We start from the raw sequence: 56,387 nt of genomic DNA, 5'->3' as shown, positions 1-56,387 counted from the left end.
AGTGCGCACCGCGAGCGCGAGCTGCTTCGTGGCCTGCGCGCCCCGGGTCGTCGCCGCCCTGCGCGACGGCACCGTCCCCAAGGGCGACGTGCTGGCGGTGGCCCGCGTGGCGGGCATCGCGGCGGCCAAGAAGGCGCCCGAGCTGCTGCCCCTGGCCCACGTCATCGGCGTGCACGGGTGCAGCGTCGACCTCGCCGTCGAGGACGAGGGCGTGCGCATCGAGACGACGGTGCGCACCGCCGACCGGACGGGGGTCGAGATGGAGGCGCTGACGGCCGCGACGGTCGCGGGCCTGGCGGTCGTCGACATGGTCAAGGGGGTGGACCGCTCGGTGTGCCTGCGCCAGGCGCAGGTGACGGCGAAGTCGGGCGGGCGCTCAGGCGACTGGGTCCGCCCCGCCGACGAGGCCTGAGACGTGCCCGCGCAGGGGGCGCCCGGCGGCCCGGACGCCGGGACGAGCCCACCGGCCCTGGACGTCATCGTGCTCGCGGGCGGGACCGCCCGGCGCCTGGGCGGGGTCTCCAAGCCCGACGTCGTGGCCCGCGGCGCCCGCCTCATCGACCACGTGCTGGTGGGGCTGGAGGGCCTGCGCCCCGTGCTCAGGCTGGGGCGCGTCGTCGTCGTCGCGCCCCAGAAGGTGGCCCTGCCCGACGGCGTGCTGCGCGCCCTGGAGGACCCGCCGCTGGGCGGCCCCGTGGCGGGGGTCGGGGCCGGGCTGCTGGCCCTGCGCCAGGCCGGCCCCGCCCCGGTGACGGCCGTGCTCACCTGCGACGCGCCCGAGGCGTGGCGCGCCCTGCCCCCGCTGGCCGCCCGCCTGGCCCGGGAGCCGCGGGCCGCGGGCGCGGTGAGCGTCGACGGCGAGCACCGCCAGTACCTCGTCGGTGTCTACCGCAGCGCCGCCCTGGGCGAGGCCGTCACACCCGAGGGGGTGCCGCTGCGCGACGTGGCGGTCCGACGCACCCTGGGCGCGCTCGCACCGCTGGAGGTGGACCTGGGGGCGCTGCGCAGCGCGGGGTGCGACCTGGACACGTGGCAGGAGGTCGCCGCCTGGGAGCGGGACGGCTGAGGCCCCGCCACCGGGCGGCCGCCGCTCAGTGGTCCCCGCCGCCGAGCTGCTCGAGGACGTGGGGCACGAGCGGGCCGATGACTGCGACCGTGTCCTTGACCCCGCCGCGTGAGCCGGGGGCGTTGACGACGAGGGCGCCGTCGGCCTGGCGGCTGGTGACGCCGACGAGGCCTCGTGAGAGCCCGGCCAGCGGGGTCTTGGTCAGGCCGTGGGCGCGGACCTGGGCCTCCAGGCCCTCGAGGCGGGTGACGAGCAGCGGGGCGGTGGCCTCGGGGGTGAGGTCGTAGGGGGTGACGCCGGTGCCGCCGGTGGTGAGGACCACCCGGGCGCCGTCGGCGACGGCGGCACGCAGGGCGGCCTGCACCGCGTCGATGTCGTCGGGCACGACGACGACCTCCTCGACGACGACGCCGTGCTCGCCGAGCAGGCGCTGGGCCAGCGGGCCGGAGGCGTCCTCACGCTGCCCGCTCGCGCAGCGGTCGGAGACGGTGATGACGGCGCCGCGCACCGGCTCGCCGAGGGGGGCGAGGGCCTTCTGGACGATGGCGTCGGCGTCGGCCGCGGTGGGGGTGGCCGACTCGGGCTGGGAGGTTGTGCTCATGTCCCCACGGTAGCCCCGCGCAGGCACGGTCCCCGGCGATGCGGGTGCCGCCCTCGCCCGCGCCGCAGCCACCATAAATTAGCGAAGACAATCATCGCTTAATACATGTCGGCTCGTGATAAATCGGGCACCCCGGAGCCGCGCCGTTCCGGGACAAAAGTCCACCCTCCGCGCCGCGGGGACCGCTCACTCATCATGACGCCAGGTCGACACCATTCCCCGTCCCTCTCGCCCCGAGCGCGAGCCCCGCACTGCGTCAGACAGGAGCATCCATGAGCCAGTCCGTCCCACAGGACACCCCCGCCCTCGACACCTCAGGCAAGGTGCTGCAGGGGTGGAACCCCGAGGAGCCCGAGCGCTGGAGCTCGCGGATCGCGTGGACGACCCTCGCCATCACGACCTTCTCGCTCACCCTCGGCTTCACGGTCTGGTTCCTGCCCTCGGCCGTCGCCCCGCGCCTCAACGAGATCGGCTTCAGCCTGAGCAAGAACGAGATCTACTGGATCACGTCCATGCCGGGCCTGTCCTGCGGGGCCCTGAGGCTCATCTACATGTTCCTGCCCGCCACCATCGGCTCGCGCCGGATGATCGGCTGGTCCTCCCTCCTCTTCGTCCTGCCGATGCTCGGCTGGTTCTTCGCCGTGCAGAACCCCGGCACCTCCTTCGTCACGCTCCTGGGCCTGGCCTTCACCTGCGGTATCGGTGCCGCCACCTTCTCCGGCTACATGCCCTCCACGGGCTTCTACTTCCCCAAGAGCAAGTCCGGCACCGCCCTGGGCCTGCAGGGAGGCCTGGGCAACATGGGCATGAGCGTCATCCAGCTCGCCGCCCCCTTCCTCATGAGCACCAGCCTGTTCGGCCTCACCTGGGTGACGCCCTACGCCGAGGGCGCCCCGCACGTGTTCAACGCGACCGTCTTCTTCCTGCCCTGGTCCCTCATCGCCGCGTTCCTGGCCTTCCGCTTCATCAAGGACGTCCCGGTCAAGGCCAACGTCAGGCAGCAGCTCGACATCTTCGGCAACCCCGACACCTGGCTCATGACCGTCCTCTACATCATGACCTTCGGCATCTTCTCCGGCTTCGCCGCGCAGACCGCCAACATCATTAACAACACCTACGGCGCCTCCTCCACCCTCGCCGGGACCCTGTCCGCCGCGGACCTGCCCAAGGGCGCCTCCTACGCCTTCATCGGTACCCTCATCGGCTCCTTCCTCCGCTTCGCCTGGGGTCCCCTGTGCGACCGCTTCGGCGGCGCCATCTGGACCTTCGTCTCCGCCATCGGCATGGCCGCCTCCATGGCCTTCTGCGGCTTCCAGGCCGCCACCGCGGACTCGCCCGGCGACTTCCCCGTCTTCATGGCGGGCCTGCTCACCATGTTCTTCTTCGCCGGTGTCGGCAACGCCTCCACCTTCAAGCAGATGCCGATGATCATGCCCAAGCGGCAGGCGGGCGGGGCGATCGGCTTCACCGCCGCCGTCGCCTCGCTGGGCCCCTTCCTCGTCGGCATCGCGCTGACCGTCATCGAGACCTCCGTCTTCTTCTACGGCTGCGCGGCCTTCTGTGTCCTGTGCGCCGTCATCTGCTGGATCCGCTACGCCCGGCCCAACGCCAAGCGTCCGGGCTGAGCCCGCTTCGCCACCGCACCCCCACGCACGTCAAGGAACCACGATGACTGCTCCCAAAGACTCCGTCGTCCCCGGCCCCGGAACCCCCGTCGAGTCCGTGCCCGGCCTGCTGAGGATGGGCTCCTACCTGCGCCGCGGCACCCCCTCGGCCGACGCCAGGCGCCTCTTCCTCGAGGGCGGGCGCGAGGCGGACACCTTCTACCGCCACCGCTGGAGCCACGACAAGATGGTCCACTCCACCCACGGGGTGAACTGCACGGGCTCGTGCGCCTGGGAGGTCTACGTCACCGACGGCGTCATCACCTGGGAGAAGCAGATCACCGACTACCCGACCACCGGGCCGGACATGCCGGAGTACGAGCCCCGCGGCTGCCCCCGCGGCGCCGCCTTCTCCTGGTACACCTACTCGCCGACCCGCATCCGCTACCCCTACGTGCGCTCCGTCCTGCTCGACGCCTTCCGGGCCGCCCGTAAGCGCAACGACGGCGACGCCGTCGCCGCCTGGGCCGAGGTGACCGGGGACCCCGAGACCTCCCGCGCCTACAAGTCCGCCCGCGGCAAGGGAGGGATGGTCCGGGTCGGCTGGGACGAGGCCATGGACATCATCGCCGCCGCCTACGTCCACACGATCCGCACCTGGGGCCCGGACCGCTGCGCCGGCTTCTCCGTCATCCCCGCCATGTCGATGATCTCCTACGGGGCGGGCGCCCGCTTCCACGAGCTCATCGGCGGCACCATGCTGTCCTTCTACGACTGGTACGCGGACCTGCCGCCCGCCTCACCGCAGGTCTTCGGAGACCAGACGGACGTGCCCGAGGCCGGCGACTGGTACAACGCCCAGTACCTCATCATGTGGGGCTCCAACCTGCCCACCACCCGCACCCCTGACGCCCACTTCATGACCGAGGCCCGTTACCACGGGCAGAAGGTCGTCGGCGTGTCTCCCGACTACGCCGAGAACACGAAGTTCGTCGACCAGTGGCTGCGCGTGGCCCCTGGCACCGACGGCGCGCTGGCCATGGCCATGGGCCACGTCATCCTCAGTGAGTTCCACGTCGGGCGCCGCGAGCCCTTCTTCCTGGACTACATGCGCCGCCACACCGACTCACCCTTCCTCGTCGAGCTCGTTGACTCCCCCGACGCCACCGGCACCGTCCCCGGCCGCTTCGTCACCGCCGACGAGGTCAACGGCGTCGCCGAGGGCATGCCGGCCAACAGCTTCCGCCCCCTCGTGTGGGACCGCGAGCGCGGCCCCCAGGACCCGGGCGGTACCCTCGCCGACCGCTTCAACCCCGAGGGCGCGGGCCGGTGGAACCTGCTCATGGAGGGCCTGGACCCCATCATGAGCGTCGAGGAGCTGCGCGCCGCCGGCCACGAGATCGAGGCCACCGAGATCCTGCTGCCCCGCTTCGACCTGCCCGGCTCCCAGACCCCCACCGGCACGGTGGGCGGCGGCGTCGTGAGCCGCGGCGTGCCCGCCACCCGCCTGGCCGACGGCCGCCTCGTGACGACCGTCTACGACCTGCTGCTGGCCAACTACGCCGTCCAGCGCCCCGGGCTGCCCGGTCAGTGGCCCGAGGACTACCACGACGCGACCGTGCCCGGCACCCCCGCCTGGGCCAGCGAGCTCACCGGCGTGGCCGCACCCGCGGCCATCCGCGTAGCCCGCGAGTTCGCCCAGAACGCCATCGACTCCGGCGGCCGCTCCCAGATCGTCATGGGAGCCGGCATCAACCACTACTACCACGCCGACGAGATCTACCGCACGATCCTCGCCCTGACCTCCATGTGCGCCACGCAGGGTGTCAATGGTGGCGGCTGGGCGCACTACGTCGGCCAGGAGAAGGTCCGTCCCGTCTCCGGCTGGCAGCAGTGGGCCTTCGCCCTGGACTGGCAGCGTCCCGCCCGCCAGATGATCTCCACCGGCTTCTGGTACCTGACCACCGACCAGTGGCGCTACGACGACACCCCGGCGGACCGCCTCGCCTCCCCGCTGGGCGCGGGCACGCTGGCCGGCAAGACCGTCTCGGACACGATGGTCGAGGCGATGAAGCGCGGCTGGACGCCGTCGTACCCGACCTTCAACCGCAGCCCCCTGCTGCTGGGCCAGCAGGCCCGGCAGGCCGGCATGGACCCCAAGGAGTACGTCGTCGACCAGCTGCGCAAGGGCGAGCTGCGCTTCGCCTGCGAGGACCCGGACGCGGAGGAGAACTTCCCGCGCATCCTCGCCTCCTGGCGCACGAACCTGCTGGGCTCCTCCGCCAAGGGCACGGAGTTCTTCCTGCGCCACATGGTGGGTGCCGACAACGACGTCAACGCCGCCGAGACGCCCGAGGGCCGTCGCCCGGTGTCGATGACCTGGCGCGACGAGGCCCCCAAGGGCAAGCTCGACCTCATGTGGACCGCGGACTTCCGCAACACCTCCACCACGCTGCACTCCGACGTCGTGCTGCCCGCCGCGACCTGGTACGAGAAGTACGACCTGTCGACGACGGACATGCACCCCTTCATCCACTCCTTCAACATGGCGATCAACCCGCCGTGGGAGGCGCGCAGCGACTTCGACATCTACCAGCAGCTGGCCCGGATGGTCTCCGAGTGGGCCCCGCGTTACCTGGGCACCCAGACGGACGTCGTGGCCGCCCCGCTCAACCACGACACCCCCGACGCGCTGACCATGGCGCACGGGGACGTGTCCGCCATGCCCAACGACTGGATCCCGGGCGTGACCATGCCCAAGCTCGTCCCCGTCGAGCGCGACTACACGCAGATCCTCAACAAGTTCAACGCCCTGGGCCCGCTGGTCGAGAAGCTCGGCCTGCCCACCAAGGGCATCGCCCTCATGCCCGACAAGGAGATGGCACGCCTGGCGGCCGCCCACGGTACCGGCACCGGTGCCGCCGAGGGCCGCCCGCTCGTGGACACGCCCATCCGCGCCGGCGACGGCGTCATGCACATGTCCGGCGCGACCAACGGACGCGTGGCCACCGAGGGGTGGCGCACGCTGTCCAAGCGCACCGGTACCGAGCTCGTCGAGCTCAGCCAGGAGGAGGCGGGCAAGCTCATCACCTTCGCCGACACGCAGGTCAAGCCGCAGCCCGTCATCACCACCCCCGAGTGGTCCGGCTCCGAGCACGGCGGACGCCGCTACAGCGCCTTCGTCGTCAACGTCGAGCACGCCAAGCCCTGGCACACGCTCACCGGCCGCATGCACTACTACCTCGACCACGACTGGATGCGTGACATGGGTGAGGGCCTGCCCCAGTTCCGCCCGCCGCTGGACTTCGCCAGCCTCTACGGCGAGGCCGCCCCCGGCACCGTGTCGACGACGCCCTCCGGCGAGGTCCAGGTGGCGGTGCGCTACCTGACGGCGCACAACAAGTGGGCGATCCACTCCCAGTACTACGACAACCTCCACATGCTCACGCTGGGGCGAGGCGGTCAGACGGTGTGGATGAGCCCGGCCGACGCCGAGAAGATCGGTGTGCGCGACAACGAGTGGATCGAGGCCACCAACCGCAACGGCATCGTGGCGGCACGCGCCATCGTCTCCCACCGCATCCCCGAGGGTATGGTCTTCATGCACCACGCCCAGGAGCGCACCATGAACACGCCGTTGACCGAGGGCTCGGGGCGTCGTGGCGGCACCCACAACTCGATGACCCGCATCGTGCTCAAGCCCAGCCACTTCGCAGGCGGCTACGCCCAGCTGTCCTACGCCTTCAACTACATCGGCCCCACCGGCAACAACCGCGACGAGGTCACCGTCATCCGTCGTCGCAGCAACCAGGAGGTGACCTTCTGATGAAGGTGATGGCCCAGATCGCGATGGTCATGAACCTCGACAAGTGCATCGGCTGCCACACGTGCTCGGTCACCTGCAAGCAGGCGTGGACCAACCGCGAGGGCACCGAGTACATGTGGTTCAACAACGTCGAGACCCGTCCCGGCGTCGGCTACCCCAAGGGCTGGGAGGACCAGGAGCGCTGGCGGGGCGGCTGGAGGCGCACCGCCAACGGCCGTCTCGTGCCCCGCTCGGGCGGGCGCCTACGCCGTCTCGCCCAGATCTTCGCCAACCCGGACATGCCCACGGTCGAGGACTACTACGAGCCGTGGACCTACGAGTACGACAAGCTCCTGTCCGCCCCCAAGGACTCCCCCGCCCTGCCGGTGGCGCGCGCCAAGAGCCAGCTGACGGGCGAGTACATGCCCACCATCGAGTGGGGACCCAACTGGGACGACGACCTGGGCGGCTCCACCGAGATCCTCCAGGACGACCCGGTCCTGAAGGCCATGGGGCGAAGGGTCGAGACAAGCATCGACCAGACCTTCATGTTCTACCTGCCGCGCATCTGCGAGCACTGCCTCAACCCGACCTGTGTGTCCGCCTGCCCCTCGGGCGCGATGTACAAGCGCACCGAGGACGGCATCGTGCTCGTCGACCAGGACGCCTGCCGCGGCTGGCGCATGTGCGTGAGCGCCTGCCCCTACAAGAAGGTCTACTTCAACCACTCCACCGGCAAGGCTGAGAAGTGCACCCTGTGCTACCCGCGCCTGGAGGCGGGCCTGCCGACCGTCTGCTCCGAGACCTGCGTGGGGCGCCTGCGCTACCTCGGTGTCATCCTCTACGACGCCGACCGCGTCTCCCAGGCGGCCGCCACCGAGGACCCGCAGGACCTGTACATGGCCCAGCGTGAGATCCTCCTGGACCCGCGCGACCCGCAGGTCGTGGCCGCCGCCCGCGCCGAGGGCGTGCCCGAGTCGTGGATCACTGCCGCCCAGGACTCGCCCGTGTGGGACCTCATCTCCACCTACGAGGTGGCCCTGCCCCTGCACCCCGAGTACCGGACGATGCCGATGGTCTGGTACATCCCGCCGCTGTCGCCGGTCGTCGACGAGGTCGCGGCCGCCGGCCTGGACGGTGAGGACCACAAGGTCCTGCTCACCGCCGTGTCCGAGATGCGTATCCCCCTGGAGTACCTGGCGACCCTGTTCACCGCCGGTGACACGAACCCGGTGGAGAAGGTCCTGCGCCGCCTGGCGGCGATGCGCTCGCACATGCGCGAGGTGCGTCTGGGCCGAGTGCCCGACGCGAGCATCGCCGGCGCCGTCGGCATGGACGGCGAGCAGATGGAGAAGATGTACCGCCTGCTGGCCATCGCCAAGTACAACGACCGCTACGTCATCCCCACGGCCACCCCGGAGGTGCCGCGCGGCATGACCGCCATGGGTGAGGACGTGCGCACCCTACTGGGCATGGGCGCCCCCGAGGCCTGCGGCTCCGCCGCCGCGGCCAGCGGCTCCGTCGCCCTGCCGATGCCGCGGGTGCGCCGCGAGAGCGTCCCCGCGCCCGGCCCCGCCGGACGCTGAGCCGACAGCGAGGCACGCATGACTACCTTCGTCAGAGCGCCCCGGGCGGCGACACCGCTGGAGCCCGTCACCCCCGTCGAGGTGACGGCGCCCCAGCGCGCCACCGCCCACATGGTGGCCTCCCTGCTGCTGGACTACCCGGCCGAGGACGGATTCGACGCCCGCTTGGACGCCTGCGCCGCCGCGCTGGCCACCGAGGGTGACGCGCTGCCGCCCGAGCCCGTGGCCGCAGCCCTGCGCAGCTTCATCGCCGTCGCCCGCGAGCGCGGGCAGCGGGCGATGGCCGAGCACTACGTCCGGCTCTTCGACCAGCGGCGCCGCTGCTGCCTGTACCTGACCTACTACGCCGTCGGCGACACACGCCACCGCGGAGCCGCGATCCTGGCCTTCAAGCAGGCGCTGGCCGCCGCCGGCTACGAGATGACCGAGGACGAGCTGCCCGACTACCTGCCGGTGGTCCTGGAGCTCAGCGCCCGCAGCGGTGACGAGGTCGCCGCCGCGCTGCTGTCCTCGCACCGCGAGGGCATCGAGGTCCTGCGGGCCGCGCTCGCGGACGCCTCCAGCCCCTACGCCGGGCTCGTCGAGGCCGTCTCGATGACGCTGCCGCCCATCGACGAGGCGACGGCGCAGCGCATCCGGGCGCTGGTCTCCGCCGGACCGCCCACGGAGACCGTCGGGGTCACCCAGACCCTGCCCTTCCCCTCCACCCCCGTCACCCGCCTCCCGGGCATGCCCGCCTGGGACATGAGCCAGGAGAGCCGTCCATGAGCACCTTCGAGTCCGCGGTCGTGTGGACCGCCCTGCCCTACGTCTGCTTCCTGCTGCTCGTCGTCGGGCTCGTGTGGCGCTACCGGACGGACCAGTTCGGGTGGACGAGCCGCTCCTCGCAGTGGAACGAGCGGGCCATCCTGAGGTGGGCCTCGCCGCTGTTCCACTTCGGCATCCTCTTCGTGGCGATGGGCCACCTCATGGGCCTCGTGCTGCCCAAGTCGTGGACCGTGGCGATGGGCGTGCCGGAGCACGTCTACCACCTCGTGGCGGTCATCCCCGGCACGATCGCGGGCCTCATGACGGTCGTGGGCCTGGCGGGGCTCCTCTACCGCCGGATCGTGGTCAAGTCGGTGCGGCTGGCGACGACGAGGAACGACAAGATCATGTACGTGCTGCTGCTCGTGCCGGTCCTGCTGGGCTTCGCGGCGACCGTGACGACCCAGCTCTTCGGCGGTGCCGAGGGCTACGACTACCGCGAGACGATCAGCCCGTGGTTCCGCTCGATCTTCCTGCTCAACCCGCAGGCGCACCTCATGGCCGAGGTGCCGATGGTCTTCAAGCTGCACATCGTGGCGGGTCTGCTGCTCTTCGCGATCTGGCCCTTCACCCGCCTCGTGCACGCCGTGAGCGCCCCCGTGGGCTACACGACGCGGCCCTACGTCGTCTACCGCTCGCGGGAGGGGGCGACCTCCACCGTGGCGCCGCGCCGCGGCTGGCAGCCGGTGCACACGCAGGGGACGGGCAACGTCGGGGCGGATGACCTCACCCCCTCGCACGGCGCCTGATCGGGGTCGGGGGCGACGCGTTGCCGATAGCATCGGCCGTGGCGCCGTCGTGCCCGTGGGCCGCACGGGAGGACGACGGCACCCGGGGGGCCTCCCCCGTGGGGCGGGAGCCTGACGGAGGAGGCCTCGCAATCGCCACGATCCAGAAAGGAACGCCATGCGCCTGTCGCGCCGCGTCACACTGACCACACTCGCCCTCGTCTCCTGCCTCACGCTCGCCGCATGCGGTTCCTCGGCGTCGGACACCTCCACCGCGCCGGCCACCGGCGCGGCTGCGAGCTCCACGTCCTCTGAGGCCGCGGTCTCCGGCGAGATCACCGTCTTCGCCGCCGCCTCCCTCCAGAAGGCCTACGAGGAGATCGCCGACGCCTTCACCCAGGCGCACCCGCAGGCCTCCGTCACCTTCGACTTCCAGGGCTCGCAGGACCTCGTCGCCGCCCTGGCCGAGGGCTCGAGTGCCGACGTCCTGGCCACGGCGAACAACTCGACCATGCAGGACGCTATCGACAAGGACCTGGTGGGCAAGCCGACGGAGTTCGCCACCAACGTCCTGACCCTCATCGTCCCGGCTGGCAACCCGGCCGGCGTCACGGGCCTGGACTCCTCGCTCGAGGGCGCCGACCTCGTCATCTGCGCCCCCTCTGTCCCCTGTGGTGAGGCCACCATGAAGCTCACCGAGGAGCTGGGCGTGACCCTGCACCCGGTCTCCGAGGAGCAGAAGGTCACCGACGTGCGCGGCAAGGTCGAGTCCGGCGAGGCTGACGCCGGCATCGTCTACACGACCGATGCCGCCGCAGCCGGTGACGCTGTCGAGCAGATCGCCCTGCCGCGCAACTCGGTGATGAACCACTACCCGGTCGCGGTCGCCAGCGGCTCGACGAACGCCGCCACGGCCCAGGCCTTCGTCGACTTCGTCCTGTCCGATGCCGGTCAGGCGATCCTCACCTCCTACGGCTTCGGCGCCCCGGCGTCGAAGTGAGCGGACACCGTAACCGCGCAGCCCGCAGCCCGTTGCCCGCCCCGGTCCTCCTCCTGGGGGTCCTGGGCGCGGCAGCGCTGGTGCTGCCCTTCGTCGGCCTGGGCACGCGCGTGTCGTGGGCGCAGGTGCCCGCACTGCTCGCCTCCGACTCGGCGCGGGCCGCGCTCGGCCTGTCGCTGCGCACCTGCGTCATCGCAACGGCCGTGTCCGTGCTGCTGGGTGTGCCGCTCGCCCTGGTGCTGGCCCGCCAGTGGCCCGGCGTGAGAGCAGCGCGGGCCGCCGCGGTCCTGCCCATGACAATGCCACCGGTGGTGGCGGGCATCGCCCTGCTGTCCACACTGGGCAAGCGCGGCCTGCTCGGTGCGTCCCTGGACGCCGCGGGCATCCAGATCTCCTTCACGACGACGGCGGTCGTCGTCGCCCAAGTCTTCGTGTCGATGCCCTACCTCGTCGTCACCCTCGAGGCGGCGCTGCGCAGCCGGGACCGGCAGGCGGAGACAGTGGCCCGCACCCTGGGCGCTGGGCCGTGGACAGTTCTGGGGCGGGTGACACTGCCCCTTGTGGCCCCGGCACTGGCTCGGGGCACGGCCCTGGCACTGGGCCGCAGCCTGGGCGAGTTCGGGGCGACCATCGCCTTCGCGGGGTCGAAGGAGGGTGTGACCCGCACCATGCCGCTGGCGATCTACCTGGAGCGGGAGAACGACACGGCGACCTCGCTGGCGCTGGCGGTGGTGCTCATCGCCCTGTCCCTCGTCGTCGTCGGCGCCACGAACATCCCGTGGTCACACGTGGCCCGCCCCGCCCGGCCGGAGGGGGGCGTCCTGACGCCGGGGACGGACCGGGGTGCGGCGGGTGCGCACGGCGGCGGGCCCGGCACCACAACCGCCGCTGGGAGGGACGTCCACGTCTCCTTCACCTGCGCCGAGCGCGGCGTCGCCGTAGACCTGGACGTGGCGGCGGGGCGCTCGGTCGCCCTCGTCGGCCCCAACGGCTCCGGCAAATCGACCACCTGTGCCGTCCTCGCCGGGCTGCTCGACGCCGAGGGAGGGAGTGTGAGCGTGGGGGGCAGGCTGCTTGACGGCGCCGCCCCCGGCAGCGTCTTCGTCCCGGCCGGACGGCGCGGGGTCGCCCTACTGTCCCAGGCGCCAGGGGTCTTCAGCCATATGAGCGTCCTCGACAACGTCGCCTTCGGGCCGCGCTGCCGGGGGCTCGGGCGCGCGGCGGCCCGTGAGCGCGCCCTGGCCGAGCTGGTGGCCGTCGGCGCCGAGCGACTGGCGAACCGGTCCGGATCACGGCTCTCCGGCGGGCAGGCCGCCCGTGTCGCGCTGGCGCGGGCCCTGGCCACGGACCCGGCGGTCCTCGTCCTCGACGAACCGATGGCGGCCCTGGACGTCACCGCCCGGCAGGACATGCGCCTGCTCGTTGCCCGTCGCGTGGCCGAGGAGGGGCTGACCCTCCTGCTGGTGACGCACGACGTCCTCGACCTCACGGCGCTTGCCGACGAGGTCGTCGTCCTCGGCTCGGGCCGCGTCGTGGAGTCCGGGCCCACGGCGAGGGTACTGGCAGCCCCGGTCTCCTCCTTCACGGCGCGCCTGACGGGCACGTCGGTGCTCAGCGGGCGCCTGGAGGGCGATGCCGGGGCCCCGGCCCTGGTCCTGGCGGACGGCACCCGGGTCGCGGGTCGTCCGGGCGAGCCGTGGGAGGGGCCCGGCGGGGAGGGCCTGGCCCTCGTGCCTCCCGATGCCGTGTCCCTCTACCCTGTGGGCGGCGCCGCCCACGGCTCACCGCGCAACACCCTGCCCGTCACCGTCACCGCCTTGGAGCGGGCGGGCTCCCTGGTCCACGTGCGTCTGGCCCTGGGGGACGGGCAGGGTCTGTCCGCCGTCGTCACCGCGGGCGCGGTCGCGGACCTCGGCCTGGCGCCGGGCGGTGCGGCCACCTGCGTCGTCAAGGCCGTCCAGGTGCGCCTGCTCGCCTCGCGAGCTGCGCTGCCACACGGGGCCGAGGTCTCACCAAGGGGGCCCGCATGACCCGACGTGCCAGCATCTCGGACCCGGTCGTTGACGGCTCGCGCAGGCGGGCGCTGACCGCGGCCGAGCGTGAGCGCTACGCGCGCAACATCCTCGTGCCCGAGGTCGGCACAGCCGGCCAGGAGCGGATCCGTGCGGCCCGTGTCCTCATCGTGGGAGTCGGCGGGCTGGGCTCCCCCGCTGCCCTGTACCTGGCGGCCGCCGGCGTCGGCACGCTCGGTCTCATGGACCCCGACGTCGTGGAGGTCTCGAACCTCCAGCGCCAGGTCCTGCACACCACCGGCGCCGCAGGCACCCCCAAGACCGCCTCGGCGCGCGCGGCGCTGGCCGCCCTCAACCCGGACGTGGCGGTGGTGGCGGTGCCCGAGCGGGTGACCGGGGACAACGCCCCGGAGGTCCTTGACGGGTGGGACGTCGTCGTTGACGCGACCGACAGCCTTCCCACCCGCTACCTGCTCGGCGACACCACCGCGCGGCTCGGCGTGCCGCTCGTGCACGGGGCGGTCCTGCGCACCCACGGCCAGGTGGGCGTCTTCGACGCCGGGCACGGGCCCTGCTTCCGCTGCCTGCGGCCGGTTCCGCCGCCCCCCGGCTCGGTGCCCTCCGGTGCCGAGTCGGGTGTCCTCGGGGTCCTGCCCGGGATCGTCGGATCGATGCAGGCCGCGGAGGCCCTCAAGCTCGTCGTCGGGGGCGCCCGCACCCTCATCGGGCGCCTGCTCGTGCTCGACGCCTGGGGGGCTCGTGTGGACGAGGTCCGGGTGGCCCGCCACCCGGACTGCCCCGTGTGCGGACCGCGCGCGACGCCCGTGCCTGAGGATTGACGACAGAACCCGCCGGGGAGATTACACACCGGGATGGATTCTTCTTACCATGAGGTAGTTAAGGCGTCCCGGCACGGTGCGGGAGCCACGGCAACTGAGGAGCCACCACCATGACCGTTGACATCCCCCAGACGATGCGCGCCGTCCTCATGCGCGCCCCCGGTGACGTCGTCATCGACGAGATCGACGTGCCCCGGGTCGTCAAGCCCACCGACGCGGTCATCAAGCTGGAGGCCGCCTGCATCTGCGGCTCGGACCTGTGGCCCTACCGCGGTCTGCAGCCGGTGGAGAACCAGTACATGGGCCACGAGTACGTCGGCACCGTCGTCGAGCTCGGCCACGAGGTCAGCACGCTCAAGGTCGGCGACTTCGTCATCGGCTCCTTCATGCTCTCAGACGGCACCTGCGAGATCTGCCAGGCGGGCTACACCTCCCGTTGCGCCAACGCCGGCAGCTACACCGGCTCGCAGGCCGAGTACATGCGCGTCGAGCTTGCCGACGGCTCCCTTGTGGCTGTCCCCGGTGGCAAGCCCGAGGACCTTGAGAAGGTCGCCGACTACCTCGCCGCCTCCGACGTGCTGGGCACCGGCTGGTTCGCTGCCGTGAGTGCCCAGGCAGGCCCGGGCAAGACCATTGCCGTGGTCGGCGACGGGGCCGTCGGGCTCAGCGCTGTGCTGGCCGCCAAGGCCCTGGGGGCACAAAAGGTCATCGCCTTCTCCCGTCACGAGGACCGGGCGGCGCTCGCCCGCGAGTTCGGCGCTGACGTCGTCATCGCCGAGCGTGGCGAGGAGGGCGCGGCCAAGGTCAAGGAGCTCACCGGGGGCTACGGGGCGCACGGTGTGTGCGAGGCCGTGGGGACCCAGGAGTCCATGGACCAGGCGATCGCCTCCTGCCGGCCCGGCGGCTACGTCGGCTTCGTGGGGGTCTCGCACAACCAGACGATCGACGGACTGAGGCTGTTCTTCTCCGAGGTGCACCTGCACGGCGGGCCGGCGCCGGTGCGTGCCTTCCTGCCGGACCTCATCCGCCGCATCCAGGCCGGCGAGATCCACCCCGGACGGGTGTTCACCTCACGCATCCCGCTCGCCGACGCCGCCGAGGGCTACAAGGCCATGGACGAGCGCCGCGAGATCAAGGTGCTGCTGGAGGTCTGAGGCCGCGGGGCGCGGTCGCGTGGTGGCCGCGAGCGCGCCGGCCGCGCCGTTACCCTCGGCACATGAGCACGTCCACCTCCTCAGCCCCGACGACGGAGCGCCGCTGGCGCGACGACCTGCACCTGGCGCACACCATCGCGGACCTGGTGGACCCGTTGACGCTGGCGCACTTCGACAGGCAGGACTTCTGCGTCGAGGCCAAACCGGACCTCACTCCCGTGACGGACGCGGACCGCGAGGCCGAGCGCCTCATCCGCGAGCACCTCGCGCGCGCCCGCACCAGGGACTCCGTGCTCGGCGAGGAGTACGGCACCACGGGTCACTCCCCGCGCCAGTGGGTCATTGACCCGATCGACGGCACGAAGAACTTCGTGCGCGGTGTGCCCGTGTGGGCCACGCTCATCAGCCTCGTCGAGGACGGGAAGGTCGTCGTCGGCCTCGTCTCAGCCCCGGCGCTGGGCCGACGGTGGTGGGCAGTCACGGGCGGCGGGTCCTGGACGGGACGGAGCCTGTCCACTGCCCGCCAGCTGCACGTGTCGAGCGTCGCCGACCTCGAGGACGCCTCCCTGTCCTACTCCTCCCTGTCCGGGTGGGCCGCGCGCGGGCGCCTGCGCGGGATGCTCTCCCTCATGCAGTCCTGCTGGCGCACGCGCGCCTACGGCGACTTCTGGTCCTACATGCTGCTCGCCGAGGGCGCCGTCGATCTCGCGGCCGAGCCTGAGCTCGAGCTGTACGACATGAGCGCCCTCGTCCCCGTGGTCACCGAGGCGGGCGGCACCTTCACCTCCCTGGCCGGCGAGCCCGGCCCTTTCGGCGGCGACGCGCTGGCCACGAACACCCTCCTGCACGAGGCTGCGCTAGACCTGCTCGGCCACGACACCGACTGAGCCGCGGCGCGGCTCCGCTGAGGGCGGGGACACAGGCCCCGGCACCCGTCGGCGCGCCCCGCTGGCGGTAGCCTGCCGGCAGACCCGTCCCCGCTAGCACTGGAGCCCCATGAACTGGCTGCACGCCGTCATCCTCGGCATCGTCGAGGGCATCACCGAGTTCCTGCCCGTGTCCTCCACCGGGCACCTCAACATCGTCGAGAAGCTGCTCGGCTACGACATCAACACGGTGGGGATGACGGCCTTCACCGCCGTCATCCAGATCGGGGCGATCCTCGCCGCCATCGTCTACTTCTGGTCTGACATCGTGCGCATCGTGCGGGCATGGCTCACGGGCCTGGCCCGCCGTGAGACCCGCCAGGACCCGGACTACACGCTCGGCTGGGGCATCATCCTGGGCTCGGTGCCGGTGGCCGTCGTCGGTCTGGCGCTCAAGGACTTCATCGAGGTCGCGGCACGCTCCCTGTGGGTCATCGCGGCCGCCCTCATCCTGTGGTCGGCCGTCATGTGGGTCGCGGACCGGCGCACCAACCTCACCCAGGGCATGAGGGACGTGACGGTCAAGGACGCGCTCATCATCGGCTGCTTCCAGGCCCTGGCACCGGTCCTGCCGGGCATCTCCCGATCGGGGGCGACGATCTCCGCGGGGCTGCTGCTGCGCTTCGACCGGGTGACGGCGACGCGGTTGTCGTTCTTCATGGGCATTCCGGCACTTGTTGCCGCGGGCCTGCTGGAGGCGGTGGGGGAGGCCGACCACATTGCGGCGACGGTCGGCTGGGGGGCCACACTCGTGGCGACGGCGGTCTCGGGCCTGGTCGCCTACGCGACCATCGCATGGCTGCTGCGGTTCGTCTCCTCCAACAAGTTCACGGGCTTCCTCATCTACCGCGTGGGCCTGGGCGCTGTCATCATCGCCCTCGTCGCCTCCGGCCTGGTGACGGCCTGAGACCGGGGCGCCGCGGCACTCGTGGCGGTACTCGTGTCGGTGCCGCATGAGATCGTCATCCCATGCGCATCCTGCACACCTCCGACTGGCACCTGGGACGGACCTTCCACGGCCGTCCGCTCGAGGACGCGCACGCCGTCTTCATGGACCACCTCGTCGAGCTCGTCCGTGCCGAGCGCGTCGATGCCGTGCTCGTCGCCGGTGACGTCTACGACCGCGCCGTCGCGCCCACGGAGTCGGTGCAGCTGCTCGACGAGACGCTGCGGCGCCTGACCGAGCGCACGCGCGTGGTCCTGACCCCCGGCAACCACGACTCGGCCCGGCGCCTGGGCTTCGCCTCCGCTCTGCTGCGTGAGGGCCTGGTCATCCGGGCCAGCACCGGCTCCGTGGGGCGCGCCGTGGCGCTGCCAGACGCCGACGGAGGTCTCGGGGCCCTGGTGTACGCCCTGCCCTACCTGGACCCGGACACGGCACGCGCGGGCCTGCCCCGGCTGCTCGCCGAGCAGCTGGGCGAGCACGGCGAGGAGCCGGACCGGCCTCCACGCCTGGCCCGCTCGCACGAGGCGGTGGTCTCCGGCGCCCTGAGGCTGGTCGCCAAGGACCTCGCCGAGCGGCGCGCGGGCGCGTCGGTGCGTGTGCCCGCCCTCGTCATGGCCCACGCCTTCGTGGGCCCCGCAGGCGCCGGTGAGGGCCCGCAGACCACGGAGTCGGAGAGGGACATCCGGGTCGGTGGCGTGGACCTGGTCCCGTCCCAGGTCTTCGCCGACCTCGGCGGTTCCCCCCTTGCCGGGCAGGCCGGCGGCGTGGACTACGTCGCCCTCGGTCACCTCCACCGCCCTCAGGCCGTCAACCTACCCGAGCAGGTGCGCGCACAGCGCGCAGGAGCCGGGGCCGGCCTGCCCGTGCTGCGCTACTCCGGCTCGCCGCTACCCTTCTCCTTCTCCGAGGCGCCCTTCGCCAAGTCCTCGGTCCTCATCGAGATCGGCGCCGACGGCGTGAGCAGCACCGAGCTCATCGACGCGCCTGCGCCCCACCGGATCGAGACGGTGCGCGCCACGATGCAGGAGCTCTTGTCCCCCCGCTACGACGTCCTCACCGACGCCTGGCTGCGCGTGGAGCTCACCGGGGAGCTGCCCGTCGCAGCGGTGGCCCGTCTCAAGCAGCGCTTCCCGCAGATGCTCGCCTTCAGCCGGGTCGCGCCGTCTGAGCGGCCACGTGAGCAGGTGGTCGTCACCCCTCAGACGGACCCGGTGGAGGTCGGTGGACGCTTCCTCGCCGCGGTCGGCGGGCGCGAGCCCAACGACGCCGAGCAGGCTGTCCTGCGTGAGGTCTACGAGGCCGTGCGTGCCTCAGACAGGAGCCTGTGATGCGTCTGCACCGTCTGACGATGACTGCTGTGGGCCCGTACGCGGGCACCGAGGTCATCGACTTCGACCGCTTCGCCTCCTCGGGCCGCTTCCTGCTCACCGGGCCGACGGGCTCGGGCAAGACGACGATCATCGACGCCATCGTCTTCGCCCTGTACGGGGAGGTCGCCGACTCTGCTGACTCCTCGAAGGACCGCGTCCGCTCACGCCACGCCGCCCCGGTGCAGGAGAGCGTGGTCGAGCTGGTGTTCTCCACCGGCGCCGGCCTGTTCAAGGTGCGGCGCACGCCCGAGTACGAGCGGCCCAAGAAGCGCGGCACGGGCACCACCACCCAGAACGCGAGCGCCCACTTGTGGCGCCTGTCGAGCCTGGAGGAGGTCGAGGCCCCCGGTCATGAGCCTGTCGCCGTCGGGCCTCGTGAGGTCGGTCCGGAGGTGACCCGGCTCGTCGGGCTCACCCGGGAGCAGATGACCCAGACGGTCGTGCTGCCGCAGGGCAAGTTCGCCCGTTTCCTGAGAGCCTCCTCCCAGGAGCGCCGCGAGCTGCTGCGCGACGTGTTCGGCACGGGCCTCTACGACCGTGTGCAGGACGAGCTCGCCGAGCGCTCACGCGACGCCCGACGCCGGTCCGAGGCCGCGCGCTCCGCCCTCGCCGGCGCGGTCGCGGCTCTCCTCCGCCTGCTGCCGCAGGAGGCCCCCGGCGCCGAGCCCGGCCCGGCGGAAGGTGACACAGCCGAGACGGTCGGCACCGAACGGCTGCACGCCGCCCTGAGCGGACCGGTCCCGGACGAGGGGGCACTCCGCCTCCTCCTGGGTGAGGCCGTCTCCGCCTCACAAGCAGGCGTTCAGGCGTACGAGGCCGCCCAGGAGCGGACCTGGAGGCAGCGTGAGGTCTGCGCACGCAACCTCCAGGCCACCCGGGAGCTGGCCGCCCTCATCGACACGCGCGCGAGGCTCCTGCGCGAGCAGGATGAGCTGGAGTCCTGCGCCGAGGCTGACGAGGCAGACTCCGCCCGTCTCGCGCTGGCAGAGCGGGCGGAGCGCGTGTCCTTCCCGGCCGCCGTGGCACGGCGTCATGGCGCTACCGCTCTCGACGCCCTCGAGGCGCTGGGAGAGGTGCTCAGCGCCCTGCCCGAGGAGGCGCCCGCCGACCCATCGGAGCCTGGGCGGCCACAGGCGGCAGGAGCGGCGGGAGCACCGGCGCCCGGCACGCCACTGGGTGGCGCGCGCTCCCTGGAGTCTGTGCGCCCCCTGCTCCTCCGGTCCGCCGACGGCACTGAGGACGGCACCGGTCCCGGGGCCCTGGCGTCCTCGGACCTCGATGCCCTCACCGCGGCGTCCAGGGCGGGTGCCGAGGAGCTGGACGCAGCGGCCGGCTCCGAGAGGCTCGCCGCCGGAGCCCTGCAGGCCCTGGTCGAGGCCGAGGGCTCCCTGCCCTCCCGTCGCGACGCCCTCGCCCAGGCGCGCGCGGCTCACGCAGTCGAGCTCGACGAGATCGCGCGGGACCGCGACACCCTGGCCGAGAGGCCCGCCCGCCACAGCCGGCTCCAGGAGGACCTCGGTGCCGCGCGTGACGCCCAAGCCCGCGTACCGGCTCTCACCGCCTCCCGCGACGCCGCCCGCGCCCGGCACGAGGCCGCCCGTCGCGCTGTCCAGCTCACCGACCAGCTGCTCACGGCCCACAAGGAGGTGAGTACCGCACGCCGAGCGGCCGAGCAGGCGGCAGACCTCCTCCACGCCCGACGCCGGGCCTGGATCGCGCTCACGGCGGGCAGTCTTGCCGCGGACCTGCACGCGGGCGAGCCCTGCCCCGTGTGCGGCTCGACCGAGCACCCCTGCCCCGCCCCGGTCGGGGAGGGCACCGTCACCCGTGCCGACGTCGAGGCCGCCGAGGCGGCCGAGAGGCAGGCCGCTGCGGCGCTGGCCGACCGGGCCGGCGACCTGGACTCCCTGATCCGCCAGCGCACCGCCGCCGAGGAGGAGGCGGGTGGTCTTGACGTCCGCGCCGCAGCCGACGCCCTCAGCGCGCTGGAGATGGAGCTCGCGCGGTGCCAGGCCCTGGCCGGGCAGGTCGAGTCATTGCAGACCGAGGTCGAGGGCTTCGCCCAGGAGACCGCGCGGCTCACCGAGGACCTGACCCTCCGACAGGCCGCCGCCTCCGCCCGGGCTGAGCAGCTGGCCGGGACCGGGCGCCAGCTGGAGGCACTGGCCGAGCAGATCGCGCGGGCGCGCGGGACCGAGGCCTCCGTCAGCGCCCGCGTGCACGCGATGACGGATCGCGCTGACGCGCTCACCGCGGCCGCCCGAGCCGTGCGCAGCACCGTGGACGCCATCACCTCCACCGCCCAGGCGCAGGCCGACCTACGCACGGCTCTCAGCGGCGCCGGCTTCGACTCGCTCACCGCAGCCCATGACGCGGCACTGCCCACTGCCGATCTCGACGCCCTGCGCGCCCGGGTCACCGCTGCGGCCACCGCCCGTGAGCGGGTGAGGCAGGGGCTGGCCGAGGCCCCGGTCGCCGCGCTCACAGGTCGCGAGACCGCGGACGTCGCAGCTGCCGAGGCCGCCTACACCGCGGCGGACGCAGCGCACACCGAAGCCGTGCGGGCCGCCGAGCAGGCCTGTGGCGCCCACCGGGCCCTCGAGCAGGCCGCCCAGGCCGTGCACGACGCCGCCTCCTCGCTCGTACGCACGAGTGAGGCGCAGCAGGCCCTCCTTCGCGTCGCCGAGCTCGCCACCGGGACGAATGACCAGGCCACTCCCCTGGCCACCTGGGTCCTCGTCGAGCGCTTCCGTGAGGTCCTGGTCTTCGCCAACCAGCGTCTGGCCGGGATGTCGGGTGGGCGCTTCGCGCTGACCACCACCACCGAGGAGGCCGGCTCCGCGCGTCGCAAGGACCGTGGGCTCGGGCTCGCCGTCGTCGATCACCTCGCTGGTGGCGGCCAGCGCGACCCGAGGACCCTGTCCGGTGGGGAGACCTTCTACGTCTCGCTGGCCCTCGCCCTCGCCCTCGCCGACGTCGTCACCGCCGAGGCGGGAGGCATCAGCATGGAGACCCTGTTCATCGACGAGGGCTTCGGCACCCTCGACCCGGAGGCTCTCGACGACGTCATGGCGGAGCTCTCCCGGCTCCAGGCAGGCGGGCGGACCGTCGGCATCGTCTCCCACGTCGAGGAGCTCAGGCGTCAGGTCCCTGACCGCATCGAGGTGCGCCGCGCCACTGTGGGCTCCACGCTCACCGTGCGCGCTGGCTGAGCAGCCCACCACCACCGCTCAGCCGATGTCGGTGGCCACAGCCCGCCTCTCACAGGCGTCGAACCACAGCAGGTCTGCCTCCGCCGCCCGCTCGAAGGCCTCCTCGTCGCCCGCGCGGGCGGCCGCGACATCCGCCTCGGCCGCGGCCTCGTCCACGAGCAGCGCGGCAACGTCCTCCCACGCCACCGGGACCAGGAGCTCCACTGTGCCCGGCAGGACCTCGTCACCGGCCTCGAGCTCACGGACGGCCTGGGCATCGACGTCGGCCGCGATGACGACGCGACGGCTGGAGACCGTCTCATGTCCTGGCTCGGCCAGCAGCACGAGCGAGGAGTCGGCTGCGCACAGGCTCGCGGAGACCTCCAGGCCCTCCTCGTCCTCCTCGGGCAGGGCGCTGGCCAGGGCCCGCGTGGCGGCGTGCGCCAGGCGCGGGGAGATCTCAGGGGAGGACAGGTCGGCGGCCGTCGCGGGAAGGTAGATGCGCATGGGGCCAGTGTGCCCCAGGGCGACGGCCCCCGCCCTCCAGGCCCCGACGTCGGACCGGGCGTCATGGTCCCGCGCTCAGCCCCGGTGCCGGCCGCCGCTGCGTCTGCGCACCCGTGCCCCAGGCGCGGTGGCCCGGCGCGAGGAGCGTCCCGGCTCAGCGGCCGTCGCCACAGGGTCCGTCGCCACAGTCGCCGTCGCCACGGGGGCCGAGCGCCGCCGCCACCATCCGGCCCGGCGGGCGCTGGCCGCCAGCGCGCGGGCCCCGGCCTTCGGGTCCACACGGTCCACGAGCACGGCCAGGGCGCGCCCCAGGGCCGAGGCCGGCGCCCCCTCAAGCACGCTCGTACCCGCCAGGAGGCAGGCGTCAGCGGCCTCGTCCTGGGGCAGCAGCGTGGCCTCCTCCAGGGCTCCGAAGCGGGACAGCGCCTCACGAACCGCCCGCTCGGGCGAGGGCCCTGCCGCCGAGGCCCGCACCCGGTTGACGACGACCTCGAGCCGTCCAGTCACCGCCGTCTCCTCGGCCGCGTCCGCGAGCAGCTGCAGCAGGCGCCGGACCCCCACCGGGTCCGCGCCGCCCACGACCACCACGACATCGGCCTCGCGCAGCAGCGCGGCCCGCAGCGCCCCATGACCTGCCTCCAGGGTGTAGGGGTCCACCTCGTCCTCTGCCGTACCGCCCGAGATGTCCACCACCGTCCAGGTGGCCCGCTCCCGGCAGAGCTCCCACACCCGGCTCATGGCCGCGGGCGGCAGCTCGCGCCAGCGGCCCGAGCGCCCCAGCCCCGGAAGCACCTCCACCTGCCCGCCAGCGGGCACGAGGAGGCCCGCGAAGGCCTCCGCGTCCAGGCGCGAGCGGGAGGCGAGCCGGGCCGCGGTGGCCAAGGCGGAGGAGCCGTCCGGCAGGGACAGCGCCTGGGCGAGGCTCGGCGCCTCGGTGTCGGCGTCCACGAGGATGGTGGGCCCCACGCGGGACAGTCCTGTGGCGAGCGCGGCGGCCACCATGCTCCGCCCGGGCGCGCCGTGGGGTCCCCAGACGACGAGCAGGCGGCCGGGGTCGGTCTCCTGGACGGCCGCCAGGTCCTCGGGGGTCGGCGCAGGGGCCGGGGCGGGCTGGTGGTGCGCGCCCGCTCGCGCGGACCAGGGCGCGGCGCCTGCCGCCCTGTCCCCCAGGTCGGGACCGCTCGGCAGGCTCTGTCCGGGCTCGGGCCGGCCGGGGACGGCCGCCGTGGTGGCGGGCGCAGCCTGGCGGCCGAGCGCCTGGAGCAGGGAGCGGACCTGGGCGGGCTCGGCTCCGGCGTCGAGCACCTTCCAGCCGGGAAATGACCACCGGCCCGCCTCCTCGCCGTCAACGAGCAGGACGCCGCGCGTGCCGGCGCGGGTCAGGCGCTCGAGGACGGTGAGATCGACGTCGTCGAAGACGGTGCTCACGACCGCGAGCCCCGCGAGCCCCGCCATGGCGGCGCTGAGCAGCTCGGCGACGTCCCCGCACCGGCGCACGACGACCAGCCCTGTGCCCGCGGCGTCGATGGCGCGCACGTGCGCGGAGTCGTCCCCCGCAAGGGCGAGCAGGACGCCGGTGTCCGTGCGGGCGCCGCTCATGCCGCCTGCCCGGTGGGCACGAGGACGAGGGGGCCGCCCTGACCGACAGCGGTGAGGACCGCCCCCACCCGCGCCTCGGGCACCAGGACCTCGACGCTGGTGGTGGTGCCGCCGAGGATCGCGGCACCGCTCTGGCCGACCTGGGAGACGATGAGCCCCTGGGCGATGACGGTGGCCTCACTGGTGCCGACCTCGGTGGAGGTGCGTGCCGCGGGCAGCGCCCACAGATCGACGATGTCCCCGGTGCCTGTGCCCGCGGGCAGGGCGGAGGCGACGGTGAGGACGACCGCGCGCAGCGCGAGGTCCTCGCCGCCGACGACGGCGGACAGGGGAAGCAGGTCGCCGTCGCTGAGGGACTGGGCGGCGACGGCGTCGTCGGGCAGCTCGCCGGCCCGCACGTAGGAGCCGGTGCCGGGGTGGGAGTCCACGACGGTGAGGACGCCCTCGGCGGTGAGGTCGTCCCCGGGCGCAACGTCCTGGGCGAGGGCGTACAGGGGCTCGGTGTCGGCGGCGTTGCTCACTGCCCAGGCCCCTAGGACCACCGAGGTGCCGATGAGGGCGAGCCCAGCGGCCAGGCGCGGGTCCCTCCAGGGGGCACGTCGTAGGGCTGCGGACCGGGTGAGGCTGCGTGAGGCACTTCGCTGCGGCACTCGCGGTGTCGGGCTCATGGCCCTCCTCGTGAGGGAAAGGTGAGGACGCGTTTCAGGATGATCGATTGTCCACACGCCGTTTTGGGGATGGTATGTATCGCTTGGCGATGAGAGCATGGTGCCATGAGCACCACCTTCTTGACCATCGCAGACGTCGCCGAGCGGCTGCAGCTGTCCGCACAGGGCGTGAGGGCGCTCATCATGTCCGGCGACCTGCCGGCGATCCAGGTCGGGGCCCGCCGCCTGTGGCGCATCCCGGAGGACGCCTTCGACTCCTACGTCGAGGCGCAGCTCGAGCGCACCCGCTCGCTGGTGACGGCCGGCCGGCTCGACGACGAGGGCTGAGCGCCGCGCACGGGCCGGTGTCAGCGGCTGCGCACGACCTCGACGGCACTCAGCGCGACACTCACGCGCTGAGCACCTGAGGTCTCGGCGTCGGTGACGACGTCAACGTGGTCGGCCGTCACGCGCACGAGCCGCCCCACCACCTCCGTCGCCCCCAGGAGCAGGCGCACCCGGGCACCCTGGCGGGTGAGCGAGCGCAGGGCCCCACTGAGTCCTGCGCGCCCGGTGCCGCGCGTGGGCGCGGGGCCGGGCAGCGGGTGGGCGACGGCCAGGCGAGCGAGCGGCACCAGCGCCCGCAGCGCCTCACCCTCATCGACGAGGACGGCGTCCTCCATCACGCCCACGAGCCTGCCATCGACCCTGGACCCGCCGGTGGTACGCAAGTGGACGTGGCGCCCGACGGCGGCGCGGAGCCTGTCGATAAGCAGGACCGAGGCGGCCTCCGCCTCCGCGAGGTCGGCGCTCTGCGCGGCGATCCCGGCACGCCGCTCGGCGTCGAAGCGGTTCTCCAGGTCCTCCAGGAGGCTGTCCCATTCCATGAGGTCATGGGAGCACAGGGCCATGGAGGGCGCAAGAGGCAAGAGCATCGCATGAGATTGTCGGACACCTCTTGACGCCTTCACTTCACGTCTGCCATTCTCAAATCACCTCAAACATCATCGTGGAGGTGACCGCATGTCAACGACGACCCGGCTCGGCCTCGTCACCACCCTGTCCGTCCTCGTGGCGGCAGCGCTCGCGTCCAGGACTGCTGCGGCCGTCATCGCCGTCATCGCCCTGCCCCCGCACCTGTGGGGCGTCGGCCACGTGGATGACCTGCTCGTCCTCCTGCTCGGTGCCACCGGGACCGCGGGCGCCCTGTGGCACGCGGTGTCCGGGGTCCTCGCGCTGGCCGTCACCGGGACCGGGCCTGGCCGTCAGGCCGACGGCGCCGCAGCCCGCCTCCTGTCGCGCTGGGGCGCCCCCTACGTGCGGCGCCTGGCCGCCGGGGCCCTGGCGGCTGCCCTCGTGCTGCCGGGCACCGCCCTGGCGCAGGAGGGCGCGCTCCCGCCTGACGACCTCGGCTGGGCCCCCACCGTCTCGGCCGACGCGCAGCCCGGTGACGACGGCGCCCTCGCGGAGCCGGCCACTGAGCCCGGTCGCACTGCCCTGTCGGCTCCCGCCGCAGCGGGCGCTGAGAGCAGCCGGAGCTACGTCGTGCAGGAGGGCGACAGCCTGTGGACGATCACCTCCCGCGTCCTGGAGCGCACGGACCCCGCCGAGGTCGCCGAGGCCTGGCCCGAGCTCTACCTCGCCAATGACGACGTCATCGGCGAGGACCCCGGCCTCATCCACCCGGGCACGGTCCTGGACCTGCCCTCCCCACTGACCGGCCTGTCCTGAGCCCCACCCGCCCACGCCCTCACGCACCCCAAGGACCACGCCATGACGACCACAGCCCTGCCTCCCCGCAGCACCGACCTCAGCCCCCGGTGGGGCTCCCGCCCCCGGTCCGACGACGTCGCGCGGCCAGCGGCCCTGTCCGACGCGCTCGACCGCGCTGACCTCACGCTCTCGGCAGGCAGGCACACGGCGCCAGCCGCGCGCCGTCAGCCCACCTCCCGCCCGGCCCCGCACCGCCCGCCCGGGGCCACCGCGCCGACGGCGCCCCCGGCGGCCGGGCAGGTCCTGCGCCGACGGGCGCTGCGCGACGCTGAGCCCCCACGCCCGTCGTGGGACCGTATGCGTTTCCTGCCGGCGCTGCCGCAGGACCCGGAGCCTGAGGGGTGCGACGCGCTCGCCCTCAGCACCATCCGCGAGTCGCGTGCGCACACGCAGCGCCAGAGCCTGCCGGACCCGGTGCGCACCGCGCAGGTGGTGGTCACGGCGGCGGCGGAGGTCCTAGCGGGGTGGCGGCCGGCCGAGCACCTGAGCAGGTGGACCTCACCGGAGCTCTTCCACGCCCTCGCGCGCCGCGCCGGCCTGGCCCGCCGGATCCTTGGCGAGGTCCCTGACCCGCGCCCCAGGGTGAGGACGATGCGGGTCCAGCTCACGGCCGGCGGGGCCTGTGAGGTCTGCGCGGTGCTGGACGACGGCGGCAGGGTGCGCGGCGCCGGGGCACGGCTCGAGCCTCACCGGGGACGTTGGCTCCTGACGAGCCTCGAGATCGCCTGAGGCCCCCGCCCTGGGAAGGGTCCCAGGCGCGGCCCCTCGGGCGCAGGGCCCCGGCCCACCCGTGTCAGCGGCGCTTCTTGCGGCGGGACTTGGACCGCTGGCGCCTGCTCGCAGCGGGGCGCCCAGCACTCGGCGCCGCGCCCTCGAGGTGCGCCTCACCGTCCTCACCGGGTGCCGAGTAGGTCATGCGCTGGCCCATGGCCTCCTGGCCGGTGCTGCCCAGCACCGTGCCGGCGCCGGAACGTCCCAGCCCCGTGACCGCCGTCGCGTCGGCGGCGGCCACGGCGGCCGCTGCCTCGGCGGTGCCCTCCTGCTCGGCGCGCAGGGCGGCGTCCTCGAAGCGGGCGACGTTGGCGAAGACCTGCTCCACGGTCTCCTCGCGGATGCCCTCCATCATCGCCTTGAACAGGCGGGCACCCTCGTTGGCGTACTCGACCAGCGGGTCGCGCTGGGCCATGGCGCGCAGGCCGATGCCCTCCTTGAGGTAGTCCATCTCGTACAGGTGCTCGCGCCAGCGCTTGTCCACCACGGCCAGCAGGACGCGCCGCTCGAGGGCGCGCATCGGCTCCGGGCCGAGCTGGGCGCGGGCGAGCACGTTGGCGTCCAGGCTCTTGTCGGCCTTCTCATAGGCGACGGCGACGTCCTCGCCGAGCTCCCTCACCAGGTAGTCGGAGGTGAGGCTGTCAACGCCGCCAGCCTCGTTGATGACCTCGTCCTGGGTGAGCCCGACCGGGTAGAGGTGGCCCAGGTCGTCCCACAGGGCCTCCAGGTCCCACTGGTCGGGGCGCCCCTCGGCGGTGCGGGCGGCGACGACGCCGGCGACCGCGCGCTGACGGAAGGCCCTCATCTGGGGCTCGAGGTCCTCACCGTCGAGCACGCGGCGCCGCTCCTCGTAGACCTTCTCCCTCTGCTCGGTCATGACGTCGTCGTACTTGAGGACGTTCTTGCGGATCTCGTAGTTGCGCGCCTCCACCTGGCTCTGGGCCGAGGCGATGAGGCGGGTGACGAAGGACGACTCGAGGGGGACGTCGTCGGGGTAGGCGTTCGAGCGCATGATGCGCTCGGCCCCGGCGGCGCCGAACATGCGCATGAGGTCGTCCTCCATCGACAGGTAGAAACGGGACTCGCCCGGGTCCCCCTGACGCCCTGAGCGGCCTCGCAGCTGGTTGTCGATGCGCCGTGACTCGTGGCGCTCGGTGCCCAGGACGTACAGGCCGCCGAGCGCCACGACCTCGTCGTGCTCGGCCCTGCAGGCCTCGCGGGCGGCCCTGAGGGCCTCGGGCCACGCCTTCTCGTAGTCCTCGGCGTTGTCCTCGGGATCGAGCCCGGCCTCCTTGAGGGCGGCGACGGCGATGTGCTCGGCGTTGCCCCCGAGCATGATGTCGGTTCCACGGCCCGCCATGTTGGTGGCGACGGTGACGGCGCCCTTGCGGCCGGCCATGGCGACGACGGCGGCCTCGCGCGCGTGCTGCTTGGCGTTGAGGACCTCGTGGGGGATGCCCTGCTGCGTGAGCATGGCCGACAGCCGCTCCGACTTCTCCACGCTCGTCGTGCCCACGAGGACGGGCTGACCCTTGTCGTGGCGCTCGGCGATGTCCTCGACGACGGCGGTGAGCTTGGCCCGCGTGCTGGTGTAGACCAGGTCCGGCTGGTCCACGCGGACCATCGGCTTGTTCGTCGGGATGGGCACGACGCCGATCTTGTAGGTGCCGACGAACTCGGCGGCCTCGGTCTGCGCGGTCCCGGTCATGCCCGAGCGTGAGCCCTCGGGGTAGAGGCGGAAGTAGTTCTGCAGGGTGATCGTGGCCAGCGTCTGGTTCTCCGCCTGGATCTGCACGCGCTCCTTGGCCTCGATGGCCTGGTGCATGCCCTCGTTGTACCGGCGCCCGGGCAGGACACGTCCGGTGTGCTCATCAACGATGAGGACCTCGCCGTCGCGCACGATGTAGTCCTTGTCGAGGTGGAAGAGCTCCTTGGCCTTGATGGAGTTGTTGAGGAAGCCGATGAGCGGGGTGTTGGCCGACTCGTAGAGGTTGTCGATGCCCAGGTGGTCCTCGACGCGCTCGATGCCCGCAGCGGTGACGGCGACGGTGCGCTTCTTCTCATCGACCTCGTAGTCCCTGCCCGGGCGCAGGCGCGCGGCGATCGTGGCGAACTCCTGGTACCACTTGTTGACGTCGCCGGAGGCGGGGCCGGAGATGATGAGCGGGGTGCGGGCCTCGTCGATGAGGATGGAGTCCACCTCGTCGACGATGACAAAGGCGTGCCCGCGCTGCACCAGGTCCTCGGGGCGCTGGGCCATGTTGTCGCGCAGGTAGTCGAAGCCGAACTCGTTGTTGGTGCCGTAGGTGATGTCGCAGGCGTACTGGCGGCGCCGCTCAGCGGGGGTCTGGCCGGCGAGGATGCACCCGGTGGACAGCCCGAGGAAGCGGTGGACCCGCCCCATGAGGTCGGACTGGTACTCGGCCAGGTAGTCGTTGACGGTGACGACGTGGACGCCCTCACCGGTGAGAGCGCGCAGGTAGGAGGGCATCGTGGCGACGAGGGTCTTGCCCTCACCGGTCTTCATCTCGGCGATGTTGCCCTGGTGGAGCGCGGCCCCACCCATGATCTGCACGTGGTAGGGACGCATGCCGAGCACGCGGTCGGCGGCCTCGACCACGGTGGCGAAGGCCTCGGGCAGCAGCTGGTCCAGGGTCTCACCCTCACGGTAGCGATTCCTGAGCGCAGCGGTCTGGTCCTTGAGCCCCTCGTCGGAGAACGCGCGGTAGTCGTCCGCGAGCGCCTCGACCTGGTCAGCCAGGGCCTCCAGGCGCTTGAGGGTGCGGCCCTCCCCGATGCGAAGGATCCGGTCGATGATCGACACGCTGGTTTCTCCCCTGTTCGACGGTGGGCCCGCCACCGGGCGGACGGTGCCGCCGGGTGGGCCCCTCGCCCGGCGGTACGTGGTCCCCGGGCACAGACGTGCCCATCGTATGCGGCGCCGTGAGCGGGCAGCACCAGCGGGCGGGGCCGCCTGAGGCGGCCGAGGGTCGTTTACGCGCTCAGCGTGAGCCTGCCAGTCTCCCCCGCGCCTGCCACCAGGGCTGCGAGCGTCCGGCGCCGGGCTCCACAGGCCACCGGTGCGTCCTCGCCGTCGGCTGCTGTCCACAGGCCCTGGCGCCCGGGCGGGGCGAGCGGAGGGCATCGGGCACCCTGGGCACTGTGCCCGCCTGCACCCTGCCCCCAGCCCCATCGTCGTCGCCCGCGGCCTCCCCGTCCTTCCTGCGCCTGCTGGGCTCGGCGCTCCTGCCACCGCGCTGCGCCGGCTGCGGGCGCTGGGAGACCGTCCTGTGCCCGCAGTGCCTGGCCCTGCTGTGCGGCCCCCCGTTCCGTGTGGGGCACCTCGACGGCGCCCAGGACCTTGAGGCTCACGCGCTGAGCCCGTACGCCGGCCCGGCGCGGGCCCTGGTCCTGGCGTGGAAGAACGGCGCGCGCGAGGACCTGCGCCCGGTGATGGCTCGGGCCGGTCGCAGGGCGGGCAGCGCCTGGGCCACGGGCCTGGGCCCGCAGGAGCGCAGGACGCTGTCGGGGTGCCGGGGGCTGCTCGTCGTGCCGGCGCCCTCGGGACGGGCACGGCGGCTGCGGGGACGGCTGGTGGCAGCCGATCTCGCTGACGCCGTCGCCCAGGGTGTCGCCCGGGGCCTCGGCCGGGGCCCGGGAGAGGCTCCGGCCGAGCCGGTCGCCCTGGTGGCCTCGGCCGACGTGCTGCGCCGGCGCGGCGGGCGCAGCCACCAGGCGGGCCTGTCCTCGCGCGGCAGGCGCCTGAACCGTGCCGCCGCTCCGCTGGTGCTGGCGCCCGTGGCCGGCTGGGCCGTGCTCCTTGTGGACGACGTCGTGACGACCGGGACGACTCTGGGGGCCTGTGCTCGGGCACTGCGCGCGGCAGGCGCCCAGGTGCTCGGCGCCCTCGCCGTCGCCGCCGCTCCGCCCCCGGTCTCGCCCTCGGCTGACGCGGTCCCCACAGTGCCCACCACCGTCGCCACGATGGTGTAACTTGTGTGTCACAGCACACACGGTGCGGGGGCCTCAACGACGATCCCCCCGCCAGCGCGGCCCCAGGCCCCGGACGGACGGAGGTGGTCACTGACCCGCCAGAGCCCGCCGTGAGGTGCGGTGGGTGGATTCCAGCCCGGCCCCCCCGGGCCGACCTGAGCCTAGAGAGAGGTTCCACCATGGACATCACCGTCGTCGGCCGTAACGCTGAGATCAGCTCGCGTCTGCGTGACTACGTCGAGGAGAAGGCCACCAAGGTCGAGCAGTTCGACCCCCGTGTCCAGCGCGTCGAGGTCGAGGTGACCCACGAGCGCAACCCGCGCCAGGCGGACACCGCCGAGCGCGTCGAGATCACCGTGGTCTCCAAGGGCCCGGTCATCCGGGCTGAGGCCTCCTCCTCCGACCGCTTCGCCGCCTTCGACATCGCCATGGGCAAGCTCACCGAGCGCCTGCGCCGGGCACGTGACCGCATGAAGAACCACCGCCGCTACAGCGTGGAGGCCAACGAGCCGGTGGAGGCGGTCGTCGAGGAGGAGGTGGTCCTGCCCGACACCGGCGACGCCCCCATCGAGGACTCCCCCTCGGCGCCCACCCAGCACGGTGTCGCCGTCGAGTCCCAGCTCGGCGACTCCCCGGTGATCGTGCGCCAGAAGCTGCACGAGGCCGTGCCGATGACCGTGGACGAGGCTCTCTACCAGATGGAGCTCGTGGGCCACCCGTTCTACCTCTTCATCGAGAAGTCAACGAAGCAGCCCTGCGCGGTCTACCACCGCCACGGCTGGACCTACGGCGTCATCCGCCTCGACGCCCAGGTCATGTGACGCCCGGCCCGCTGCGCACCCCCTGAGCACCGGGGGGTTGACCACCGCGCCCCGTGCCCCGTGCCCCGCCCGCCAGGCGCGGGGCACGGGGCACGTCGCGCGCGGCCGTCTGTGCCTGCTCTCAGTGTCCCCCGCCGTCCCCGCCTCAGTGCTCCCCGCCGGCCCGGTAGCCGACGCCACGCACCGTGAGCACGATCGCGGGGTGCTCCGGGTCGCGCTCGATCTTGGTACGCAGGCGCTGGACGTGGACGTTGACCAGGCGGGTGTCCACCGCGTGCTGGTAGCCCCAGACCTGCTCGAGGAGCTCGTCGCGGGTGAAGACCTTCCAGGGCGAGCGCGCCAGGGTCACGAGCAGGGAGAACTCAAGGGGCGTGAGGGTGATGGGGACGTCGTCACGGCGCACCTCGTGGCCGACGACGTCGATGTCGAGGTCGCCCACACGCACGTGCTCGGCGCAGGCGGCGCGGTGGCGGCGCAGACGCGCCCGGATCCGGGCGACCAGCTCCGTCGGCTTGAAGGGCTTGGTCATGTAGTCGTCGGCCCCCGCCTCCAGGCCCGCGACGACGTCACCGGTACCAGCCCGGCCCGAGAGCATGATGACGGGGACGTCCGACTCTCGGCGCAGGCGGCGGCACACCTCCAGCCCGTCGGCCCCGGGCAGCCCGACGTCGAGCAGGACGAGGTCCGGCCTCACGGCTCGCAAGGCCTCCAGGACACGCTCGCGGTCGGCGCAGGTGATCGGTGTGTAGCCCTCGCGCTTGAGGACCCGGCTGATCAGGTCGGTCACAGCGGTGTCGTCCTCGATGACCAGGATGACCTCACTCATAGCCACTATCGTGACACACGGCCGCACCGCCCAGTAGCGGGCGCCGTCCCACGTGCTCCTGCGCGGTGACGAGGCCCCGCCCGCCCCGCTCCTCCTTGAGGCGGATGCCCCCTGCGAGGACGGCGTGCCAGCATGACGCCATGAGCAGTGACACCCCCTGGCAGTCCCCCTCCGGCTCCGAGGACCCGAGCGTCCGCCCCGCTGAGCCGCGTTACGGCGCCTATGCCACACCGGCTGCCGGCCAGCCCGCGCCGCCTGACGCTGCCTGGGCCCAGCAGGGCCCCGGTGCCTTCACTCAGGCCCCCGCCGGCCCGGGCTACCCCTCGTTGCCGGGCACCACACCCCAGGCACCGCCCACCTTCGTCGTCGCCCCCAGGCCCGGCATCATCCCGCTGCGGCCCCTGAGCACCACCGAGATCATCGGCGGCGCCTTCGAGTCCCTGCGCGCCAACCCCAGGGCGATGTTCGTCCCCGCGATCGTGGTCATGGCGGTCATCGGCCTGCTGTCGGCGCTCCACACCCTCCTGACCTCGCAGAGCCTGTACTCCGCCATGGAGTCCACCGCGCAGCAGGCCGACCTCAGCAGCGACCAGGCCATCGGGCTCGTGCTCACCAGCCTGGGCTCCGTCGTCTCCTACGTGCCGACGATGGTGCTGACCTCCCTCGCCTCCGCCATCCTCACGGGGCTGCTCATCGTCGCCGTCTCGCGCTCGGTGCTCGGCCGCGTGGCCAGCCCCGGTGAGGTGTGGCAGCGCACGAAGGGGCGGGTGTGGGCCCTCATCGGCCAGGTCATCCTCGTCAACCTCATCGTCGGCGCAGCCACGGCCGTCGTCGCCGTCCTGTCGCTGGTCGTGCTCGTGCCGCTGCTCGTCAGCTCCAGCTCCTCCGCCTCCACCGCGCTGGCTGCCGCCACCGGTTTCATCATCCTCGCCGTCGTCGGGATGCTCCTGAGCGCCTTCCTGGGCGTGCGCCTGTCCCTGGCCTCCGCGGCCCTCATCCTGGAGAACATCGGCGTCATCGAGGCCATCAGGCGCTCCTGGGCCCTGACCCGCGGCTACTTCTGGAAGGTGCTCGGCACCCTCCTGCTCGCCACCATCATCACGGTGGCCGCCACCGGGATCCTGTCCGGCGTCACCGGCACGCTGGTGGGCCTGACAGCGGCCCTCACCTCCGGTGGGGCGCTGCCCACCGTCGGCGCCGTCTCCGTCTTCATCGGCTCTGTGCTGGACGCGCTCGTCCTGCCCTTCTCCGCCTCGGTCACCGCCCTGGTCTACATCGACCTGCGCATGCGCCAGGAGGGGCTCGACGTCGAGCTCCGCCAGGCCGTCGGCGCCCTGTGACCCAGGCCGGCCGCCCGTGCTCACGCCTGTCGCCCTCCTGGCGCTCCTGGGTCGGGACGTGCCCGCCACCCCCGACGCCGAGGAGGCGCGGCAGGCGGCCCAGCATGAGCTCGCCCAGCCGGTCTACCAGGAGCGCCACAGCCTGTGGGGGTGGCTGTGGCAGTGGCTCCAGGACCACATCGACCCCTCCCGGGCGGTCCCCGGGGCGGCGCCCTGGCTGTCCGCCCTCATCGTCGTCGTAGCCGTCGCCGTCCTCCTGGCCCTCCTGCTCCTGCTGCTCAGGCACGTGGCGCTCCATTGGAGGTCCCGCACGGGCAGCAGGCCCCTGTTCGAGGACGACGAGCGTGACTCGCAGGCCCTGACCCGCAACGCCGACGACGCCGCCGCCCAGCAGGACTGGGCCACCGCCGTCGTCGAACGCTTCCGCGCCATCATCCGCTCCCTGGACGAGCGCGCCCTCATCGAGGACTACCCCGGTATGACCGCGCAGGAGGCCGGTGCCCTCGCCGCCCAGGCCCTGCTGGACGTCCAGGGGCTGCACGCCAGCCTCCACCAGGCCGCCCTCCTGTTCGACGCCGTCAGGTACGGGCACGTGGTGCCCACCAGCGAGCAGAACGAGTGGATGCGCCTGCTGGCCGAGCGTGTCGCCTCAGCCACGCCACAGAGGCTGGCAACTCAGGCCGTGCCGGGCACTGAGGGGGTGGGTGTGTGAGCGCCCCCGCCGAGGCCCCCTCATGGGCGCAGCGGCTGCGCTCCTGGCGGCCTGTGGCACTGTCCCTGGCGCTCCTGGCCGTCGTCGCCGTCATCACGAGCCTGCTGGCCTCCCCCCGCCCGTCCACCACGCCCTACGCCCCTGACAACCCCGGCGCCAACGGCACCATGGCCCTGGCCGCGCTCCTGCGCGACGAGGGCGTGGTCACCGCCACCCCCACCACCATGACGCAGGTCGTCAGGCGTGCGGGTCCGGGCACGACCATCGCGCTGCTCAACGCCTCCCGCCTCAGCGAGGAGCAGCGCCGCACACTGGCCTTACTGGGCGTCGACGTCACCGTGGTCGGCACCCTCTTCCAGGACCTGTCCGGCCTGCTCGACGGCACGGGCGAGGCACCGCGGCCCTCAGGAGCCAGCGTCCCCGAGGGCACGCTGCTGGAGGCCAGGTGCACCGACCCGGACGCAGCGGCGGCCGGCAGCATCGACGGGACCCGGGGCACGCTCGTCCTCGCCGAGGGCACTGGTGCCATCAGCTGCTTCCCCGTCTCCGCAGGCCGCCCCGAGCACGCCTACACGGTCATCGGGCGTGCCGACGGCACCACCCTGCGCCTTGTGGCTGACGCGAGCCTGCTCACCAACGGCCGCATCGCCACCGCCGGCCACGCCGCCCTGGCCATACGCGCCCTGGGCCACCACGAGCAGCTGCTGTGGGTGGACGGCGCCCGGCTGAGGGCCACCGACTCCGTGTGGGACAGCCCCGTCCTGCCCCCGTGGGCGGCACCGTTCGCCCTCCAGGCCCTCATCGTCGTCGCCGTCCTGGCCGTTGTTGAGGGCCGGCGCACGGGCCGCCTCGTCCCGGAGGACCTTCCTGTCCTCGTGCGCGCCACCGAGACGACCCGGGGGCGTGGGCGCCTGTACCGCCGCGCCGGCGACCGTCAGCGGGCGGCCACCGCCCTGCGCGCGGGCACCGCCCGGCGCCTGGGCCATCGCCTGGGCTTGTCCCCCGCGGCCGACGGCGCCCTCCTTGTCGAGGCGCTCACGCACGCCACCGGCCAGCCCGCCCCTGCCGTCCAGGAGCTCCTGTACGGCTCCGTCCCCTCCGACGACCAGTCCCTGGTGGACCTGGCCGTCCGGCTCGACCGACTCGAGAGCGAGGTCACCTCACGATGAGCACCACCGAGACCCCCACCCCCGCACGCGACCCCCGTGAGCGGCTCGTCGCCGTGCGCGGCGAGGTCACCAAGGCCGTCGTCGGCCAGGACGCCGCCGTCACCGGCCTCGTCATCGCGATGCTCGTGGGCGGGCACGTCCTTGTCGAGGGTGTGCCCGGAGTGGCCAAGACCCTGCTCGTGCGCTCGCTGGCACAGGCTCTGAACGTGGACACCAAGCGCGTGCAGTTCACCCCGGACCTCATGCCCGGTGACGTCACCGGCTCCCTTGTCTACGACGCCCGCACCACCGAGTTCTCCTTCCGCGAGGGCCCCGTCTTCACCAACCTCCTGCTGGCTGACGAGATCAACCGCACGCCTCCCAAGACCCAGGCCGCCCTGCTGGAGGCGATGGAGGAGCACCAGGTCTCCGTCGACGGCCTCGCGCGCCGGCTGCCCTCGCCTTTCATGGTCATCGCCACCCAGAACCCCGTGGAGTACGAGGGTACCTACCCGCTTCCCGAGGCCCAGCTCGACCGCTTCCTGCTCAAGCTCGTCCTGCCCCTTCCTGAGCGCGGCCAGGAGATCGAGGTCCTCACCCGTCACGCCGCCGGGTTCAGCCCCCGGGACCTGGCTGGCGCGGGGCTCACCGCGGTGGCCGACGCCGGGGACCTGGCCTGTGCCCGCGAGGAGGTCAGGACCGTGGGGGCGTCACCGGAGCTGCTGGCCTACGTCGTTGACCTCGCGCGAGCCACCCGCACCCACCCGAGCGTGTCCCTGGGTGTCTCGCCCCGTGGCGCCACCGCCCTGCTGGCGGCGGCCCGCGCCTGGGCCTGGCTCGCCGGCCGCTCCTTCGTCACCCCCGACGACGTCAAGGCCCTGGCTGTGCCGGCCCTGCGCCACCGTCTTGCCCTGCGCGCCGAGGCGCAGATGGAGGGCGTGACCACCGAGGCCGTCATCTCGGGCGTCCTGCGATCGGTGCCGGTGCCCCGCTGAGCCGGGACCGCCCTGGCACCCCAGCCGGCCAGCGCGACGCGTACCGCCGCCACGACCACCTCTCACGAGCCCGGAAGGAGACCCGGTGTACCTCGCCCCCCGCAGCGCCTGGCTGACCGGCGTCGGCCTCCTCCTCGTCCTCATCGTCCCGAAGCCCCTGACGGTCCTCGTCTGGAGCGCCGTGGTCGCGCTCCTGGTCGCTGTGGACGTCCTGGCCGCTGCCTCCCCCCGGCGGCTGCACCTGGAGCGCAGGACCCCGCGCGCCGTCCGTCTGGGTGAGACGACGACGACGCAGCTGTCCGTGACCTCGGCCTCCTCACGCACGATGAGGCTGCTCCTGCGCGACGCGTGGCCTCCGTCCGCGGGCGCCCACGGCGAGCGCTCCACGCTCACGCTGCTCCCTGGACAGCGCAGGCGCACCCGGACGGTGCTGTGCCCCACCCGTCGTGGGGACCGCGTGGCCGACCTCGTCACCGTCCGCTCGAGCGGCCCCCTGGGCCTGGCCGGGCGCCAGCTGAGCGTGTCGGTGCCCGCGCGCCTGCGGGTCCTGCCCCCCTTCTCCTCGCGCCGTCACCTGCCCAGCCGCCTGGCCCGCCTGCGTGAGATGGACGGGCGCAGCGCCGTCATGGTCCGGGGCGCGGGCACCGAGTTCGACTCGCTGCGCGAGTACGTCGTCGGTGACGACGTGCGCTCCATCGACTGGCGCTCGACGGCCCGGCGCGGCGACGTCGTCGTGCGCACGTGGCGGCCCGAGAGGGACCGGCGCGTGCTGCTCGTGGTGGACACCGGCAGGATGTCCGCGGCCCGGGTGGGAGGCGCACCGCGGCTGGACACCGAGGTCGAGGCCGCCCTGCTGCTGGCCGCGCTCGCCTCACACGCCGGGGACCGGGTGGACGCCGTCGCCGTCGATGAGCGCCTGCGTGCGCAGGTCAGCGGCGTCGCCGGGCCCGGGCTCAGCAGCGCCCTGGCGGACGCGCTGGCCCCGGTGGAGGCCTCCGTGACGCAGACCGACTGGGCCCTGGTGGGGCGGACGGTCTCACAGCGCCTGAGCCAGCGGGCGCTCGTCATCGTCCTCACGGGGCTGGACGGGTCCTCGGCGGACGCCGTGATGACGCGCGCGCTCACCGCCCTGGCGCGTGAGCACACCGTGGTGCTCGCCTCGGTGACGGACCCCGACCTCGAGTCCCTGCGACGTGAGCGCACCGAGGCGGGCAGCGTCTACACGGCGGCGGCGGCCGAGCGCGACCTGATCGAGCTGGCCGGGGTGCGCCAGCTGCTGCGGCGGGCGGGCGTTGAGGTCGTGGAGGCCGTTCCGGAGCTGCTGGCGCCACGGGTCGCGGACACCTACCTGGACCTCAAGCGGGCGGGGCGGCTGTGACCAGGCGGCTCAGGCCGCACCCGGCACCGACGGGCGGGGGCACGGGCACAGCGGCGCGGCCCCTGGCCCTGCGCGCCCCGGGGCTGCGGGCCCCGGGGCTGCGGGCCCCGGCGGCCTGTCTCGGCTCAGCCGGCTGTCACCGCGACAGCACCGGCCTCGTCCTCGTCGAGATCGCCCGTGGCGCCGGCGCGCACGGCGCGCCCGCCGACGACGAGCGTGTAGGCCCACAGGACCACGAGGGCGAGCACGCCCACGGTGATCTTGAGGAGCCAGGGCAACGGCGCCGGGGTGACGAAGGCCTCGATGAGGCCCGCGACCGCCAGGGCCCCGGTCATGCCGACGGCGACGCAGACCAGCGCCCGGCCCTCAGCGGCCAGGGCGACCGCCCTGGGCCGCGGGCCGGGCACGAGCATGGTCCAGAAGAGCCTGAGGCCGGCGGCCCCGGCGATGAGCGCACAGCTGAGCTCGAGCAGGCCGTGGGGGCTGATGAGGGCCAGGAACAGCCCCAGCTGCCCGTGGTCGGCCATGATCGCGGCCGACTGACCCAGGGCGACGGCGTTGGCCCCCAGCACGTAGACGGGAAGGACCCCAGTGATGCCGCCGGCGACGCACAGCGCCGCGATGCGTGCGTTGTTGGTCCACACCATGCTGGCGAAGTCGCTGGGGTCGTAGGTGGAGTAGTAGGACTCGAAGGCGTTGGTGGCGTAGGTCCGCAGCTCGCTGGGGCTGCCCAGGGCACTCATGGCCTGGGGGCTGCTCAGTGTCCAGGTGGCCACGACGACGATGACGGCGAGCTCGGCCAGGGTGACGCCGAGGGTCCACCAGCGCAGGCGGTACAGGGCCGCGGGCACCGTCTGGGCCAGGAAGCGGCGCAGGTCCGAGGCACGCGCCTGCCGGGTGCCGGTCAGCCGGGCGCGGGCGGAGACCACGAGCCGCGACAGCTCGGCGAGCACCTGCGGGTCCGGCGCCTGGGTGCGCACGCGCGACAGGTCCCGGGCAGCGCTCCGGTAGAGGGTGACGAGCTCATCGGCCTGGGTCCCGGTGAGCCTGCGGCTGCGGGTGAGCTCGTCGAGCCGGTCCCACTGGTCGCGGTGCGCGGCACTGAAGGCATCGATATCCACACAGGGAGTCTGACATGGTGAGCGCCTACCCCTCCTCGTCCGAGCGGATGATGACGCCGGACAGGCTCGTCACCGGCGAGGCCGTCGTCGTCGATATCCTCCCGGCGACGGTGGGCGTGCGCCTGCTGGGCGCCGCCATCGACTACGCGCTCTACGGCCTCGGCCTGCTGATGTCTGTCGTCACCTGGGCGATGCTGGGCCCCGGGGCCTCGGCGTCGTCGAGTGACGCCTCCTCGATGACGCAGCTGGCCCTCCTGCTCGTGCTGTGGCAGGTGGTGGTGCCGCTGGCCGTGGAGGTCGGCTCTCGCGGGCGCAGCGCCGGCCGGCTGGTGACCGGCTGCCGTGTGGTGCGTGACGACGGCGGCGCGGTCCGCCTGCGCCACAGCCTCGTGCGGGTACTGGTGGGCGTCGTCGAGATCTGGGGCACGGGGGCTGTGCTGGCGCTGGGGGCGTGCGTCTTCACGCGCCGGGGCAAGCGGCTGGGGGACCTCCTGGCGGGCACCTACGTCGTCAACGAGCGGGCGGGGTGGGTGGACGCCCCACCGCTGCTCATGCCGCCGGAGCTGGCCCAGTGGGCCCGGGAGGCGGACATCCGGTCCCTGCCGGCCGGCCTGGCGCTGGCGTCACGGACCTTCCTGCAACGCGCCTCGTCGATGCAGCCGGCCCCCCGGGCGCGCCTCGGATCACAGCTGGCGCAGCAGGTCCGGCCCCTCGTGGCGCCCGGGCCTCCGCAGGGCACCCACCCCGAGCGCTTCCTGGCGGCGGTGCTGTGCGAGCGCCGTGACCGCGAGCTCGCCCTGTCCCTTGAGGACCGCCGGGTGCAGGAGCGCAGCGTGCGAGCCCTGGACCGGATGCCCTACGGCGTCGGCGCGCAGCGGCACTGACCCCTCGCGCAGGCCGGGTGCCCGTCAGTCAGGGGTGCCCGTGTGCAGGGGTGTGGCCTCGTGGGCGAGCAGGACGGGCACGCCGCCACGCACCGGGTAGGCCAGGCCTGCCCCGGGCGACAGCAGCAGTCGCTGGCCGTCCGGGCCGACGGCGTCGAGGAGCTCCTCGCCCGTGACGGGGCAGCGCAGCAGGTCGCGCAAGGCAGGGGCGAGGGTGCGGTGGGCGCCCTGGGGGCCACCCGTCTGGCGGTGCTGGGGCATCTCAGTCCTCCTTGTCACCACGCAGCACCCGCAGGTGCCCGCGTCTGAGGATCTCACCGTCGCCGAGCCCGGCGAGGTGGTCGGGCAGGGTCGGTGGAATCGGCCCGGCGCCCGTGAGGGAGGCCGGCACGATGCCACTGGGGCGTCCGGCGCGCTCAGCGGGCTGGGGCCGCGGCCTCGGGCTGCGCGAGGCATCGCGGACGGCCTCGGCCAGGGCCGTGAGGTCGTCGTCGCTGGGCGGGGCCGGCTCGAAGCTCGTCGCCAGGCGGATGACCTGCCAGCCGCGCGGCGCGGTGAAGGACTCCACGTGCCTGGCGCACAGGTCGTAGGCCTCCGGCTGCCGCTCGGTGGCCAGGGGGCCGATGACGATCGTGGAGTCCGCGTACACGCTCGTGAGGGTGGCGACTGCCGGGTTCTCGCACCCGGGTCGGCGGCAGCGTCGGACTCCTCTCACCCGGGCAGGGTACCGCTCGCGGACCGTGCTGCCGGGAGCGCCACCCGCTCCTGCGTAGGCTGGGCCGGTGACCTTCTTCTCCCCCTCGAGACGCTCCGGCGCACCGGTGCCGGGACCCGCGCGCCGTCGTGACCGCCACGGGCGCGGGCTGAGGGGCCCGCTGCTGCCCCCGCACCTGCCGGCCTGGCGCACCCGCGCCGAGCACTTCGACGAGCTGGTGGGCTCCACGGCGGACGCGCTCGCCCACCGGGTGCCGCAGGTCAAGGCGATCCAGTTCGCGGTCGAGGAGGTCCCTCCCTCGGACCCGGCCCCCTGGGAGCCGGGGATCGTCCTCGGTCGCGGCTTCGAGGCTGAGCCGCGCGCCGGGCTCGCGGCCCGGGTGGTCATCTACCGCAGGCCGGTGGTCTCCAGGGCCGACGGCGAGGAGGAGCTGGCCGAGCTCGTGCACCGGGTCGTCGTCGAGCAGGTCGCCCTCATGCTGGGGCGCCGTCCTGAGGAGATCGACCCGGGGCTGTACTAGGGCCGGGCCCGCTGCCCCGCTGAGGCCGCCGCGCGGCGCCGTCCTGCCCGCGCCGGCCGGCGCGGGACGCTCAACGCAGCAGCAGCTGCCGGGCGGAGGCGCTGGAGGCCTCGCTCACCGGACTGAGCACCCCAATGAGCGTGCCCGCCGCCTCACCCTCGACCTCGGTGGAGGTCACGAGGGCGCTGACGACCTCGGTGCCGGCCGCGGCGCTCAGCACGATGACGTCCAGGGATCCCGCCTGCTCCTCGAGCTCGGTCACGGGCACCGGCATGGTTGAGGAGGCCGGGACCCTCACGGTGCGCAGGAGGGTCCCGTCAGCGGCGGTGAGGGAGACGGTGGCGGGCTCTAAGGCGGTGTTGGTCAGCACGAGCAGGCTCGTCAGCGCCGGCCCCTGGGGCAGGGCGAGGGCTCCAGAGCGCGTCGCGGCACCGGTCTGCGCCTGGACCCAGGCGACGTCGTGGGTCAGGGATCCCGAGCGGGCGGGCTGCTCGCCCGCGCTGCGCACGAGCCGCACGGCACCGGTCACCGGTGCGTCGGAGCGCATCCTCACCCCGTAGGAGCCGGGCGCCAGCCCCGTGAGGGCGACGTCGAAGACCGCCCCGGGGTCGATGACCAGGGCCGTGGCACCGCGCAGGGGCTCCTCGCCGTCGGCGCCGAGTGTGCTGACGGAGACGGTGGCAGTGCTCTCACCGGGGTTGACGATGCGCAGGACGGGGGCGTCGGAGGAGGTCGCGCCGGTGACCTTGTCGGGCGCCTGCCCCTGGTCGGCGGGAAGGACCAGCTCCACGCCCGGGACGGTGAGGTCCGTGGCGGGGGCGGCACCGGAGGTCAGGACGTCCACACCGGCAGCGGTCTCGCCGTCAAGGGACTCGGTGACGAGGACAGGGACGAGGGGCCCGCCCTCGGCCGCCACGGACACGGCCAGCCGGCTCTGTGCCGGGGCGGCGGCCTCGAGCAGGACGCTGACGGTCTCGCCCGCCGGAACGGCGACCTGCCTGCCCGTCGTGGTGACGACCGCTCCGACCGGCCCGTAGAGGGAGACCGATGCGGTGACGGTCGTGGTCCCGGGGTTGGTCAGGCGCAGCTCGCTGGAGGAGCCAGGGGCGGCCGAGCCACCCACGATCCAGGAGACGGACTGGGGCGGCACGCAGGAGGCGGTCGTCAGCCCCCGCAGGTCGCCGTCGGCGGTCAGGGTGGTGACGCTGCCGGCGGCGGAGGCGGCCTCGCCCCGGGGCCCGACGACGAGGGTGCCGCCGTCGGCACCGTCCAGGACGGTGGTGCCCGAGGTGCTCACGGGCCGCCCGTCCCAGGTGGCGGAGGCACCGCCCAGGGGGGTGAGGCTGGTGGAGGAGGTGGTCAGGCCATGAGCGACGGCCCCGAGGGTGTCGGCGGGGGCGGCCGGGCAGACGTAGACGGTGTCGGTGGCAGGAGCGGCCTGGACGACGGCGGGGACCGGGAGCACGGGAACGGTGGGGGTGGCGGTGCCCCACCAGGCGAGGCCGCCGCTCGTGGCGACCAGGCCCAGGCTCGCGGCGAGGGCCGCGCCGCGTCGCCACGGCGGGCCGGGACGGTGGCGGAGGGTGCTCATGCGGGGTACCTCCTGCGGCGCACGGGCAGGGCGGCCAGCGCGGTGAGCGCCCAGACGGCCATGAGGACGGGGCGGGCCGGGCCTGCTGCGTGCTCGACGACGAGCTCGCCCCGGGCCCCGGCGGGGACGGTGAAGGCCTGGTTCCAGCCGGCGCCCTCGGCAGGGGCGAGCGGGACGCCGTCGAGCGTGGCGGTCCAGGCGGGGTCCTTGCGCTCGGCGAGCACGAGGGTGCGCCCGGCCTCGGCGGCGCCCAGGCGGGTGCGCACGGCTCCCGCCGCGGAGGCGATGACCTCCCTGCGGCCGTCCGCAGCGCGCAGGTACACGGCTGAGGACTGCGTGGAGGAGCTGGGGCTCACCCGCCAGGAGGTGCCGGTCCTGGTCACCGCCAGGGGCTCGAGGCCGGGGGTGGCGTCGAGTCCGGCACGGGCGGCGGCCGTGGGCTCGTCCCCGTGCCTGTCGCTGAGCAGGACGACGGCGACACCGTGGGCCGCCAGGTCGTCGGCGGCATGCTCGTCCTGCCCGGTGACGGCGCGCACGACGACGTCGGCGAGGTCGGCGTCGGCAGGGTCGAGGAGGGTGGCGGCCACTAAGGCCCCGGCGCGATCCTCAACGGGGGCGAGGGGCAGGCCGAGAGGCTGCCAGCCCTCAGCGCGGGTGCGCAGCTGGGTGAGGAGGACGTCGGGGGCGGTGTCGGTGTAGGAGGTGCCGTCCCCGTGCCACAGGCGCACGCGCATGCCCTCATCGGTGGAGGTGAGCACGAGGACCCGTCCCGCGGTGTCAGAGGAGGCGATCTCGGCGGCGATGACGGGCACCTGCCGGGAGGAGGGGGCCAGGGCCATGACGAGGTCGGCCCTCCCGGCCGAGGAGGCCTGCTGAGCCGCCACGGCCCAGGAGCCGCCGATGAGCAGCGGCACGAGGACGGCGACGACGCCGAGGACGGCGAGGACGCTGTGGCGCCAGCCGAAGGCGTGGCGCACGAGGGCGGAGCGGGCCGCGTCGGCCCCGGCCAGGGCGGAGGCGAGCAGGCCGGCGGTCATGAGGCTCAGTCCGGTGCCCGCCCAGGAGGAGGTGAGGACCGAGCCGCTTCCGTCCACCTCGGTGCCGATGCCGGTGACGGTGCGGCTGGCGGCCAGGGCGAGGGCGAGCCCACCGGCGGCCACCAGCAGGCCGGCGCGGGCGCGCCTGCCGCGCGCCCCGCGGGTGACGGCGCCGAGCAGGGCGTACAGGGGCAGGAAGGCGAGCAGGGCGGCGACGATGACGACGGTCAGGCTGACGAGGGCGCCGCCGGGGCCTAGGGCCGTGGAGGCGGCGGGCAGGGGGGCCGAGCCGGCCAGGGCCTCGACGAGGGCGGTCAGGCGCACGGGGCTGCCCAGCAGCAGGGCGGCGCCGCTGGGACCGGGGACGGCGAGGGGAGCGCCGACGTCGGTAAGCAGGTACCTCAGGGCCTCTCGCCAGCCGTCCGGGAGGCCTGCCGCCTGCTCCCAGGCTCGCCACACGAGGGGTGCGGCGGTCGCGGCCACGGGCGTGAGCGTGAGCAGCACGCGGGCGCGCGCCCGCCGCGACAGGAGCGCCAGGAGCACGAGGCCGGGCAGCAGCAGGAGGCTCGTGGAGGGGGCGACGGCGACGACGACGCTGAGCAGGAGGCCGGCCGCGGCGGCTGCCGAGGCGGAGCCGGGCCCGTACTGCTCGGTCGCGGCGGCGCGCACGGCGGCGCCGTGGGCGGTGCGGGCGGAGACGATGATCCCGCGCACGTCGTCGATGACGGGGGTGGCGGGGTCGTCGTCGACGGGTCCGCGACGAGGCTCGTGCCCGGTCGGGTCGAAGGCGTCCTCAAAGCTCGCCCCGACGAGGGCGTCGAGGTGGTCGGAACCACGGCCGGCGGCACCTGCGCTACCGGGCAGGGAGGCGTCGTCCTTGCCCGGGCTGCCAGCGCCCGGCTCCTGGTCGTCGGCGAGCCCAGCGGGGCAGGCCACGCCCTGGCCGGCGAAGCGGTCGAGGTCGGCCCTGTCCTGCTCGGAGAGGTGGTGGGCGCCCACGAGCCCGGAGAGCACGACGTCGCGCCGGTCGGCGCCGAGGGCACGCGACAGGGCGGTCAGGGCCCACGGCAGGGTGAGGTGGACGAGCACGGGTCCCAGGCGCCCCTGCCCGACGCCGAGCAGGAGGGCGGGTGCCAGTGACCAGGCGAGCGCGGCCCAGGCCCGCAGGCTCGTGCGCCGGGTGATGGTGCCGGCCGCGGACCAGGCGCCCAGTGCCGCAAGTGGCAGGGCGAGGACGAGCAGCAGGTGGATGAGGGCGCCGCCATCGAGCCCGAGCCACGAGCCCACGAGCAGCGGCAGGACGAGGACGGCGAGGAACGGGGAGGCGCCGGAGGGGTAGCCGTCCCCGGAGGCCGCCCACGTGCTCCAGGCCGCCCGCCAGGTCTCCTGCCACCCGCCCAGGCCGGCGAGGGCACCACCGGTGACGGCGCGCGTGGTGAGCACGCCGGAGGTGCCCGCGAGCGCCACGGCGGTGACGACCAGGAGCGCGGCACCCAGCGCACGGCGCCGACGCCTGGCCAGGGCGGCGAGCTCTCGGACCTCGAGCTCGGAGGGGGCGGCGGCACGCGCCTGGCGCTCACGCTCCTGGCGCCGCAGGTCGCGGCGGGTGGCGCGGATCTCGGAGGCAGGCACGTAGAGCTGGGCAATGACGTCGCGGCGCACACTCGTCAGGGCGGCGAGGCGGCGCCGGTCCCGGCGCACACGCCTGGCGACCCGCAGGCAGCGGGCGGCGGCGGCCAGCTCGTCGCGGGCCAGGGCCGGGGAGCCGGCCACCAGCCGCCAGCAGGCGCGCGTGCCCGCCAGGACGCAGAACCAGGCGAGCAGCAGGGGCAGAGGTGCGGGCGAGGCGGTGGCCCAGGAGCGCAGCTGGGCAGCGCGGCGGGCGCGGAAGGAGCGGTCGGTGTCCGGCTGGGCCTCCTCTGTGGGCGGGGCCGAGGGGAGGCCGCGCGGGCGGCGCGGGGGCCGGGCGGGGGCGCCGGGTCCCCGCAGCCCGAGGTAGGCCGCCCGGCGGTGGCTGAGCCTGGCCGTCGGGACGACGATGACCCGGTGCCCCTGCAGGCGCAGGCAACGCGACAGGGCGAGCGAGTCTCCGAAGGCATCGACGTCGGCGGTGACCCCGCTGGCGCTGACCGCCTCCCAGGCGCTGCGCGACACGAGGGCGCCGGCGGTGCCGACGGCGAGGACGTCGCTGCGGTCGTCGTGCTGGCCCTGGTCCACCTCGCCCTCGAGGATGTCGTTGGCGCGGCGTGCCGAGGCGGTGGTGCGCAGCCCGACCTCGAGGAGCGTGCCGGGGTCCTCCCATCCCACCTGCTTGGGGCCGGCCAGGGCGACGGAGCGGGCGCCCTCGACAGCGGACAGGAGCTCGGCCAGGCACTGGGGGGCGGGGGCGGAGTCGTCGTGGAGGAGCCACAGCCACTCGTCGTGGTCCGCGGCGGCGGCCTCGGCCCGGGTGATGGGTGAGCGGGCGCCCTCGGGACCGGTGAGGGAGGTGTCCTCACCGAGGGCGTCGGTGAGCGCGCGCGAGCGGCCGGTGGCGAGGCTGGAGGTGGAGCGGGTGACGGCCAGGGAGCCGGAGCCGGTGAGGGAGGAGCTGGTGCGGCCGGCGGGGCGGCGGCGGTTGCCGGCGGCGACGAGCTCGCCGTAGCGGGCCAGCCCGGCGCGGACCGCGGCGAGGAACGTGGGCGCCTCTGGGGCGCGCACGATGCGCACGTCGCTCACGGCGTCGAGGCCGCTGAGGTCCACGGCGTCCTCGACGGGGGTGCCGTCGCCCAGTCCGTTGGTCCGCGAGGCGACATCGACGACGAGGACGACGTCGGGGGTGCGGCTCAGGCAGGCGACGGCGCGAAGAGTCCGTCCCAGGTACGGCGTGACCCCGGCTGAGACGATGACGGCGAGGGCCCTCGTGCCGGGGTCGGTGGCGGTGCGGGCGGTCCCCGCTGCGGGTGTCACGTGCTGCTCACTGCTCCTGCGCCCAGGGCGCGGTCAGACGGCGCGGCGCTTGAGCTTGCGGCGCTCGCGCTCGGACAGCCCGCCCCAGATGCCGAAGCGCTCGTCGTGCGCGAGGGCGTACTCGAGGCACTCCTCACGGACCTCGCAGGCGGCGCACACGCGCTTGGCCTCGCGGGTGGAGCCGCCCTTCTCGGGGAAGAAGGCGTCGGGGTCGGTCTGGGCGCACAGGGCGCGCTCCTGCCAGGCCAGGGGGCCGCCGTCGGCCCTGTCACCGCCGAAGAGCAGGATGAGCGCGTCGTCGTCGGCCTCGTCGGTCCGCTGGAGCGGGCCGTCTCCGAGGATGTTCCACACGGTGGCGTCCCTTCATCCGGCAGGTGTTACTAGCAGAAGTTACACGGGTGTCACTCGGGTGCGTCAAGCGGAGGCACGACACGTCACCCGTTCGTGATCAGCCGTCCTCTGCCGGCCGCCACGACGGGCGCGCGCCAGGGAGCATACGGGCTCTGGGACCCGGCGCTGGGACCCTGGTGGGCGTGTGCGCGGGCTCTGGTTGAATCCCCGCATGAGCGGTGCCCACGTCTCCTCCCCCGACCCCCTGCTGGACCTCCTGCCCGGCCCCGGCGACCGTGACCGGCCCTGGCTCGTGTGGTACTGCCCCGGTGAGCGCGTCGAGCTCACCGGTCACGTGCTGAGCATGTGGGCGGCCAAGTGCGCCGGGCTGCTGGAGGCCGAGGCCGGGGACGGCCCCCGGGTCCACATCGCCCTGCCCGTGGGCTGGAGGGCGCTCACCTGGTGCCTGGGGACATGGCTCGCGGGAGGCACCGCGATGCTCGGGGCGGCCGCCTGCCTGCCGGAGGCCAAGGTCTCGGTCGCCTCGGCGCCGGAAGGGCTGTCCCCTGGCGCCGAGGTGCAGGTGCTCGCGCCCCGCGCCTCCCTGGCCATGCGCTACGACGGCGAGCTGGGGCCGCTCGTGCTCGACGGCGCCGCCGACGTCATGACGTACCCGGACCGCTTCCCCGCCCTGGCCCGCGCCGCGCACGCCCCGGCGCTCATGGCCGACGACGGCACCTGCCTGGAGCGCGGCGCCGTGGTGTGCGCCGCCCGGCGCACGGCGCCGGTGGCGCCCGGGGCTGTCCTCGTGCGCGCCGGCACCGGGCCCGGCGCGGTGGCCAGCAGCGTCCTCGGGGTCCTGTCCGCGTGGGCGGGCGGGGCGACGGCGGTGCTGGTGGGTGCCACGTGCGACGAGGACCTGGTGGCGCTGGCCGTGCGCCAGGAGGGGGTGCGTCAGGAGTGGGTGCGCCAGTAGGGGTGTCAGCAGCGGGTCATGGCACGTCGGCCTGGACCACGGTCCCGGCACCCTCGACGCTGAGCGTGCGCTCGTGCGCCCCGACGAACACGGCCTCGCCGCGGCGCAGGGCCGTGCTGCCCTCCGGCGTGGTGACAACCACCTCGCCGTCGGTCGCCAGCAGGATGCGGGGCCCGTGGCCGACGACGGCCAGGCGCCCGTCCTCGGGAACGACGGTGGTGACCAGCAGCTCGAAGTCGTCCACAGGGGCGTAGTAGGCGCGTGTGGCGCGTGAGAGGTACTCCGGCGCGGGCCGCACCGGGGGCCCGGCGACGTAGTCGACGCAGGCGAGCATCTGCGGCACGTCGATGTGCTTGTGCGTCAGGCCCGCGCGCAGCACGTTGTCCGAGGAGGCCATGACCTCCACCCCCAGGCCGCTGATGTAGGCGTGCACCGCGCCCGCGGGCACGAACAGGGCCTCGCCGGGTTGGAGGGTCACCGGGTTGAGCAGGAGGGCGGCGGCGATGCCCGGGTCACCGGGGAAGGAGCGGGCCATCTCCATGACGTTGGCGTCCACGCGTGGCGAGGGGGACAGCCCTGCCGCGTGCCGAGCGGCGATCTCCTCGACGAGGTCACCGACCTCCTCGGCTGTGGGGCGGGTGCCGGCGGAGACGATGTCGCTGAAGGCCTGGCGGATGCCGAAGCGGGTGGGGTTCAGGCGCAGGGTGCGGCGCATGCGGCGCGCGAGGGGGGCCTGGAGGTCCGCCAGCACCTCCCAGGCGCGGCGCGGGGCCCGGAAGCCCGCCACGGCCTCGAAGCGGGACAGGGCCAGGACCATCTCGGGCTTGTGGTTGGAGTCCTTGTAGGAGCGCACCGGGGAGTCGAGGGGGACACCCTGGGCGTTCTCCAGGTCGAAGCCCTCCGCCGCCTGGGCGAGCGAGGGGTGCACCTGGAGGGACAGGACCTTGGCGGGGGCGATGACCTTGAGCAGGAAGGGCAGCTGGGGGCCGAATCGGCGCACGACGTCCTCGCCCAGGACACGGCCGGGGGCGGAGTCAACGAGGCAGGCGAGGGTGGGCCCCGAGGCCAGGCGGGTGGGCCCGGCCGGGTGGGCTCCGAACCACAGCTCCGCCCAGGGCTCGCCGTCGGGCTCGGTGCCGAGGAAGGCGGGCACGGCAGTGGTGGAGCCCCAGTCGTAGGACTGGCGCGCGGGTACGAGGCGTTCCATGTGCGAAACCGTAGCCTGGGCGGGGTCCGGGGCCGACGCCGGTGGGCACCGGGGGGTGGCGCGCAGGGGGCAGGCTGTGGGGAGCCACACCCACGCAGTGTCCAGCGTTCGGGGGCTTCTTCAGGGAGACTATCCCCATGCGTGGCATCATCCTGGCCGGAGGCTCCGGCACGCGTCTGAACCCGATCACCCTGGGCACCTCCAAGCAGCTCGTGCCCGTGTACGACAAGCCGATGGTCTACTACCCGCTGAGCACACTCATGCTCGCGGGGATCCAGGACGTCCTGGTCATCACGACCCCGCACGACGCCGCGAGCTTTCACCGTCTGCTGGGCGACGGCTCCCAGCTGGGCGTCAACCTGTCCTACACGGTCCAGGAGGTCCCCAACGGTCTGGCCCAGGCCTTCGTCCTGGGCGCCGACTTCATCGGCTCCGAGCCCGCCGCCCTCGTCCTGGGGGACAACATCTTCTACGGGCCGGGCATGGGCACCCAGCTGCGCCGTCACACGGACCCCGACGGCGGTGTCGTGTACGCCTACCAGGTGGCCGACCCGACCGCCTACGGCGTCGTCGAGTTCGACGCGGACCGCCGGGCGGTGTCCATCGAGGAGAAGCCGGCGCACCCGAAGTCCGACTACGCCGTGCCCGGCCTGTACTTCTACGACAACGACGTCGTCGAGATCGCCCGTAACCTCAAGCCCTCGGCGCGCGGGGAGTACGAGATCACGGACGTCAACCGCACCTACCTCGAGGCCGGCCGCCTCACGGTCGAGGTCCTGCCCCGCGGCACCGCCTGGCTCGACACGGGGACCTTCGACTCGCTGGCGGACGCGACGTCCTTCATCCGCACCATCCAGCACCGTCAGGGGCTCAACATCGGCTGCCCCGAGGAGATCGCCTGGCGCATGGGCTTCATCGACGACGAGGGCCTGCGCGAGCGCGCAGAGCCCCTGGTCAAGTCCGGCTACGGGCAGTACCTGCTCGACATCCTCGCGCGCGAGCGGCGCTGAGGCCAGGGGGCGGCGGACGCGCCGTTCCCCCGCCCTAGACTGTGGACGTCTACCGCCTCCCGAAGGAGCTCTATGCAGCCCGCCGCACCGCGCACGCTGGTCATCATGCCCGCATGGAACGAGGAGCTGGCCATCGGCAGCACCATCCGCGAGCTGCGCCAGGCCGTGCCCGAGTTCGACCTGCTCGTCGTCAACGACGGCTCGACGGACTCGACGGCCCGCGTCGCCCGTGAGGCGGGCGCCCAGGTACTCGACCTGCCGTACAACCTCGGCGTTGGCGGCGCCATGCGCGCCGGCTACAAGTACGCCCTGCGCTTTGACTATGACCGCGCGATCCAGGTGGACGCGGACGGCCAGCACGATCCCGCCGACATCAAGAAGGTGCTTGACGGCCTCGAGCGAACCAACATCTCCATCGGCGCGCGTTTCGCGGAGGCAGGTACGTACACGGTACGCGGGCCCCGGCACTGGGCGATGGTCCTGCTCGCCGGCACCGTCGGGCGCATCAGCCGGACCCGTCTGACAGATGTCACGAGCGGTTTCCGGGCTGCTGACCGCGTCGCCATCCAGCAGTACTGCGACTACTTTCCCTCGGAGTACCTCGGGGACACGATCGACTCCCTCGTGATGGCGGTGCGGTCGGGGCTGACGGTGAGCCAGGTAGGTGTGTCCATGCGCCCCCGTCAGGCGGGCACGCCCTCCTCCCCGCCGTGGAAGGCTGCGGTCTACCTGGTCCGGGCCGTCGTCGCGCTCGGTATCTCGATGACGCGCCGCCCCGTCCAGCGCCGTCACGACGATGAAAGGGGGCAGTGATGCCCATCCAGACCATCTATGTCGCGATCTCGACAATCGTCTTCGTCGCCATGGTCTCGCTCCTGCGCAGCCGCAAGCTGCGAGAGAAGTACGCCATGCTGTGGCTGCTCGTGTCCGTCGCCATCGTCACGCTGGCGCTCGTCCCGCAGCTGCTGAGCTGGTTGGCCGGCGCGCTGGGGTTCCAGGTGCCATCGAACCTGCTGTTCACGCTCGCTATCCTGCTCCTGCTTGGAGTGACGCTGCACCTGTCGCTCGAGATCAGCAGGCTCGAGGACGAGACCCGCGTCCTCGCCGAGAACGTCGCGATCCTCAACATGCTCGTCCATGACCAGCGCCCTGCAGGCACCACGCCCGCTCCTGGGCCGGATGCACACCCCGACGAGTAGCCGCCCCAAACCCCTCATTGTCACGACCAGCTCTGTGAAGGCAGGCCACGATGCTCGACATCATGCTCCCGTTCTGGGGCGAGCCCAGCTACCTGTTCGAGACCGTCGAGGCGGTCCGCAGGCAAACCAGCGGTGACTGGCGTCTCACCGTGGTTGACGACTGCTACCCGGATCCCACGGTGGCCGAGTACTTCGAGCAGCTTGACGACCCCAAGGTGACGTACATCCGTCACGAGACCAACCTGGGTATCACCGAGAACTACGCGTTCTGCCTCTCGAGGGCGACTGCCGACCTCGTGATGCTCCTGGGCTGCGACGACGTCCCCGACCCCGGCTTCGTCGCTCGTGTCCACACCCTCCACCGTCTGTTCCCGCAGGCGGACATCATCCAGCCTGGGGTGCGCGTCATCGACGCCGACGGGACGGTTGTCACACCACTGGCCGACACGATCAAGGCCCTGAGCAGGCCCCGTGCCTCGGTACCACGGCTGCTGGCCGGTGAGGCGCTTGCGGCGTCGCTGCTGCGCGCCGACTGGCTCTACTGGCCCTCGCTCGTGTTCAGGCGCGAGACGGTCAGCCGGCACCCGTTCCGTCCCGGCTTCCCCATCATCCAGGACCTCGCCCTCGTCATCGACGTCATCGCTGCGGGAGGCTCTGTGCTCCTGGACCCGCAGCCGTGCTTCTCATACCGCCGGCACGAGGCGTCGGCGTCAACCACGGCACTGCTTGACGGACGCCGGTTCGACGGCGAGCAGAAGTACTTCGCGCTCGCCCGCTCGATCATGCGGCGCAACGGGTGGCGTTCGGCTGAGCGCGCGGCACGTCTGCACTCGTCGTCTCGGGCACACGCCCTCACACTGATCCCCACCGCCCTCAAGGCTCGCGACACCGAGGCAGTGCGGATGCTGGCCGCCCACGCCCTGCGTCCCTGATCCACCTGGCGGGTTGTCGGGGCCGCGACTGGACGCCGTTCAGGGAGCACTGGAGGCGCCCCGAACGCGTCCGTCAAGCGCCGTGGAGGCTCAGTTCCCCCCACGGGGAGCGCCCACGGGACCAGCGCATCGCGGCACGTTCCACAAGGAGCCAGCTCGCAGTGGCCAGCGCCAGTGTGCACAGCAGCACCACGATGAGCAGCCGGGCAAACCCCCAGTGAGCGCCAACGGACACGAGAAGCAGCTGCGTCACCGGGAAGTGGAAAATGTACACGCCGTAGGAGATGTCATGGACCTTGATCACGCGCGGTGAGGGCAGAACAGCACCGAGCCAGAGAATGAGGTAGGCCATGAACGGTGAGGCGGCCTGTTTTCCGAAGTCCGGAAACACCGCGATGAGCGCGTACGCGATCACCGCGGACACCAGCGCGATCCATGCGCGCATGGGTACCCGGTTCTTCAGGACGTAGATGACCGCGCCTCCCATGAAGTAGGGGAACATGAAGAGGAACAGGGCGAGGCTGCCGTCGCCACCGGTGAGGACGTTGACATGAGCGATGTTGGCGTGGGCCAGCACCGAGACGATGAAGAGGACGACGGTCGGCCACACGCGTTCACGGGTCAGGCGCCACGACATGAAGACGCCAATGACGATGTAGCACATGAACTCGTAGTACAGGCTCCACAGGGAGCCGTTCCACGCGGTCCCGTAGGGCGAGGTCGTCAGTGTCGTGCCGATCGAGTAGCTGCCCATGGTCAGCAGGCTGTTGACCCAGATGTACTGGATAGGCGTCACGGGTGTGGTGAGGTAGCCGTCAATGGTGCCGTTCTCGACGACGTGCGCGATCGGAGCCAGTCCGAACGCAACGAACAGGAGCACGAGAATGTAACCGGGAAAGATCCGCGTGACCCTGTTGATGAGGTAGGTCCCGGCGTTGGACCGGCAACGCGCTCCGGTGATAAGGAATCCGGAGATCGTGAAGAAACCGACGACGGCCCAGCTGCCGACGTGCTGGCCCTGCCACACGACGCCGTCACCGGTTCCCGACAGGATGTGGACGTGAGAGAAGACGACGAGCGAGGCGAGCACCAGCCTGAGCATGTTGAGGGCGTTGTCCCTGCTCCCTAGATCGTGCGGAGCAAAGAGCCGGGTGAGACGCCCTCCGTCCGGCCCGGGCGCAGCACTCACTGAGTTTTCCCGGTGGCTGCCAGGGAGTGCACGTACTCCTCAAGACGTCGCATCGAGTCGCCGGGCACGAACCCTGTGGCCTCGATCTTGGACAGGTCCAGGCTGCTCCTCAGCGGCCGGGGCGCAGTGTCCTCACGACCGACGTAGTAGTCAGCCGTGGTGACGGGACTGACCTCAGCCCGGTCGTGACCGACAAGCTCATAGACGCGCGCAGCGATCTCCCACCAGGAGACGACCGGACCCTCGCCGGAGATGTTGTAGGTGCCGTACTCGGCGTCGCTGGACAGCAGGTGGATGATGCCGGCGGCGAGGTCCGTGGTGAAGGTGAGACGACCGGTCTGGTCATCCACCACGCTCGGCTTGACACCCTGAGCGGCGAGCGCCGCCATCGTCTTGACGAAGTTCCTGCCGTCGCCCACGACCCAGCTCGTGCGCACGAGGTAGTGCCGTGCGATGGCGGTGACGGCAGCGTCACCGCCCGCCTTGGACTGGCCGTAGACGCCTAGCGGGCTGGGAGGCTCGTCCTCGGAATGAGGCTCCTGGGTTCCGTCGAAGACGTACTCACTGGAGACGTGGACCAGCGTCACGCTGTTGTCACCGGCCGCGCGGGCGAGGAGCGCTGGACCGGTGGCGTTGGCTCGCCAGGCGGCGCGACGGCCCTCAACGGTCTCAGCGGCGTCGACGGCGGTCCAGCCGGCGGCGTTGATGATGACGTCGTACTGGGACCAGTCGATGGCGGCCATCTGCGCGGCGTCGGCGATGTCAAACTCGGGCAGGTCGACTCCGGTGGCGGTGAAGCCCGCCGTGGGCAGCTGCCGCATGAGCTCGCGGCCGAGCTGCCCGTTGGCGCCGGTGACGAGCACGCGCCGCCCGGCGGGCGCGGCCGCCGGGAAGGGTGTGACCTCGGCCAGGCGCGGGTGGGCCCGGTCCTTGTCGGAGAGGATCGCCTCCTCCAGCGCGATCGGCCACGGCACCGCGACGGTCTCGTCCGCAAGGTTGAGGAAGGTGTAGCGGGCCTCGGCAGACCAGTGGTCGTTGACGAGGTAGGTGTAGGCCGTGTTCGGCTCGAGCGTCTGGTAGGCGTTGCCCACGCCCTTGGGGACGAAGACGGCCACGGAGGGGTCGATGACCGTGGTGTAGACCGTGCCGAAGGAGGGCCCCTCGCGCAGGTCCACCCAGGCGCCGAAGACCTTGCCGGTGGCGACGGAGACGAACTTGTCCCACGGCTCGGCGTGGATCCCCCGGGTCACGCCGATCTCATCGTTGAAGGAGACGTTGTTCTGCACCGGTTTGAAGTCGGGCAGACCAAGGGCGGTCATCTTCTCGCGCTGCCAGTTCTCCTTGAACCAGCCGCGGTTGTCGCCGTGGACGGTGAGGTCGATGCGCAGGAACCCTGGGATCGGGGTCGTCGTCACGCCTAGCGGCTTCGGGGCCTCGGTCATCTCGTGGTTGTCCTCACATCCTGTGGCTCCGCGAGCGGACCCCGCGGCACCGTGAGTTTATCGTCTGCTAGCGCCGTGGGCTCAGGTGGGCGCGGTGACCATGCCCTCACGCGTCCTCCTCACCCACGACGACGGGGTCACCGGCGGGCGCGCGCCACGTGCCGGCGGAGGTCGCGGAGGTGAGGGCGGTCGTGACGAGCACGGCGAAGGCGCACGAGCACACCGCCAGGAGCGTCATCGGGCCGAAGGGAACGTCCCACCACCACTGGGAAGACTCGTCAAGGTTGAGCGGCCACTGCTCGGGCACGCCCTTGACGTAGCGCATCATGACCGTGTGCTGGGCGATGACGTGGCATCCCACGAGGCACAGCCCGGTCCACACCGCCTGGGGCCGGCTGAGCCTGAGCGGCTCGTCCTTGTCAGCGACCAGCAGCATGAGCAGCGCGGGCGCCAGCAGTGGCAGGACATAGCGCGCCTGGTACGCCTCGATCGGCATGAAGACCCCGGCGGCGTGGAAGACCGCGGGGAGCACGGCGGCGGAGCCGATGAGGACCAACGCCGGCGCCCATGTACGCCATGTCCCGGACCTCAGTGCGAGGAAGACGATGCCACCGGCCGCAAGGATGACAAGCACGAAGGGACTGCGCGTATGCAGCGGGACGTCGCCCCACCCCGGGACCCAGTGCAGGCCCCAGAAGCCCCCGAGGTACTTCGGGATTGTCTCGATCCCCACGAGGAGGCGGTACAGGAACCCGGCACCGATCCCGCCGGGGGCCTCGCCGGGCATGGCATCCGTGCGCCCCGAGGAGAGCATCTCGACCAGGCCCAGGACCCCGCAGACCACGACGGCAGCGAGCTCGGGCCACAGCCCGCGCCGCCAGCGCACGGCGACGAGGAGCGCGACGCCGACGATGAAGAGGTAGAAGGCGGCGTCGTAACGTGACCCCAGGCACATGAGCGCGCCGACGAGCCCCGCTGCAAGCAGACCGACACGGCGGTAACCCTTGGCCCTCGTCGCCAGGTACAGCCCGGCGCAGTACGCGAACAAGCCCGAGACGGCCCACGACGTCGGGTTGTTCGAGGCGATGAAGTACAGCCCCATCGGTGTCCACGACAGCAGCGGCACGAGCCACACCGCTG

48 protein-coding genes and 1 pseudogene (2 of these 49 cut by a window edge) are annotated in these 56,387 nt (G+C 73.1%); 32 read left to right on the top strand and 17 right to left on the bottom strand.

Annotated elements, in window-relative coordinates:
* Together moaC and mobA are read left to right on the top strand one after the other, a co-directional pair.
* Positions 1-412, top strand: partial view of a cyclic pyranopterin monophosphate synthase MoaC gene (gene moaC, locus ACSJJR_RS02030; protein WP_435941858.1) — the 3' portion only. It extends 86 nt beyond the left edge of the window; the window shows 412 of its 498 coding nt (coding positions 87-498); its start codon lies off the left edge, out of view; the stop codon is at positions 410-412.
* 3 nt (positions 413-415) lie between these two features.
* Positions 416-1,066 (top strand): molybdenum cofactor guanylyltransferase, encoded by a 651-nt coding sequence (gene mobA / locus ACSJJR_RS02025; RefSeq protein WP_435941857.1) that lies wholly within the window; start codon positions 416-418, stop codon positions 1,064-1,066.
* Between the two features lie 25 nt (positions 1,067-1,091).
* Here the strand turns inward: mobA and ACSJJR_RS02020 are convergent, their stop codons facing one another.
* Positions 1,092-1,667, bottom strand: a complete 576-nt coding sequence (locus ACSJJR_RS02020) for a MogA/MoaB family molybdenum cofactor biosynthesis protein (RefSeq protein WP_435941856.1) — start codon at positions 1,665-1,667, stop codon at positions 1,092-1,094.
* A gap of 272 nt (positions 1,668-1,939) precedes the next feature.
* On the opposite strand from ACSJJR_RS02020, the gene ACSJJR_RS02015 reads away from it, so the two are divergent.
* The 13 genes and pseudogenes from ACSJJR_RS02015 (at position 1,940) to ACSJJR_RS01955 (ending at position 21,656) form a co-directional block, all read left to right on the top strand.
* The gene (locus ACSJJR_RS02015; protein ID WP_435941855.1) at positions 1,940-3,292 is read left to right on the top strand and encodes an MFS transporter; all 1,353 of its coding nucleotides are present in this window, start codon (positions 1,940-1,942) and stop codon (positions 3,290-3,292) included.
* Positions 3,293-3,335: 43 nt separating this feature from the next.
* Positions 3,336-7,097 (top strand): nitrate reductase subunit alpha, encoded by a 3,762-nt coding sequence (locus ACSJJR_RS02010; RefSeq protein WP_435941854.1) that lies wholly within the window; start codon positions 3,336-3,338, stop codon positions 7,095-7,097.
* A complete protein-coding gene (gene narH / locus ACSJJR_RS02005) occupies positions 7,097-8,662 on the top strand; it encodes a nitrate reductase subunit beta (protein WP_435941853.1) in 1,566 nt (521 codons plus the stop codon). Before ACSJJR_RS02010 ends, narH begins: the two co-directional genes overlap by 1 nt.
* Before the next feature lie 18 nt (positions 8,663-8,680).
* Entirely contained in the window at positions 8,681-9,430 is a 750-nt protein-coding gene (gene narJ / locus ACSJJR_RS02000; protein ID WP_435941852.1) for a nitrate reductase molybdenum cofactor assembly chaperone, read from the top strand.
* Positions 9,427-10,218 carry a respiratory nitrate reductase subunit gamma gene (gene narI, locus ACSJJR_RS01995; protein WP_435941851.1) on the top strand — a complete coding sequence of 264 codons (792 nt, stop codon included), beginning with the start codon at positions 9,427-9,429 and terminating at the stop codon, positions 10,216-10,218. The genes narJ and narI overlap by 4 nt, the downstream gene beginning before the upstream one ends.
* Before the next feature lie 157 nt (positions 10,219-10,375).
* Positions 10,376-11,197, top strand: coding sequence for a molybdate ABC transporter substrate-binding protein (modA, locus tag ACSJJR_RS01990; RefSeq protein ID WP_435941850.1), 822 nt, complete (start codon positions 10,376-10,378; stop codon positions 11,195-11,197).
* A complete protein-coding gene (modB, locus tag ACSJJR_RS01985; RefSeq protein ID WP_435941849.1) occupies positions 11,194-13,227 on the top strand; it encodes a molybdate ABC transporter permease subunit in 2,034 nt (677 codons plus the stop codon). Before modA ends, modB begins: the two co-directional genes overlap by 4 nt.
* A pseudogene (locus ACSJJR_RS01980) lies at positions 13,224-14,021 on the top strand (HesA/MoeB/ThiF family protein); the annotation flags it as partial. The gene modB and the pseudogene ACSJJR_RS01980, both read left to right, overlap by 4 nt.
* A gap of 137 nt (positions 14,022-14,158) precedes the next feature.
* Positions 14,159-15,202, top strand: coding sequence for a zinc-binding dehydrogenase (locus ACSJJR_RS01975; RefSeq protein ID WP_435941848.1), 1,044 nt, complete (start codon positions 14,159-14,161; stop codon positions 15,200-15,202).
* Positions 15,203-15,264: 62 nt separating this feature from the next.
* Positions 15,265-16,089 carry a histidinol-phosphatase gene (gene hisN / locus ACSJJR_RS01970; RefSeq protein ID WP_435941847.1) on the top strand — a complete coding sequence of 275 codons (825 nt, stop codon included), beginning with the start codon at positions 15,265-15,267 and terminating at the stop codon, positions 16,087-16,089.
* A 109-nt stretch (positions 16,090-16,198) separates the two neighbouring features.
* A complete protein-coding gene (locus tag ACSJJR_RS01965; protein ID WP_435941846.1) occupies positions 16,199-17,035 on the top strand; it encodes an undecaprenyl-diphosphate phosphatase in 837 nt (278 codons plus the stop codon).
* A gap of 62 nt (positions 17,036-17,097) precedes the next feature.
* The gene (locus ACSJJR_RS01960) at positions 17,098-18,402 is read left to right on the top strand and encodes a metallophosphoesterase family protein (RefSeq protein WP_435941845.1); all 1,305 of its coding nucleotides are present in this window, start codon (positions 17,098-17,100) and stop codon (positions 18,400-18,402) included.
* Complete coding sequence (locus ACSJJR_RS01955; protein ID WP_435941844.1) at positions 18,402-21,656, top strand: AAA family ATPase; 3,255 nt, start codon at positions 18,402-18,404, stop codon at positions 21,654-21,656. The genes ACSJJR_RS01960 and ACSJJR_RS01955 overlap by 1 nt, the downstream gene beginning before the upstream one ends.
* Positions 21,657-21,674: 18 nt before the next feature.
* Here the strand turns inward: ACSJJR_RS01955 and ACSJJR_RS01950 are convergent, their stop codons facing one another.
* From ACSJJR_RS01950 to ACSJJR_RS01940, 3 genes are all read right to left on the bottom strand, one after another.
* The gene (locus tag ACSJJR_RS01950) at positions 21,675-22,142 is read right to left on the bottom strand and encodes a DUF6912 family protein (protein WP_435941843.1); all 468 of its coding nucleotides are present in this window, start codon (positions 22,140-22,142) and stop codon (positions 21,675-21,677) included.
* 75 nt (positions 22,143-22,217) lie between these two features.
* The gene (locus ACSJJR_RS01945) at positions 22,218-23,741 is read right to left on the bottom strand and encodes an AAA family ATPase (protein WP_435941842.1); all 1,524 of its coding nucleotides are present in this window, start codon (positions 23,739-23,741) and stop codon (positions 22,218-22,220) included.
* The gene (locus ACSJJR_RS01940) at positions 23,738-24,409 is read right to left on the bottom strand and encodes a hypothetical protein (RefSeq protein ID WP_435941841.1); all 672 of its coding nucleotides are present in this window, start codon (positions 24,407-24,409) and stop codon (positions 23,738-23,740) included. Before ACSJJR_RS01940 ends, ACSJJR_RS01945 begins: the two co-directional genes overlap by 4 nt.
* A gap of 105 nt (positions 24,410-24,514) precedes the next feature.
* On the opposite strand from ACSJJR_RS01940, the gene ACSJJR_RS01935 reads away from it, so the two are divergent.
* The gene (locus ACSJJR_RS01935; protein ID WP_435941840.1) at positions 24,515-24,736 is read left to right on the top strand and encodes a helix-turn-helix domain-containing protein; all 222 of its coding nucleotides are present in this window, start codon (positions 24,515-24,517) and stop codon (positions 24,734-24,736) included.
* A gap of 20 nt (positions 24,737-24,756) precedes the next feature.
* Here the strand turns inward: ACSJJR_RS01935 and ACSJJR_RS01930 are convergent, their stop codons facing one another.
* Complete coding sequence (locus tag ACSJJR_RS01930) at positions 24,757-25,275, bottom strand: Fis family transcriptional regulator (protein ID WP_435941839.1); 519 nt, start codon at positions 25,273-25,275, stop codon at positions 24,757-24,759.
* 136 nt (positions 25,276-25,411) lie between these two features.
* Between ACSJJR_RS01930 and ACSJJR_RS01925 the strand changes: the two genes are divergently transcribed.
* Positions 25,412-26,119 carry a LysM peptidoglycan-binding domain-containing protein gene (locus ACSJJR_RS01925; protein ID WP_435941838.1) on the top strand — a complete coding sequence of 236 codons (708 nt, stop codon included), beginning with the start codon at positions 25,412-25,414 and terminating at the stop codon, positions 26,117-26,119.
* Positions 26,120-26,161: 42 nt separating this feature from the next.
* A complete protein-coding gene (locus ACSJJR_RS01920) occupies positions 26,162-26,890 on the top strand; it encodes an Rv3235 family protein (protein WP_435941837.1) in 729 nt (242 codons plus the stop codon).
* 64 nt (positions 26,891-26,954) lie between these two features.
* Here ACSJJR_RS01920 and secA read toward each other — a convergent pair whose 3' ends face one another.
* Positions 26,955-29,756: a preprotein translocase subunit SecA gene (gene secA / locus ACSJJR_RS01915; RefSeq protein ID WP_435941836.1), complete on the bottom strand. Its 2,802-nt coding sequence runs from the start codon at positions 29,754-29,756 to the stop codon at positions 26,955-26,957.
* Positions 29,757-30,094: 338 nt separating this feature from the next.
* On the opposite strand from secA, the gene ACSJJR_RS01910 reads away from it, so the two are divergent.
* Together ACSJJR_RS01910 and hpf are read left to right on the top strand one after the other, a co-directional pair.
* Positions 30,095-30,925 carry a ComF family protein gene (locus tag ACSJJR_RS01910; RefSeq protein WP_435941835.1) on the top strand — a complete coding sequence of 277 codons (831 nt, stop codon included), beginning with the start codon at positions 30,095-30,097 and terminating at the stop codon, positions 30,923-30,925.
* 179 nt (positions 30,926-31,104) lie between these two features.
* On the top strand, positions 31,105-31,746 hold the full coding sequence (gene hpf, locus ACSJJR_RS01905) for a ribosome hibernation-promoting factor, HPF/YfiA family (RefSeq protein ID WP_435941834.1): 642 nt from the start codon (positions 31,105-31,107) through the stop codon (positions 31,744-31,746).
* A gap of 145 nt (positions 31,747-31,891) precedes the next feature.
* Here the strand turns inward: hpf and mtrA are convergent, their stop codons facing one another.
* Positions 31,892-32,572 (bottom strand): MtrAB system response regulator MtrA, encoded by a 681-nt coding sequence (gene mtrA, locus ACSJJR_RS01900; protein ID WP_435941833.1) that lies wholly within the window; start codon positions 32,570-32,572, stop codon positions 31,892-31,894.
* A gap of 140 nt (positions 32,573-32,712) precedes the next feature.
* Between mtrA and ACSJJR_RS01895 the strand changes: the two genes are divergently transcribed.
* The 5 genes from ACSJJR_RS01895 to ACSJJR_RS01875 all read left to right on the top strand — a co-directional run bounded on the left by ACSJJR_RS01895 (position 32,713) and on the right by ACSJJR_RS01875 (position 38,145).
* Positions 32,713-33,912, top strand: a complete 1,200-nt coding sequence (locus ACSJJR_RS01895) for a glycerophosphoryl diester phosphodiesterase membrane domain-containing protein (protein ID WP_435941832.1) — start codon at positions 32,713-32,715, stop codon at positions 33,910-33,912.
* Positions 33,913-33,928: 16 nt separating this feature from the next.
* Positions 33,929-34,624 (top strand): DUF4129 domain-containing protein, encoded by a 696-nt coding sequence (locus tag ACSJJR_RS01890; RefSeq protein WP_435941831.1) that lies wholly within the window; start codon positions 33,929-33,931, stop codon positions 34,622-34,624.
* Positions 34,621-35,793 (top strand): DUF4350 domain-containing protein, encoded by a 1,173-nt coding sequence (locus ACSJJR_RS01885; protein WP_435941830.1) that lies wholly within the window; start codon positions 34,621-34,623, stop codon positions 35,791-35,793. Before ACSJJR_RS01890 ends, ACSJJR_RS01885 begins: the two co-directional genes overlap by 4 nt.
* Positions 35,790-36,767 (top strand): AAA family ATPase, encoded by a 978-nt coding sequence (locus tag ACSJJR_RS01880; RefSeq protein WP_435941829.1) that lies wholly within the window; start codon positions 35,790-35,792, stop codon positions 36,765-36,767. The genes ACSJJR_RS01885 and ACSJJR_RS01880 overlap by 4 nt, the downstream gene beginning before the upstream one ends.
* An 85-nt stretch (positions 36,768-36,852) precedes the next feature.
* Complete coding sequence (locus ACSJJR_RS01875) at positions 36,853-38,145, top strand: DUF58 domain-containing protein (protein WP_435941828.1); 1,293 nt, start codon at positions 36,853-36,855, stop codon at positions 38,143-38,145.
* A 125-nt stretch (positions 38,146-38,270) separates the two neighbouring features.
* On the opposite strand, the gene ACSJJR_RS01870 is transcribed toward ACSJJR_RS01875, so the two are convergent.
* Entirely contained in the window at positions 38,271-39,266 is a 996-nt protein-coding gene (locus ACSJJR_RS01870; RefSeq protein ID WP_435941827.1) for a stage II sporulation protein M, read from the bottom strand.
* Positions 39,267-39,280: 14 nt separating this feature from the next.
* Here ACSJJR_RS01870 and ACSJJR_RS01865 point away from each other — a divergent pair, with 14 nt between their 5' ends.
* Entirely contained in the window at positions 39,281-40,150 is an 870-nt protein-coding gene (locus ACSJJR_RS01865; protein WP_435941826.1) for an RDD family protein, read from the top strand.
* Between the two features lie 24 nt (positions 40,151-40,174).
* Here ACSJJR_RS01865 and ACSJJR_RS01860 read toward each other — a convergent pair whose 3' ends face one another.
* Both ACSJJR_RS01860 and ACSJJR_RS01855 read right to left on the bottom strand, forming a co-directional pair.
* Positions 40,175-40,411 (bottom strand): Trm112 family protein, encoded by a 237-nt coding sequence (locus ACSJJR_RS01860; protein WP_435941825.1) that lies wholly within the window; start codon positions 40,409-40,411, stop codon positions 40,175-40,177.
* Position 40,412: 1 nt separating this feature from the next.
* A complete protein-coding gene (locus tag ACSJJR_RS01855) occupies positions 40,413-40,865 on the bottom strand; it encodes a DUF3499 domain-containing protein (RefSeq protein ID WP_435941824.1) in 453 nt (150 codons plus the stop codon).
* 67 nt (positions 40,866-40,932) lie between these two features.
* Between ACSJJR_RS01855 and ACSJJR_RS01850 the strand changes: the two genes are divergently transcribed.
* Positions 40,933-41,385: a metallopeptidase family protein gene (locus ACSJJR_RS01850; protein ID WP_435941823.1), complete on the top strand. Its 453-nt coding sequence runs from the start codon at positions 40,933-40,935 to the stop codon at positions 41,383-41,385.
* A gap of 70 nt (positions 41,386-41,455) precedes the next feature.
* On the opposite strand, the gene ACSJJR_RS01845 is transcribed toward ACSJJR_RS01850, so the two are convergent.
* The 3 genes from ACSJJR_RS01845 to ACSJJR_RS01835 are packed head-to-tail and all read right to left on the bottom strand — an operon-like array spanning position 41,456 to position 47,250.
* Positions 41,456-42,976 (bottom strand): DUF5719 family protein, encoded by a 1,521-nt coding sequence (locus tag ACSJJR_RS01845; protein WP_435941822.1) that lies wholly within the window; start codon positions 42,974-42,976, stop codon positions 41,456-41,458.
* Positions 42,973-46,962: a glycosyltransferase gene (locus tag ACSJJR_RS01840; RefSeq protein WP_435941821.1), complete on the bottom strand. Its 3,990-nt coding sequence runs from the start codon at positions 46,960-46,962 to the stop codon at positions 42,973-42,975. The genes ACSJJR_RS01845 and ACSJJR_RS01840 overlap by 4 nt, the downstream gene beginning before the upstream one ends.
* Before the next feature lie 33 nt (positions 46,963-46,995).
* Positions 46,996-47,250: a WhiB family transcriptional regulator gene (locus ACSJJR_RS01835; protein ID WP_435941965.1), complete on the bottom strand. Its 255-nt coding sequence runs from the start codon at positions 47,248-47,250 to the stop codon at positions 46,996-46,998.
* Positions 47,251-47,524: 274 nt separating this feature from the next.
* Here ACSJJR_RS01835 and ACSJJR_RS01830 point away from each other — a divergent pair, with 274 nt between their 5' ends.
* On the top strand, positions 47,525-48,268 hold the full coding sequence (locus ACSJJR_RS01830) for a TIGR03089 family protein (RefSeq protein ID WP_435941820.1): 744 nt from the start codon (positions 47,525-47,527) through the stop codon (positions 48,266-48,268).
* 16 nt (positions 48,269-48,284) lie between these two features.
* Here the strand turns inward: ACSJJR_RS01830 and manA are convergent, their stop codons facing one another.
* On the bottom strand, positions 48,285-49,475 hold the full coding sequence (gene manA, locus ACSJJR_RS01825) for a mannose-6-phosphate isomerase, class I (RefSeq protein WP_435941819.1): 1,191 nt from the start codon (positions 49,473-49,475) through the stop codon (positions 48,285-48,287).
* 137 nt (positions 49,476-49,612) lie between these two features.
* On the opposite strand from manA, the gene rfbA reads away from it, so the two are divergent.
* From rfbA to ACSJJR_RS01805, 4 genes are all read left to right on the top strand, one after another.
* The gene (gene rfbA, locus ACSJJR_RS01820) at positions 49,613-50,485 is read left to right on the top strand and encodes a glucose-1-phosphate thymidylyltransferase RfbA (protein WP_435941818.1); all 873 of its coding nucleotides are present in this window, start codon (positions 49,613-49,615) and stop codon (positions 50,483-50,485) included.
* Positions 50,486-50,557: 72 nt separating this feature from the next.
* On the top strand, positions 50,558-51,298 hold the full coding sequence (locus ACSJJR_RS01815) for a glycosyltransferase family 2 protein (protein WP_435941817.1): 741 nt from the start codon (positions 50,558-50,560) through the stop codon (positions 51,296-51,298).
* A complete protein-coding gene (locus ACSJJR_RS01810) occupies positions 51,298-51,684 on the top strand; it encodes a DUF2304 domain-containing protein (protein WP_435941816.1) in 387 nt (128 codons plus the stop codon). The genes ACSJJR_RS01815 and ACSJJR_RS01810 overlap by 1 nt, the downstream gene beginning before the upstream one ends.
* Positions 51,685-51,734: 50 nt before the next feature.
* A complete protein-coding gene (locus ACSJJR_RS01805; RefSeq protein ID WP_435941815.1) occupies positions 51,735-52,616 on the top strand; it encodes a glycosyltransferase family 2 protein in 882 nt (293 codons plus the stop codon).
* Positions 52,617-52,689: 73 nt separating this feature from the next.
* On the opposite strand, the gene ACSJJR_RS01800 is transcribed toward ACSJJR_RS01805, so the two are convergent.
* The 3 genes from ACSJJR_RS01800 to ACSJJR_RS01790 form a co-directional block, all read right to left on the bottom strand.
* Complete coding sequence (locus ACSJJR_RS01800) at positions 52,690-53,718, bottom strand: acyltransferase family protein (protein ID WP_435941814.1); 1,029 nt, start codon at positions 53,716-53,718, stop codon at positions 52,690-52,692.
* Positions 53,719-53,801: 83 nt separating this feature from the next.
* Complete coding sequence (locus ACSJJR_RS01795; RefSeq protein WP_435941813.1) at positions 53,802-55,247, bottom strand: sugar nucleotide-binding protein; 1,446 nt, start codon at positions 55,245-55,247, stop codon at positions 53,802-53,804.
* Between the two features lie 106 nt (positions 55,248-55,353).
* On the bottom strand, positions 55,354-56,387 hold the 3' portion of the coding sequence (locus ACSJJR_RS01790) for a DUF2142 domain-containing protein (protein ID WP_435941812.1). 526 nt of this gene lie beyond the right edge of the window; 1,034 of the gene's 1,560 nt are visible here — the last part of the coding sequence; its start codon lies beyond the right edge, outside the window; the stop codon is at positions 55,354-55,356.

The organism is Actinomyces sp. W5033 (genome assembly GCF_051303165.1).
Note: the sequence above shows the minus strand (reverse complement) of the source record. Positions and strands in the feature narration are given on the sequence as shown.

What these genes read in the sequence shown, in the direction of transcription:
- ACSJJR_RS01860 (WP_435941825.1), bottom strand. Translation starts at nt 40,411, where the DNA reads ATGCCCCAGCACCGCCAGACGGGTGGCCCCCAGGGCGCCCACCGCACC.
- ACSJJR_RS01800 (WP_435941814.1), bottom strand. Translation starts at nt 53,718, where the DNA reads ATGCTCAGGCTGGTGCTCGCCTCGCTCGTCGTCTTCTCTCACGTCCAC.
- ACSJJR_RS01930 (WP_435941839.1), bottom strand. Translation starts at nt 25,275, where the DNA reads ATGGAATGGGACAGCCTCCTGGAGGACCTGGAGAACCGCTTCGACGCC.
- ACSJJR_RS01965 (WP_435941846.1), top strand. Translation starts at nt 16,199, where the DNA reads ATGAACTGGCTGCACGCCGTCATCCTCGGCATCGTCGAGGGCATCACC.
- ACSJJR_RS01960 (WP_435941845.1), top strand. Translation starts at nt 17,098, where the DNA reads ATGCGCATCCTGCACACCTCCGACTGGCACCTGGGACGGACCTTCCAC.
- hisN (WP_435941847.1), top strand. Translation starts at nt 15,265, where the DNA reads ATGAGCACGTCCACCTCCTCAGCCCCGACGACGGAGCGCCGCTGGCGC.
- ACSJJR_RS01810 (WP_435941816.1), top strand. Translation starts at nt 51,298, where the DNA reads ATGCCCATCCAGACCATCTATGTCGCGATCTCGACAATCGTCTTCGTC.
- rfbA (WP_435941818.1), top strand. Translation starts at nt 49,613, where the DNA reads ATGCGTGGCATCATCCTGGCCGGAGGCTCCGGCACGCGTCTGAACCCG.
- ACSJJR_RS01945 (WP_435941842.1), bottom strand. Translation starts at nt 23,741, where the DNA reads ATGAGCGGCGCCCGCACGGACACCGGCGTCCTGCTCGCCCTTGCGGGG.
- narJ (WP_435941852.1), top strand. Translation starts at nt 8,681, where the DNA reads ATGACTACCTTCGTCAGAGCGCCCCGGGCGGCGACACCGCTGGAGCCC.
- ACSJJR_RS01955 (WP_435941844.1), top strand. Translation starts at nt 18,402, where the DNA reads ATGCGTCTGCACCGTCTGACGATGACTGCTGTGGGCCCGTACGCGGGC.
- ACSJJR_RS01925 (WP_435941838.1), top strand. Translation starts at nt 25,412, where the DNA reads ATGTCAACGACGACCCGGCTCGGCCTCGTCACCACCCTGTCCGTCCTC.
- hpf (WP_435941834.1), top strand. Translation starts at nt 31,105, where the DNA reads ATGGACATCACCGTCGTCGGCCGTAACGCTGAGATCAGCTCGCGTCTG.
- ACSJJR_RS01865 (WP_435941826.1), top strand. Translation starts at nt 39,281, where the DNA reads ATGGTGAGCGCCTACCCCTCCTCGTCCGAGCGGATGATGACGCCGGAC.
- ACSJJR_RS01795 (WP_435941813.1), bottom strand. Translation starts at nt 55,247, where the DNA reads ATGACCGAGGCCCCGAAGCCGCTAGGCGTGACGACGACCCCGATCCCA.
- ACSJJR_RS01920 (WP_435941837.1), top strand. Translation starts at nt 26,162, where the DNA reads ATGACGACCACAGCCCTGCCTCCCCGCAGCACCGACCTCAGCCCCCGG.
- ACSJJR_RS02010 (WP_435941854.1), top strand. Translation starts at nt 3,336, where the DNA reads ATGACTGCTCCCAAAGACTCCGTCGTCCCCGGCCCCGGAACCCCCGTC.
- ACSJJR_RS01880 (WP_435941829.1), top strand. Translation starts at nt 35,790, where the DNA reads ATGAGCACCACCGAGACCCCCACCCCCGCACGCGACCCCCGTGAGCGG.
- ACSJJR_RS01935 (WP_435941840.1), top strand. Translation starts at nt 24,515, where the DNA reads ATGAGCACCACCTTCTTGACCATCGCAGACGTCGCCGAGCGGCTGCAG.
- modA (WP_435941850.1), top strand. Translation starts at nt 10,376, where the DNA reads ATGCGCCTGTCGCGCCGCGTCACACTGACCACACTCGCCCTCGTCTCC.
- ACSJJR_RS02015 (WP_435941855.1), top strand. Translation starts at nt 1,940, where the DNA reads ATGAGCCAGTCCGTCCCACAGGACACCCCCGCCCTCGACACCTCAGGC.
- ACSJJR_RS01975 (WP_435941848.1), top strand. Translation starts at nt 14,159, where the DNA reads ATGACCGTTGACATCCCCCAGACGATGCGCGCCGTCCTCATGCGCGCC.
- narI (WP_435941851.1), top strand. Translation starts at nt 9,427, where the DNA reads ATGAGCACCTTCGAGTCCGCGGTCGTGTGGACCGCCCTGCCCTACGTC.
- ACSJJR_RS01940 (WP_435941841.1), bottom strand. Translation starts at nt 24,409, where the DNA reads ATGAGCCCGACACCGCGAGTGCCGCAGCGAAGTGCCTCACGCAGCCTC.
- ACSJJR_RS01805 (WP_435941815.1), top strand. Translation starts at nt 51,735, where the DNA reads ATGCTCGACATCATGCTCCCGTTCTGGGGCGAGCCCAGCTACCTGTTC.
- narH (WP_435941853.1), top strand. Translation starts at nt 7,097, where the DNA reads ATGAAGGTGATGGCCCAGATCGCGATGGTCATGAACCTCGACAAGTGC.
- mtrA (WP_435941833.1), bottom strand. Translation starts at nt 32,572, where the DNA reads ATGAGTGAGGTCATCCTGGTCATCGAGGACGACACCGCTGTGACCGAC.
- ACSJJR_RS01950 (WP_435941843.1), bottom strand. Translation starts at nt 22,142, where the DNA reads ATGCGCATCTACCTTCCCGCGACGGCCGCCGACCTGTCCTCCCCTGAG.
- ACSJJR_RS01830 (WP_435941820.1), top strand. Translation starts at nt 47,525, where the DNA reads ATGAGCGGTGCCCACGTCTCCTCCCCCGACCCCCTGCTGGACCTCCTG.
- manA (WP_435941819.1), bottom strand. Translation starts at nt 49,475, where the DNA reads ATGGAACGCCTCGTACCCGCGCGCCAGTCCTACGACTGGGGCTCCACC.
- ACSJJR_RS01845 (WP_435941822.1), bottom strand. Translation starts at nt 42,976, where the DNA reads ATGAGCACCCTCCGCCACCGTCCCGGCCCGCCGTGGCGACGCGGCGCG.
- ACSJJR_RS01895 (WP_435941832.1), top strand. Translation starts at nt 32,713, where the DNA reads ATGAGCAGTGACACCCCCTGGCAGTCCCCCTCCGGCTCCGAGGACCCG.
- ACSJJR_RS02020 (WP_435941856.1), bottom strand. Translation starts at nt 1,667, where the DNA reads ATGAGCACAACCTCCCAGCCCGAGTCGGCCACCCCCACCGCGGCCGAC.
- ACSJJR_RS01815 (WP_435941817.1), top strand. Translation starts at nt 50,558, where the DNA reads ATGCAGCCCGCCGCACCGCGCACGCTGGTCATCATGCCCGCATGGAAC.